Origin of the sequence: Campylobacter sp. IFREMER_LSEM_CL1085 (assembly GCF_025772235.1) — a bacterium.
Taxonomy (GTDB): Bacteria; Campylobacterota; Campylobacteria; order Campylobacterales; family Campylobacteraceae; genus Campylobacter_D; species Campylobacter_D lari_D.
This window is the reverse complement of the sequence record NZ_JAKMRU010000005.1, coordinates 1-57,671: the sequence shown is the minus strand read 5'-3', so window position 1 is coordinate 57,671 and position 57,671 is coordinate 1. Positions and strand designations below refer to the sequence as shown.

General features: G+C 29.5%; 54 protein-coding genes and 1 tRNA gene (1 of these 55 running past the window's edge). 44 read left to right on the top strand and 11 right to left on the bottom strand.

The window, feature by feature from the left end; all coding sequences use genetic code 11:
• Positions 1-146, top strand: the final stretch of a protein-coding gene (locus L8W56_RS03345; RefSeq protein ID WP_263659433.1) for a phosphomannomutase/phosphoglucomutase. Its footprint begins 1,222 nt before the window's first position; the window shows 146 of its 1,368 coding nt (coding positions 1,223-1,368); its start codon lies off the left edge, out of view; it ends in the stop codon at positions 144-146.
• Here the strand turns inward: L8W56_RS03345 and tilS are convergent.
• Together tilS and rimO are read right to left on the bottom strand one after the other, a co-directional pair.
• Positions 127-1,089, bottom strand: a complete 963-nt coding sequence (gene tilS / locus L8W56_RS03340) for a tRNA lysidine(34) synthetase TilS (protein ID WP_263659432.1) — start codon at positions 1,087-1,089, stop codon at positions 127-129. The two genes, L8W56_RS03345 and tilS, sit on opposite strands and share 20 nt — an antisense overlap.
• Positions 1,079-2,395: a 30S ribosomal protein S12 methylthiotransferase RimO gene (gene rimO, locus L8W56_RS03335; protein WP_220566799.1), complete on the bottom strand. Its 1,317-nt coding sequence runs from the start codon at positions 2,393-2,395 to the stop codon at positions 1,079-1,081. The genes tilS and rimO overlap by 11 nt, the downstream gene beginning before the upstream one ends.
• 76 nt (positions 2,396-2,471) lie before the next feature.
• Between rimO and prfB the strand changes: the two genes are divergently transcribed.
• Positions 2,472-3,572, top strand: a complete 1,101-nt coding sequence (gene prfB, locus L8W56_RS03330) for a peptide chain release factor 2 (RefSeq protein WP_133319603.1) — start codon at positions 2,472-2,474, stop codon at positions 3,570-3,572.
• 19 nt (positions 3,573-3,591) lie between these two features.
• Entirely contained in the window at positions 3,592-4,428 is an 837-nt protein-coding gene (locus L8W56_RS03325) for a universal stress protein (RefSeq protein ID WP_263659431.1), read from the top strand.
• Positions 4,429-4,485: 57 nt separating this feature from the next.
• Here L8W56_RS03325 and L8W56_RS03320 read toward each other — a convergent pair whose 3' ends face one another.
• Positions 4,486-5,523 carry a YeiH family protein gene (locus L8W56_RS03320; RefSeq protein WP_263659430.1) on the bottom strand — a complete coding sequence of 346 codons (1,038 nt, stop codon included), beginning with the start codon at positions 5,521-5,523 and terminating at the stop codon, positions 4,486-4,488.
• A gap of 106 nt (positions 5,524-5,629) precedes the next feature.
• Between L8W56_RS03320 and L8W56_RS03315 the strand changes: the two genes are divergently transcribed.
• On the top strand, positions 5,630-6,493 hold the full coding sequence (locus tag L8W56_RS03315) for a LysR family transcriptional regulator (RefSeq protein WP_263659429.1): 864 nt from the start codon (positions 5,630-5,632) through the stop codon (positions 6,491-6,493).
• Here L8W56_RS03315 and murD read toward each other — a convergent pair.
• Entirely contained in the window at positions 6,485-7,684 is a 1,200-nt protein-coding gene (gene murD, locus L8W56_RS03310) for a UDP-N-acetylmuramoyl-L-alanine--D-glutamate ligase (RefSeq protein WP_263659428.1), read from the bottom strand. The genes L8W56_RS03315 and murD overlap by 9 nt on opposite strands.
• On the bottom strand, positions 7,684-8,742 hold the full coding sequence (mraY, locus tag L8W56_RS03305; RefSeq protein ID WP_263659427.1) for a phospho-N-acetylmuramoyl-pentapeptide-transferase: 1,059 nt from the start codon (positions 8,740-8,742) through the stop codon (positions 7,684-7,686). Before mraY ends, murD begins: the two co-directional genes overlap by 1 nt.
• Before the next feature lie 78 nt (positions 8,743-8,820).
• Here mraY and gpmI point away from each other — a divergent pair, with 78 nt between their 5' ends.
• Both gpmI and fabG read left to right on the top strand, forming a co-directional pair.
• Positions 8,821-10,299 carry a 2,3-bisphosphoglycerate-independent phosphoglycerate mutase gene (gene gpmI, locus L8W56_RS03300; protein ID WP_263659426.1) on the top strand — a complete coding sequence of 493 codons (1,479 nt, stop codon included), beginning with the start codon at positions 8,821-8,823 and terminating at the stop codon, positions 10,297-10,299.
• A 14-nt stretch (positions 10,300-10,313) separates the two neighbouring features.
• Positions 10,314-11,057 carry a 3-oxoacyl-ACP reductase FabG gene (fabG, locus tag L8W56_RS03295; protein ID WP_220566803.1) on the top strand — a complete coding sequence of 248 codons (744 nt, stop codon included), beginning with the start codon at positions 10,314-10,316 and terminating at the stop codon, positions 11,055-11,057.
• An 8-nt stretch (positions 11,058-11,065) separates the two neighbouring features.
• Here the strand turns inward: fabG and acpS are convergent, their stop codons facing one another.
• The 3 genes from acpS to L8W56_RS03280 form a co-directional block, all read right to left on the bottom strand.
• Entirely contained in the window at positions 11,066-11,422 is a 357-nt protein-coding gene (acpS, locus tag L8W56_RS03290) for a holo-ACP synthase (protein ID WP_220566804.1), read from the bottom strand.
• A complete protein-coding gene (fliL, locus tag L8W56_RS03285) occupies positions 11,422-11,967 on the bottom strand; it encodes a flagellar basal body-associated protein FliL (RefSeq protein WP_133319594.1) in 546 nt (181 codons plus the stop codon). Before fliL ends, acpS begins: the two co-directional genes overlap by 1 nt.
• 65 nt (positions 11,968-12,032) lie before the next feature.
• Positions 12,033-12,671, bottom strand: a complete 639-nt coding sequence (locus L8W56_RS03280; RefSeq protein ID WP_220566805.1) for a transcriptional regulator — start codon at positions 12,669-12,671, stop codon at positions 12,033-12,035.
• A 218-nt stretch (positions 12,672-12,889) separates the two neighbouring features.
• Between L8W56_RS03280 and L8W56_RS03275 the strand changes: the two genes are divergently transcribed.
• The 4 genes from L8W56_RS03275 to L8W56_RS03260 all read left to right on the top strand — a co-directional run bounded on the left by L8W56_RS03275 (position 12,890) and on the right by L8W56_RS03260 (position 17,749).
• On the top strand, positions 12,890-14,314 hold the full coding sequence (locus tag L8W56_RS03275) for a catalase (RefSeq protein WP_263659425.1): 1,425 nt from the start codon (positions 12,890-12,892) through the stop codon (positions 14,312-14,314).
• A 51-nt stretch (positions 14,315-14,365) separates the two neighbouring features.
• Positions 14,366-14,827, top strand: a complete 462-nt coding sequence (locus L8W56_RS03270) for an ankyrin repeat domain-containing protein (RefSeq protein ID WP_263659424.1) — start codon at positions 14,366-14,368, stop codon at positions 14,825-14,827.
• Positions 14,828-14,999: 172 nt separating this feature from the next.
• Entirely contained in the window at positions 15,000-16,397 is a 1,398-nt protein-coding gene (argH, locus tag L8W56_RS03265) for an argininosuccinate lyase (RefSeq protein WP_263659423.1), read from the top strand.
• Between the two features lie 20 nt (positions 16,398-16,417).
• Positions 16,418-17,749 (top strand): anaerobic C4-dicarboxylate transporter family protein, encoded by a 1,332-nt coding sequence (locus tag L8W56_RS03260; RefSeq protein ID WP_220566809.1) that lies wholly within the window; start codon positions 16,418-16,420, stop codon positions 17,747-17,749.
• A 3-nt stretch (positions 17,750-17,752) separates the two neighbouring features.
• On the opposite strand, the gene L8W56_RS03255 is transcribed toward L8W56_RS03260, so the two are convergent.
• Positions 17,753-18,427, bottom strand: coding sequence for a transcriptional regulator (locus tag L8W56_RS03255; protein WP_133319588.1), 675 nt, complete (start codon positions 18,425-18,427; stop codon positions 17,753-17,755).
• Between the two features lie 167 nt (positions 18,428-18,594).
• Between L8W56_RS03255 and L8W56_RS03250 the strand changes: the two genes are divergently transcribed.
• From L8W56_RS03250 to feoB, 7 genes are all read left to right on the top strand, one after another.
• The gene (locus L8W56_RS03250) at positions 18,595-18,957 is read left to right on the top strand and encodes a Rid family detoxifying hydrolase (RefSeq protein WP_044598311.1); all 363 of its coding nucleotides are present in this window, start codon (positions 18,595-18,597) and stop codon (positions 18,955-18,957) included.
• Positions 18,958-18,960: 3 nt separating this feature from the next.
• Positions 18,961-20,400, top strand: coding sequence for a C4-dicarboxylate transporter DcuC (dcuC, locus tag L8W56_RS03245; protein WP_263659421.1), 1,440 nt, complete (start codon positions 18,961-18,963; stop codon positions 20,398-20,400).
• A gap of 13 nt (positions 20,401-20,413) precedes the next feature.
• A complete protein-coding gene (locus L8W56_RS03240) occupies positions 20,414-21,583 on the top strand; it encodes a trans-sulfuration enzyme family protein (protein WP_263659420.1) in 1,170 nt (389 codons plus the stop codon).
• A gap of 3 nt (positions 21,584-21,586) precedes the next feature.
• A complete protein-coding gene (gene purB, locus L8W56_RS03235; protein ID WP_263659419.1) occupies positions 21,587-22,951 on the top strand; it encodes an adenylosuccinate lyase in 1,365 nt (454 codons plus the stop codon).
• A gap of 6 nt (positions 22,952-22,957) precedes the next feature.
• Positions 22,958-24,298: an MmgE/PrpD family protein gene (locus L8W56_RS03230; RefSeq protein ID WP_263659418.1), complete on the top strand. Its 1,341-nt coding sequence runs from the start codon at positions 22,958-22,960 to the stop codon at positions 24,296-24,298.
• 92 nt (positions 24,299-24,390) lie between these two features.
• Positions 24,391-24,618 carry a FeoA family protein gene (locus L8W56_RS03225; RefSeq protein ID WP_039627920.1) on the top strand — a complete coding sequence of 76 codons (228 nt, stop codon included), beginning with the start codon at positions 24,391-24,393 and terminating at the stop codon, positions 24,616-24,618.
• Positions 24,618-26,642, top strand: coding sequence for a ferrous iron transport protein B (feoB, locus tag L8W56_RS03220; protein WP_263659417.1), 2,025 nt, complete (start codon positions 24,618-24,620; stop codon positions 26,640-26,642). Before L8W56_RS03225 ends, feoB begins: the two co-directional genes overlap by 1 nt.
• A 15-nt stretch (positions 26,643-26,657) precedes the next feature.
• Here the strand turns inward: feoB and tenA are convergent, their stop codons facing one another.
• Positions 26,658-27,323, bottom strand: a complete 666-nt coding sequence (gene tenA, locus L8W56_RS03215; RefSeq protein WP_263659416.1) for a thiaminase II — start codon at positions 27,321-27,323, stop codon at positions 26,658-26,660.
• Between the two features lie 145 nt (positions 27,324-27,468).
• Between tenA and acpP the strand changes: the two genes are divergently transcribed.
• The 4 genes from acpP (at position 27,469) to L8W56_RS03195 (ending at position 30,024) form a co-directional block, all read left to right on the top strand.
• Entirely contained in the window at positions 27,469-27,702 is a 234-nt protein-coding gene (acpP, locus tag L8W56_RS03210; RefSeq protein WP_039617517.1) for an acyl carrier protein, read from the top strand.
• 26 nt (positions 27,703-27,728) lie between these two features.
• Positions 27,729-28,943, top strand: a complete 1,215-nt coding sequence (locus L8W56_RS03205; RefSeq protein ID WP_263659415.1) for a beta-ketoacyl-ACP synthase II — start codon at positions 27,729-27,731, stop codon at positions 28,941-28,943.
• A 1-nt stretch (position 28,944) separates the two neighbouring features.
• Positions 28,945-29,880: an acetyl-CoA carboxylase carboxyltransferase subunit alpha gene (locus L8W56_RS03200; RefSeq protein WP_263659414.1), complete on the top strand. Its 936-nt coding sequence runs from the start codon at positions 28,945-28,947 to the stop codon at positions 29,878-29,880.
• 68 nt (positions 29,881-29,948) lie between these two features.
• Positions 29,949-30,024 (top strand) — tRNA-Phe (locus L8W56_RS03195).
• Positions 30,025-30,027: 3 nt separating this feature from the next.
• On the opposite strand, the gene L8W56_RS03190 is transcribed toward L8W56_RS03195, so the two are convergent.
• Complete coding sequence (locus tag L8W56_RS03190) at positions 30,028-30,825, bottom strand: ferritin-like domain-containing protein (RefSeq protein WP_263659413.1); 798 nt, start codon at positions 30,823-30,825, stop codon at positions 30,028-30,030.
• Between the two features lie 81 nt (positions 30,826-30,906).
• On the opposite strand from L8W56_RS03190, the gene L8W56_RS03185 reads away from it, so the two are divergent.
• Genes L8W56_RS03185 through L8W56_RS03075 form a run of 23 tightly spaced genes read left to right on the top strand, consistent with a single transcriptional unit; the run spans position 30,907 to position 57,629 of the window.
• On the top strand, positions 30,907-31,683 hold the full coding sequence (locus tag L8W56_RS03185) for an ABC transporter permease (RefSeq protein ID WP_263659412.1): 777 nt from the start codon (positions 30,907-30,909) through the stop codon (positions 31,681-31,683).
• The gene (locus L8W56_RS03180) at positions 31,680-32,351 is read left to right on the top strand and encodes a capsular polysaccharide export system, ATP-binding protein (RefSeq protein WP_039617525.1); all 672 of its coding nucleotides are present in this window, start codon (positions 31,680-31,682) and stop codon (positions 32,349-32,351) included. Before L8W56_RS03185 ends, L8W56_RS03180 begins: the two co-directional genes overlap by 4 nt.
• A complete protein-coding gene (locus L8W56_RS03175; RefSeq protein ID WP_263658648.1) occupies positions 32,341-33,456 on the top strand; it encodes a capsule biosynthesis protein in 1,116 nt (371 codons plus the stop codon). Before L8W56_RS03180 ends, L8W56_RS03175 begins: the two co-directional genes overlap by 11 nt.
• Positions 33,456-35,114, top strand: a complete 1,659-nt coding sequence (locus L8W56_RS03170) for a polysaccharide biosynthesis/export family protein (protein WP_263659411.1) — start codon at positions 33,456-33,458, stop codon at positions 35,112-35,114. The genes L8W56_RS03175 and L8W56_RS03170 overlap by 1 nt, the downstream gene beginning before the upstream one ends.
• Positions 35,115-35,122: 8 nt before the next feature.
• Positions 35,123-36,079, top strand: a complete 957-nt coding sequence (locus L8W56_RS03165; RefSeq protein WP_412175540.1) for a KpsF/GutQ family sugar-phosphate isomerase — start codon at positions 35,123-35,125, stop codon at positions 36,077-36,079.
• Between the two features lie 41 nt (positions 36,080-36,120).
• Positions 36,121-37,164, top strand: coding sequence for a CDP-glycerol glycerophosphotransferase family protein (locus L8W56_RS03160; RefSeq protein WP_263659410.1), 1,044 nt, complete (start codon positions 36,121-36,123; stop codon positions 37,162-37,164).
• The gene (locus L8W56_RS03155) at positions 37,161-37,874 is read left to right on the top strand and encodes an IspD/TarI family cytidylyltransferase (protein ID WP_263659409.1); all 714 of its coding nucleotides are present in this window, start codon (positions 37,161-37,163) and stop codon (positions 37,872-37,874) included. Before L8W56_RS03160 ends, L8W56_RS03155 begins: the two co-directional genes overlap by 4 nt.
• A 3-nt stretch (positions 37,875-37,877) precedes the next feature.
• Positions 37,878-38,885 carry an NAD-dependent epimerase/dehydratase family protein gene (locus L8W56_RS03150; RefSeq protein ID WP_263659408.1) on the top strand — a complete coding sequence of 336 codons (1,008 nt, stop codon included), beginning with the start codon at positions 37,878-37,880 and terminating at the stop codon, positions 38,883-38,885.
• Positions 38,878-42,153 carry an FkbM family methyltransferase gene (locus L8W56_RS03145; protein WP_263659407.1) on the top strand — a complete coding sequence of 1,092 codons (3,276 nt, stop codon included), beginning with the start codon at positions 38,878-38,880 and terminating at the stop codon, positions 42,151-42,153. Before L8W56_RS03150 ends, L8W56_RS03145 begins: the two co-directional genes overlap by 8 nt.
• A 9-nt stretch (positions 42,154-42,162) precedes the next feature.
• On the top strand, positions 42,163-43,809 hold the full coding sequence (locus L8W56_RS03140; RefSeq protein ID WP_263659406.1) for a sugar transferase: 1,647 nt from the start codon (positions 42,163-42,165) through the stop codon (positions 43,807-43,809).
• Positions 43,810-43,824: 15 nt separating this feature from the next.
• Positions 43,825-44,856: a hypothetical protein gene (locus L8W56_RS03135; RefSeq protein ID WP_263659405.1), complete on the top strand. Its 1,032-nt coding sequence runs from the start codon at positions 43,825-43,827 to the stop codon at positions 44,854-44,856.
• A gap of 33 nt (positions 44,857-44,889) precedes the next feature.
• On the top strand, positions 44,890-45,444 hold the full coding sequence (rfbC, locus tag L8W56_RS03130; RefSeq protein ID WP_263659404.1) for a dTDP-4-dehydrorhamnose 3,5-epimerase: 555 nt from the start codon (positions 44,890-44,892) through the stop codon (positions 45,442-45,444).
• The gene (locus L8W56_RS03125) at positions 45,437-46,486 is read left to right on the top strand and encodes a GDP-L-fucose synthase family protein (protein WP_263659403.1); all 1,050 of its coding nucleotides are present in this window, start codon (positions 45,437-45,439) and stop codon (positions 46,484-46,486) included. The genes rfbC and L8W56_RS03125 overlap by 8 nt, the downstream gene beginning before the upstream one ends.
• Positions 46,487-46,496: 10 nt before the next feature.
• Positions 46,497-47,525, top strand: a complete 1,029-nt coding sequence (locus L8W56_RS03120; protein WP_263659402.1) for a GDP-mannose 4,6-dehydratase — start codon at positions 46,497-46,499, stop codon at positions 47,523-47,525.
• Positions 47,526-47,527: 2 nt separating this feature from the next.
• A complete protein-coding gene (locus L8W56_RS03115; protein ID WP_263659458.1) occupies positions 47,528-48,547 on the top strand; it encodes a dehydrogenase in 1,020 nt (339 codons plus the stop codon).
• Complete coding sequence (locus L8W56_RS03110; protein ID WP_263659401.1) at positions 48,535-49,140, top strand: D-sedoheptulose 7-phosphate isomerase; 606 nt, start codon at positions 48,535-48,537, stop codon at positions 49,138-49,140. Before L8W56_RS03115 ends, L8W56_RS03110 begins: the two co-directional genes overlap by 13 nt.
• Positions 49,128-49,808, top strand: coding sequence for a nucleotidyltransferase family protein (locus L8W56_RS03105; protein ID WP_263659400.1), 681 nt, complete (start codon positions 49,128-49,130; stop codon positions 49,806-49,808). The genes L8W56_RS03110 and L8W56_RS03105 overlap by 13 nt, the downstream gene beginning before the upstream one ends.
• Positions 49,783-50,376, top strand: coding sequence for a hypothetical protein (locus tag L8W56_RS03100; protein ID WP_263659399.1), 594 nt, complete (start codon positions 49,783-49,785; stop codon positions 50,374-50,376). The genes L8W56_RS03105 and L8W56_RS03100 overlap by 26 nt, the downstream gene beginning before the upstream one ends.
• Positions 50,369-51,667 carry an HAD-IA family hydrolase gene (locus L8W56_RS03095; protein ID WP_263659398.1) on the top strand — a complete coding sequence of 433 codons (1,299 nt, stop codon included), beginning with the start codon at positions 50,369-50,371 and terminating at the stop codon, positions 51,665-51,667. The genes L8W56_RS03100 and L8W56_RS03095 overlap by 8 nt, the downstream gene beginning before the upstream one ends.
• A complete protein-coding gene (locus L8W56_RS03090) occupies positions 51,657-52,382 on the top strand; it encodes a class II aldolase/adducin family protein (protein ID WP_263659397.1) in 726 nt (241 codons plus the stop codon). Before L8W56_RS03095 ends, L8W56_RS03090 begins: the two co-directional genes overlap by 11 nt.
• Before the next feature lies 1 nt (position 52,383).
• Positions 52,384-53,862 carry a sugar phosphate nucleotidyltransferase gene (locus tag L8W56_RS03085; RefSeq protein WP_263659396.1) on the top strand — a complete coding sequence of 493 codons (1,479 nt, stop codon included), beginning with the start codon at positions 52,384-52,386 and terminating at the stop codon, positions 53,860-53,862.
• Between the two features lie 30 nt (positions 53,863-53,892).
• Positions 53,893-55,803, top strand: a complete 1,911-nt coding sequence (locus L8W56_RS03080; protein ID WP_263659395.1) for a hypothetical protein — start codon at positions 53,893-53,895, stop codon at positions 55,801-55,803.
• 20 nt (positions 55,804-55,823) lie between these two features.
• Positions 55,824-57,629, top strand: a complete 1,806-nt coding sequence (locus L8W56_RS03075) for a DUF2972 domain-containing protein (protein WP_412175541.1) — start codon at positions 55,824-55,826, stop codon at positions 57,627-57,629.
• Positions 57,630-57,671 lie beyond the last annotated feature (42 nt).

Here is a 57,671-nt window from a genome sequence, read left to right as displayed (position 1 = left end):
TTAAAGAAGGCTGGGCGCTTTTGCGTGCTTCTAATACAAGTCCATATCTTATCATGCGTGCTGAAGCTACAAGTGCTGAATTTAAAGACTTTTTAGAAACAAGAGTAAAAGAACTTTTTGAAGAAATCATAAAAGAGCTTGCATAAGTTCTTTTACATCAATATTTTTTGTGTATAAATATGCTCTTAAGAGTTTAGGGATTTTTGCTTTTCTATAAATTTCTTTAAATTCTTTTGGCATTTTCTCACAACTTACAAAAGGAAAAATCAAAACTTTTTCTTGTATGTAAACAATGCCTATTTTATGCGAAATTACTCCATCGCCTTTTAAAGTTTCTTGTCTTTGTTTAGCACTTAAAAGTACTCCAAGTTTTTTAAAACATTTTGCGATTAAACTTTCATCTTTATGAGTAATGTAAATATTTTTAAATTCACAAATATTTTCTTCTTTTAAGTCTTTTTCTAGGTATTTAAAGCTCTTTTTTACTCCATTTGGATAAAGCTTTAAAAACTCATTAGCAAATTTTTTGCGTATGAAATTTCTAAAATATTTTTCATTGTCATTACTCTCATCATGAAAATAAGCGATATTGTTGTTTTTTAGGTAGTTTGAAATTTCTTCTTTTGGAATTTCAAGCAAGGGTCTTATGATGGTAAAATATTTTCTTTTTTCAATATCTTTAAAACCAAGTAATTCTCTAAGTCCTGCGCCTTTGGAAAATTGCATTAAAAACCATTCTAGTTTATCATTTAAATGATGAGCTAGTAAAAGATTATCATAAGAGTGGTTTTTGCAAAGTTCTTCAAAAAATTCATAACGCAAAGCTCTTGCATGGGCTTCGAAATTTTTTGTTATCTTGGGTGCGGTTTTGATGTAAATTTTTTTATGAAAATACTTGGCTAATTCTTTAGCACTTTGCTCTTCTTTATCGCTATTTTTGCGAGTTTTGTAGTTTATAAAAGCAAGATCAAAATCTATATTTTTTTCTAAAAGCATGAAAAATAAAGCACTAGAATCACTCCCGTGAGAAAATGCTAAAAGATTTTTCCCTTGCTTTAAATGATTTAAATATTTGCTATCAATCATCAAACTTTCTTAAGGCTTTTGCAATGAGTTTTTTATCTAAGCTCTGCGTGATTTCACACTCATAAAGCTCGCCCATTTCTAAATCTCCACAATCACTTTCATTGATGAGAATTTCTCCATCAATATTTCTATCCCAACGCAAATCTTTTGCACCGATGAAAAATTCTCCTTCAGAGCTTTGACCTTCACAAAATGCTAAGGTTTTTTTACCAACTTGTTGATTAAAGCTTTTTTCTATACACTCATCAACAATTTTTTCTATCACTTTTAATCTTGCATTGATGATTTTATTAGGAATTTGTTCCATTTCAAAAGCTGCGGTATCTTCTTCTTTAGAATAAGCAAAAACACTAATTCTATCAAAACCAAATTCTTTTATAAAAGCGCATAATTCTTCAAAGTCCTCATCACTCTCTCCTGGGTGTCCTACTATAAAACCTGTGCGTAAAAATGAATTTGGGGCTTGTTTCATTAAATTTAAAAGCTCGATTAATTTAGCTTTGTTAGCTCCGCGTTTCATGATTTTAAGCATATTATCACTGATGTGTTGTAAAGGCATATCAAAATAATTTACAAAAACTTTTGATTGAATGATTTTTTCTATCACTTCTTTGCTAATACTTGTTGGATATAGATATAAAATTCTAGCAGCCTTTACACCTTGGATATTTTCTATAGCTTCAATAAGCTTTAAAAGTCCATCTTTTTGACCTTGATCAAACAAATACGAACTTGTATCTTGAGCAATAAAAGAAAAGTCTTTATAGCCTTTTTTAACAAGCTCTTTTACTTCATTTATAATACTTTCTAAGCTTCTTGATTTAAGTTTGCCTTTAAAACTTGGTATAGCGCAAAATGAACATTTTTGATTGCACCCTTCAGCTATTTTGATAAAAGCATGATAGTTTGATCCTGTGATTACACGATTGGTATTTTTATCTTGCAAGTAAGTAGAATTTGAAAAAAGATTAGTTTTTTTAAGTATCATTTCATCAATTTTTTCATAATCTCCCACACCGGTAAAAAGATCAACTTCAGGTAGTTCTTTCATTAATTCCTCGCGGTAGCGTTGCATTAAACATCCTGTTACAACTAACAATGAATCTTTTTTTCTTTGCTCGTGTAAGTCTAAAATCGCATTTATGCTTTCTTTTTTAGCACTATCTATAAAGCCACAGGTATTTACAATCAAAACATCAGCTAAGCTTGGCTCATCACAAATTTCATAATCACTTAATCTTCCAAGCATGATTTCGCTATCAACTAAATTTTTATTACAACCTAAAGATATTAAAAAAAGTTTTGGCATATTTCTCACTTTAAATGTTTTATTTTTTGCTAAAATTATAAGATTAAATTATATCAAAATTAGAAAGAAAATTTTTATGGATAATTACGAATACAGCGAACTTTTAAAAAAATTAAAAAACAAAGTTGGAAATATCGCTTCTATTATTAAGCCTGAAGAGATAAAAACAAGATTAAAAGAAATAGAAAATTTAGAAAATTCCCCTTCTTTTTGGAGTGATGTAAAACAAGCAGGCGTTATAGGTAAAGAAAAAACTAAAATTTCAAATTTACTTAAAAATTATGAAAATGCAAATAATGCTTTAAATGATGCAAGCGAGCTTTTTGATCTTGCTAATAGTGAAAATGACTTAGATACTATAGAAGCTTTATTTGAAGATGCAAACAAGCTAGAAGATCTTATTGTAAATCTTGAAATTTCTATGCTTTTAAGTGGAGAAAATGATGGTAAAAATGCCATAGTTTCTATTCACCCAGGAGCAGGTGGAACGGAGAGTAATGACTGGGCTAGCATGCTTTATAGGATGTATTTGAGATTTTGTGAAAGAGAAGGTTTTAAAGTGGAAACACTTGACTTTCAAGAAGGCGAAGAAGCAGGGCTTAAAGATGTTAGCTTTTTAGTAAAAGGTGAAAATGCTTATGGGTATTTAAAAGCTGAAAATGGCATTCATCGTTTAGTAAGAACTTCTCCATTTGATAGTGCAGGGCGTCGCCATACGAGTTTTTCTAGTGTGATGGTTTCACCTGAACTTGATGATGATATTGAAATAGAAATTGAAGAAAAAGATATAAGGATTGATTATTATAGAGCAAGCGGAGCGGGTGGACAGCATGTTAATAAAACTGAATCAGCAGTGCGCATAACTCATATGCCAAGTGGTATAGTAGTGCAATGTCAAAACGATAGAAGCCAACACAAAAACAAAGCCACAGCCTTTAAAATGTTAAAATCACGCCTTTATGAGCTTGAGCTTATGAAACAACAAGATGAAGCAAATTCAAGCGAAAAAAGTGAGATAGGTTGGGGTCATCAAATCCGTTCTTATGTACTTTTTCCTTATCAACAAGTTAAAGATACACGCTCAAATGAAGCTTTTTCACAGGTTGATAATATCTTAGATGGAGATATTAAAAAAATCATAGAAGGTGTTTTAATAGCGCAAAAAGCGCAAGATTGATACTACAAAAGGATATTAAATGGAAAAAATTCTAGTTTGTGTAGATGTTTTAGAGCCTTGTAGGGAAAGTTTGCATTATGGGGTGTATTTAGCTAAAAAGCTAGATTTGCCTTTAATGTTTTTATATACTATAGAACCAAATTTTACTAATGCTGAATTAGCTTGTAGTTTTGGCATAGGCGCTAGTGGATGTGTGATTGAAGATTTAGTAGAAGAGCAAAGTCAAAAAAATGAAAATCTTTGCAAAAAAGGGCAAAGAATTTTAGAAGAATTTTGTGCTTACGCAAAAGAACAAGGCGTAAAAGAATGCTTTAGTGTGCAAAGAGATGGAGATTTAGAAGAGGTTTTAAAAGAATACAATGATCAAATAAGATTAGCCATAGCAGGTTTAAAAGGCGGAGGTAAGAAAAACAAAATAGGTATTCATACAGAAGAATTAGTAAGAGCTTTAAATGTGCCTATTTTGCTTGTAAATTCTGCTTTTAAAGAGATTAAAAGTGTAATGATGGCTTATGATGGGAGTAATTTAGCTAAAAAGGCCATAGAACAAGCCATTAAAAGACCTATTTTTAAAGAAGCAAAGCGTTATGTAGTAAATGTTTCTAAAGATGAAAAAGCTTCTTGTGAGTTATTAGCTCAAGTAGGTCAAATTTTTAAAGAAGCAAATTTAAATGTGCAAACACAGCATTTAAGTGGAGAGATTACTCAAGCTTTATTTGATTTTGGTGAGCAAAATGATATAGATTTATTGATTATGGGGGCTTACTCACATCACTGGGTAAAAAGTATTTTATTTGGTAGTTTGACAAATGATATTTTAACTAAGGCTAAAAAACCTTTATTGTTAATTCGCTAACATTAATCTATTTTGATTAAAGATTATAAAATAAATACATGAAGAATTTTCATGTATTTATAAATTTAATAATAAAATAAAACTAATTGATATAAAGATTAACCATATAAAAAGAAAAAATGCCATTAAAAATGGTTTAAAACCTGCATTTTTTAAAACATTTTTATGGATATTTACTCCTAAAGCTACCATAGCCATAGAAAGCAAAAGTGTGTCTATAGTTTGTATGCTTGGTTTTATATAGTTAAGCGCAAAATCTGTATTTAATATTTCAAGTGAGCTAATACCGCATGCAAATAAAAACCACAAAGCAAAATAAGGAATATTTGCTTTAATGGAGATTTTTTCATTATTTTTACTTAGAAATTTCAATGAAAAAAGACTTAAGAAAATCAAAAAAGGCACTAGCATTAAAACACGCATCATTTTTTCTATGACAGCACCATCTCCTGCTTTTACAGCTTCACCTGCTGCAACAGCATGTGCAACTTCATGCAAGCTTGCTCCCATGAAATACCCCATTTGCTTTAAATTAAAAAAATCAAACCAACCTAAATTCCAAGCCAAAGGATATAAAAACATCCCTAAAGTTCCAAACACAACCACAGTGCAAACTGCTACGCCAACTTTAGCAGAGCCACCTTTAACAATGCTTTCACTAGCCATCACAGCAGCTGCTCCACAAATGCTTGAGCCACTACTTATAAGTATGCTTTCTTTAAGATCAAGTTTGAATAATTTTCCTAACAAAAGCCCTATAAAAAAGGTAGAAAATACCACTAAAAATGCTAGCAAAATCCCATTTAATCCAACTTTTTCTAAATCATTAAAAGTAATTCTAAAACCATAAAGTATAATTCCAAGTCTTAAAATTTCTTTTGTTGCTATGCCTAAAACTCCTGATTTTTTGAGTAAATTTGCATTTTGATGAGCTAAATTTCCTATTAAAGCTCCTAAAATCACGGCTATGATTAAAGCTGAAATTCCAAGATTTTTAAAAAAATTAAGCTCAGAAATAGCAAAAGCACAAAAAGCAAGAGTAAAAAGCAGTAAAAAAGCTTCAAATTTTCTATGTTTATATATATTTTTATGCATGAATTTTTCCTTTTTTTGTTTTTTGTAATCTTAATGATTTTTTTGTGATAAGTAAAATTAATTTTATTTGATATAATGATTAAAAATATTTATCAAAAGAGTGCTTATGACTTTTAAACAAATAAAATATTTTCAAGCCTTGTGTAGAAATTTAAATTTAAGAGCTTGTACTAAAGAATTAAATATAACTCAATCTGCTTTGTCTTTAGCTATATTTGAACTTGAAAAAAGTTTAAACACCAAGCTTTTTGATAGAAATGCTAAATTTTTAAGCTTAAATGAAAAAGGAAAGGTTTTTTTAAAACAAATTACTCCTTTGATTTTAGAATTTGAACGCATAGAAAAAGCAATGCAAGATGATCAAAGCTATGAAATAAGTATGAAAGTTAGTCAAAATGTAGGCACTTATTTACTAGGAACTTTTTTAGATCAAAAGGCGGAAAATATCAAGTTAAATTTGTCTTTGGATAATAGTCAAAATATCATCAAAGATATTTTAGATAAAGAAATCGATATAGGTTTAATTGAAGGTATTTGCAAAGATAAGGATATAAAAAAGATTAAAATTTGTGATGATGAGCTTATTGTGGTGAGTAAAAATGACTTCAAAAAAGAATTTTTCATAGATGAATTAAAGGATTTTAAATGGCTAAGTCGTGAGCAAGGTTCAGGTGCAAAAGAAGTGTTTTTAAATGCTTTGCCTAAAGATGTAAAGCTTAATTTGGTTTATGAGTTAAACTCAACTGCTATGATAAAAGAGTTGACTAAAAAAGGTAAATTTTTAGCAGTTTTACCTAAATTTAGTGTTAAAGAAGAGCTCGAAGCTAAAAGTTTATTTGAAGTAAGATTAAAAAATTTTAAAATTTCAAGAGAGCTTTGCTTGATTTATCATAAAAATAAAGAACCAAGCAATAAATTTATAAATTTATGTGAGTTTTTAAAATTTTGCATTCAAAAAGATTTAGCTTAATTCTTGAATACATTTTTTAAAAAGTTCTCCTCTTTCTTCATAAGACTTAAACTGATCTAAGCTTGCACAAGCAGGGCTTAGTAGGGCTACTTCATCATTAGTTAAGTTTTGATTGATTTTTTCTACCGCTTTAGGTAAAAACTCACAAAAATGTGCTTTTAAATTAGCATTTTTAGCATAATCAAGTATTTTATTGGTGCTTTTTCCTATGGCATAAAGCTCTATATCAAGCTCTTTCATAAAAACAAATAAAGCGCTTAAATCCACTCCCTTATCATCCCCACCTATGATAAGATGAATTTTTTTATCCTTATAGCGTTTAAGAGCAGCTAAACTAGCATCAAGATTAGTTGCTTTAGTATCATTTACCCAAAGTCTATTTTTATGATCAAATATTTCTTCAAGTTTGTTTTTTTCTATCTTAAACTCGTTTAAAAGCTCATAAGAGCAACGATCTAGTATGATTTTTTCTATACTTAAGGCAATAAGAGCATCAAGCAAAAATGGGGTTTTAAAATGAATTTTTTCTAAATCAATTTGCATTTTTTTAGCTAAATCTTGCTCATCTTCATAGCTTATAACATAAGCATGAGTTGGATAAGCCTCATATTTTTTAGGTAAAATTACCACATCATTTTCATTCATTCTTTCAAGCACGCTAAGCTTGGCTTGCTCATAATTTTCAAAGCTTTTGTGCCAAGAAAGATGATCGGGCGTGATAGGTAAAAGTGCATAAATTTCAGGTTTAGCTACTTTGGTGTAAAAAAGCGAAAAAGATGAACTTTCTAAAATCCATAATTTAGCACTAATATCCATTTGTACTAAAGGAGTTCCTATGTTTGCTCCCATTTGTGCATTGATGTGTTTTAAAAGATGATGTGTCATTTGGGTGGTGGTGGTTTTGCCATTTGTTCCGCTTATCCAAACACTTTTTGGCATGCCATCATAAAAAAAATCATACTCACTGCTTAAATTTTTTGCTTGCCGTATGAGAGAATGATCATTTGGAAAGCCAGGACTTGGAATTTCTAAGTCACTTTTTAAAGGATTAAATTCACAAGGCGGTAAAAGTGTATTGTTAAATTCATCTTTACTTATACTTGCAAAATGATCATCATAAATATCGCAATTTCCAAAACGCTGCGCAAAAGCTTTAGTTGTTTTTCCGTATCCAAAAAGTGAAATTTTCATTATCTTAACTTTATACTAATTAATGCAATGATATTTGCAAGTAAGGCTATCATCCAAAAACGCACGATGATTTTATTTTCCACCCAGCCTATTTTTTCAAAATGATGATGAATAGGTGCCATTTTAAATACTCTTTTATTAAAGATTTTAAAACTTCCTACTTGTAAAATCACTGAAATAGTTTCTAAAACAAATACAAAACCTATAAGCAAAAGCAAAATTTCATTTTTACTTACTATACCAAGATAGCCTAAAAACGCCCCTATGCTTAAACTCCCACTATCTCCCATAAAAACTTGTGCAGGATAGCAGTTATACCACAAAAATCCCATAAGCGCACCAACTAAAGCCGCGCTTAATACCACAAGTTCTCCTAGACCTTGAATTTTAGGTAAGAATAAATAAGAACTATAAATAGCATTTCCACTTAAATACAAAAAAGCACCAAGACTTAAAAGAGAAAATATAGAAGGCACGGTTGCAAGACCATCAAGCCCATCGGTTAAATTTACAGCATTAGAGCTTGATACAATAACTAAAATCCATAAAAACAACATAAACATACCACCATCAAAAATAGCATGTTTGTAAAAAGGTAAATAAAATTCAGTATTTATATCAAATAAATATAATAATCCAACACAAATAAAAGCAGCGCTAAATTGTCCTAGAAGTTTCATTTTTGGGCTTAATCCTGCGTGATTGTCTTTTTTTAAAATTTTCCCCAAATCATCAACTAAGCCTATAGTGCAAAATAATACTAAACATAATAATCCAACGATTACAAAACTATTATTTAAATCAGCACTTAAAACACTTGCTATGATAGTAGCAAAGATAAAAACAAGCCCACCCATAGTAGGGGTATGAGATTTAGCTTGGTGTGATTGTGGAGCGTATTCATAAATAGGTTGATTTGCTTTTTTGTTTTGAGCCCATTTGATAAATTTTGGCATTAAATACAAACTCAAAAACAAAGCAATAAAAAATGCAAAACCAGCACGCACGCTAATATAAGAAAAAAACATATAATTTGTATATTCTGTAAGATAAAACAAAATTTTAACCTTGTATTTGTTTTTTAAAAGCATAATTTTAGTAAAATCACATAAATAAATTATAAAAAAGAGTAAAAAATGAGTCAAAAATGTATTTTGATAATCACAGATGGTATAGGACATAATACAAATTCAAACTATAATGCTTTTTTTCATGCTAAAAAGCCAACTTATGATAAGCTTTTTGAAAATACCCCTAATGTTTTGATAAAAACAAGTGGCTTGGCAGTTGGCTTACCTGAAGGTCAAATGGGTAATAGCGAAGTAGGGCATATGTGTATAGGTAGTGGACGCATAATCTATCAAAATTTAGTCAAGATAAATAAAGCCATAGAAAATGACACTTTAAAAGACAATAAGGCTTTAAAAGAATTGTTGCAAAAATGCAAAAGAGCGCATATTATAGGGCTTTATAGTGATGGCGGGGTGCATTCTATGCATACACATTTTAATGCACTTTTAAAAATTTGTAAGCAAGAAAATAAAGAAGTTTTTGCACATGCAATTAGTGATGGTAGGGATTGTCCTCCAAATTCGGGTTTAGAATTTATAAAATCTTTACAGGAATTTTGCGAAAAAGAAGGGGTTAATTTTGCTTCTTTATCGGGAAGATTTTATGCTATGGATAGAGATAAGCGCTATGATAGGGTTAAGTCTTATTATGATGCTTTATTTGCTAAGGCACCAAAGTGTGATGATTTTATGCAATTTATACAAAAAAACTATGATGAAAATATCACAGATGAGTTTTTAACCCCAGTTATTAGTCAAAACTTTGATGGAATTAAGGCTGAAGATGGTGTGATTTTTATCAATTTTAGAAATGATAGAATGCGTCAATTAGTCGCTTCTTTAACCCAAGAAAGCTTTAATGAATTTCCAAAAGAAGTGCTTATAAAAAATGCCATTACTATGAGTTTGTATGATGAGAGTTTTAAACTACCTGTGATGTTTGAAAAAGAAGAATTAAATAATACTTTAGCTTCTGTGATAGCTAATGCAAATTTAAGCCAACTTCACACAGCTGAAACAGAAAAATACGCTCATGTAACCTTTTTCTTTAATGGGGGAAAAGAAGAATTAGAATGCAATGAAACAAGAATTTTAATTCCAAGTCCTAAAGTAAAAACATACGATGAAAAACCTCAAATGAGTGCTAAAGAAGTCACAGATGAGGTGCTTAAGGGTATAGAAAGTGGTATGGATTTTATCGTAGTAAATTTTGCAAATGGTGATATGGTAGGACATACGGGTGATTTTGAAGCTGCGATTAGTGCGGTTGAATGTGTAGATGAGTGTTTAGGTAGGGTTATTGCTAAAGCAAGAGAGCATGATTATGCTTTTATTATTACTTCAGATCATGGAAACTGTGAAGCGATGAGGGATGAAAAAGAAAATATGCTCACTAATCACACAACCTTTGATGTTTTTGCTTTTGTCGAAGCTAAAGGAGTAGAAAAGCTTAAAGAAGGCATGGGGCTTAGTAATATAGCACCAAGTGTGCTTAAAATTTTAAACTTACCTATCCCAAAAGAAATGGATGAGGCTTTATTTTAATTTAAAGGAGAACAATGAAATTTAGTGGAAAAAATGTTTTAATAACAGGTGCAAGTAAAGGTATAGGTGCAGCAATAGCCAAAGAATTAGCAAGTTATGGCTTAAAAGTTTGGATTAATTATAGAAGTAAGCCTGAACTTGCTGATGCACTAAAAGAAGAGATAGAAAAAAGTGGTGGTTGTGCGGCTGTGATTAAATTTGATGCAAGTGTTGAAGAAGAATTTACAAGCGCTATTGCAACTATAGTAGAAAGTGATGGTGAGCTTAGTTATTTAGTTAATAATGCAGGTATTACTAATGATAAATTAGCGCTTAGAATGAGTATGGATGATTTTTCTTCAGTGATTAATGCTAATTTAAATTCAAGCTTTTTAGGTTGTAGAGAGGCATTAAAAACTATGAGTAAAAAGCGTTTTGGCGCGGTTGTAAATATCGCTTCTATAGTTGGAGAAATGGGAAATGCAGGTCAAACTAATTATAGTGCTAGTAAAGGCGGTATGATAGCTCTAACAAAATCTTTTGCTAAAGAAGGTGCAGCAAGAAATATAAGATATAACTGCATTACCCCAGGTTTTATAAAAAGTGATATGACTGAAGTTTTAAGTGATGAGATTAAACAAAATTATATTAACAATATCCCTTTAAAGCGTTTTGCAGATGCTAGTGAAGTAGCTCAAGCTGTGGCATTTTTATTAAGTGATCATTCTTCTTATATCACAGGAGAGATTTTAAAAGTCAATGGCGGGCTTTATATGTAAGCAAGGTTTTAACCTTGCTTAGTTTCTATAGCTACTACTGCTATAGCAAAACCCCCATCATGTGCTACGCTTACACTTGCTGATTTAATTTTGAATTCTTGCATGACTTTTTGAGAAAAACTAATGTGTGGAGCATTTTTATCATCCTTAGAGATGATGATGTCAAAAAAAGAACATTCTTTAGAAATTCCAACCCCCAAAGCCTTAGAGGCAGCTTCTTTAATAGCCCAAAATCCGGCTAGAGTGTTGGTATTTTTTATATAACTTTGCTCTTTCTTGGACAAAAATTTATCCAAGAAAAGTGTTTTATGTCTTTCATAAATTTTTTCTATGCGAGAGCATACGACTATGTCACAGCCTATCATTAAGATACTACAAAGTCGGTAAAATAAATATTTTTGATAAAACCATCAGTTAAAACTTCATTGATCTTGCCGGTTAATTCATCTTTTAATCTTTCTTTACCCTTTGTAGTGCTTACTTCTTCAAAGGTTTTTGATGTTAAAGTTCTAATGATAATATCTCTAATAATAGCAACTTTTTTATCAAGTTCAGGAGTTAATGTTTCAACATTTTGTTCAAGTTGAATGGTGCATTTTACATATCTTGATCCACCATCACTTAATAAATTTAGCGTAAAAGGTGCTAAAGGATACATCACGCCAATATTTGCATAATCACTCCCTCTAGCTGCTACTGCATTTGTTTTTTTAGGAGCTTGTGCAACTTGTGCGCTTTCTTCGGTTTGCGGGGTAGGATTTTCTTCAGAGCCACCACTAAACATTAGATAAGCAATTGCTCCTACAATAACAAGTAAAAATACAAATAAAAATACAACGATAATGATTACTAAAGTATTCCCGCCTTTTTTCTTTGATTCACCTTGTTCATCCATCATATCATCAGCCATATTTTTCCTTTTATAAAATTTTAAAATGTTATTGTATCAAAAATTATATTTTTTTTAAATTATGATTATTTAATCTTTTGTAAATGTCTATAAACACTAGGTTCTGAAATATTTAAAAGCTCCGCAACTTTAGGAATAACACCTTTTACATTAAATACGCCTTTTTCATATAAGCTAGCTATCATTTTTTGTTTTTCCTTTGGTTTTAAACTTTTATTTTTAAAACTTTCAATATCTATCCCCGTAATATCTTCAACGATTTCTTCTAAATCAAGTTTTATGTATTCTTTATTTTCTTGTTCAGGACTTTCATAAGAATTATCATAAATATTTCCAAGATTTAAAATTTCATCAGAGATTTTTTTAAATGCTGAAGTATCATGATTAATACAAAGCAAACCTTCAAGTTTTTCATCTTTTTTAATAAAAAAAGTAGAGCCTGACATTACTTGTGAGCTTTTAGCTGAAGTTTTATAATGTGTTATATAATCACGCTCTAAATAGATTTTGTTTTTAATCATTTCAATAGCAAAGCCTGTTAGAGGTGAATTTATAGTTCTTTTGCTAATATGATTATTAGCTATTTCTGCTATATTAGTACCATCTTCACTTACATCATGCAAAACTATTTCATAATTTCTTCCCAAAGCATCAGCAAGAAATTTCACTAATTTAATATAGTAAGTTCTTGTTTCTTTATCCATTAAACTCTCCTTGTTTTATTAATTTTGTAGTAAAAATATTTAAAATAAGAGTACTTATTCTTATTTTTCAACAATTTTAATACAAAATAAAAATAATTATGCTTAAAAAAAGATTATTTTTTCAAAAATAATAATTTTTATTGTTTAATTTTATTTTAATAATATAGGGATATAATTTATCAAATAATAAAAATTATTATTTATAAAAAGGAGAAAAGATGAAAAAACTAACCAATGATTTCGGAAACATCATAGCCGATAATCAAAATTCATTAAGCGCAGGTGCTAAGGGTCCACTTTTAATGCAAGATTATATTTTGTTAGAAAAACTTGCCCATCAAAATAGAGAAAGAATTCCAGAAAGAACTGTTCATGCAAAAGGGAGCGGTGCTTATGGAGAGCTTAAAATCACTAAAGATATTTCTCAATACACCAAGGCAAAAGTTTTACAGCTTGGAGAAAATACACCTTTATTTATAAGATTTTCAACCGTTGCAGGCGAAGCAGGTGCAGCTGATGCAGAAAGAGATGTAAGAGGTTTTGCTATTAAATTTTATACTAAAGAAGGAAATTGGGATTTAGTAGGTAATAATACTCCGACATTTTTTATAAGAGATGCATATAAATTTCCTGATTTTATCCACACTCAAAAAAGAGATCCAAGAACTCATTTAAGAAGCAATAATGCTGCATGGGATTTTTGGAGCCTTTGTCCTGAAAGCTTACATCAAGTTACTATTTTAATGAGTGATAGAGGAATTCCTGCAAGCTATCGTCATATGCATGGTTTTGGAAGTCACACTTATAGTTTGATTAATGATAAAAACGAAAGATTTTGGGTGAAATTTCATTTTAAAACCAAGCAAGGTATTAAAAATTTAACCAACGAAGAAGCGGCAAATTTAATAGCAAATGATAGAGAAAGTCATCAAAGAGATTTATATGAAGCTATTGAAAAAGGAGATTTTCCAAAATGGACTTTCCAAATTCAAGTTTTAAAAGAAGATGAAGCAGAAAAATTAGGTTTTAATCCTTTTGATTTAACTAAAGTTTGGCCACATAGTATTGTGCCTTTAATTGAAGTAGGCGAATTAGTACTTAATAAAAATGTACAAAATTACTTTAATGAAGTAGAACAAGCTGCATTTAGTCCAAGCAATATTGTTCCTGGTATTAGTTTTAGTCCTGATAAAATGTTGCAAGCTAGAATTTTTTCTTATCCTGACGCACACAGATATCGCATAGGGACAAATTATCATTTATTACCAGTTAATCGTGCAAAAAGTGAAGTAAATACTTATAATGTAGCAGGTGCTATGAATTTTGACACTTACAAAAATGGCCTTGCTTATTATGAACCAAATAGTTATGATGATAGTCCAAAAGAAGATAAAAATTACCTAGAGCCTGACTTAGCACTTGAAGGTAATGCGCAAAGATATGCTCCACTTGATAATGATTTTTATACCCAACCAAGAGCCTTGTTTGATATAATGAATCAAGATCAAAAAGAGCAATTATTTAAAAATATCGCTGCTTCTATGAGTGGGGTTGATGAAAAAATTATTGCTAGAGCATTAAGTCATTTTGAAAAAATTTCAAGTGAATATGCAAATGGCGTTAAAAAAGCTTTGAAAATGTAATTTTTACTTGCCACTTTAAAAGTGGCAAACTAAAGATTATAAAGGAAAAATATGTTTAGTAATGAAGAAGAAAAAAGAATTCAAGAGCTTTGCACTATGGCTTTTGATTACGCAAGACAAAATGATTTACAAAATTTAAAGATTATGATAGAAGCAGGTTTGAGTGTGAATTTAAAAAATCATAAAGGCGATAGTCTTTTAATGCTTGCAAGTTATCATAATGCTTATGAATGTGCTAAGTTTTTACTAGAAAATAATGCTAGGGTAGATGAGAAAAATGATAGAGGACAAACTCCATTAGCAGGGGTGTGTTTTAAAGGATATTTACCTATGTGTAAGCTTTTGGTAGAACATAGAGCAAATATTGATGAAAACAATGGTCTTGGTATGACACCTTTTACTTTTGCATTGATGTTTGGGCATAGAGATATAGTAGAGTTTTTAACAAAGAATTCTAAAAAAAGTTTTCTTAAAAAAATAGCTTTTAGTGTATTAAAAATTTTCAAAAAATAGTTAAAAATTTATAATATATTAAAAATATATTTTATTTATTTAAAATTATTAAAAAATTCTATTATTAAATTATAAATTTTTAAAATTTTTTATTATAGAAATGAAAAATTTAAGCTAAATTAAAATAAATTCAAATAAAATTACCCCTAATTTTTTAATGAAAGGATAACAAATGTCTAACAAAACAGAAAAATTATGGGGTGGGCGTTTTGATTTACCTACAAATAAATTAGTTGAAGAATATACTGCTTCACTACCAGTTGAGCCAAGACTTGCTCCTTTTGATATACAAGGTAGTATAATTCACTGCACCATGCTTGCAAAACAAGGTATTATAAAAGAAGATGAAGCAAAAACTATCATTAAGGGCTTAGAACAAGTTAGAGAAGAAATTCAAAATGGAACCTTTGTTTTTGATATAGCTGATGAGGATATTCATATGGCTGTAGAAAAAAGAATGACACAAATCGTAGGTCCAGTAGGTGGAAAACTTCACACCGCAAGAAGTAGAAATGACCAAACTACTCTTGATTCAAAAATTCATATGAGAGCAGTTATTAAAGAAGTATTAACTCAAATTACTACTTTGCAAGAAGAAATCGTCCATCAAGCTCAAAAAAATATCAAAGCTATTATGCCAGGTTATACGCATTTACAAACGGGCCAGCCAGTGCTTTTTTCACATTGGATTATGGCGTATTTTTGGATGTTAAGTAGGGATTATTCTCGTTTTGAGGATTTATATAAAAGAATGAATGAGTGTCCTTTGGGAGCAGCTGCACTTGGTGGAACTACATTTAATATAGACAGACATTTTTGTGCCAAAGAACTAGGCTTTACTAAACCAACAGAAAATAGCATTGATAGTGTAAGTGATAGAGATCACATGGTTGAATTTACTGCTATTGCTGCAATGTGTTTCATGCACCTTAGTCGTTTTTGTGAAGAGCTTATACTTTTTTCAAGTCAAGATTTTAAATTTATAGAATTAAGTGATGATTTTTGTACCGGTTCAAGCATAATGCCTCAAAAGAAAAATCCTGATGTAGCTGAAAAAATGCGTGGTAAGACAGGTAGAATGTATGGTAATGTTATGGCAATGCTAACTATTATGAAAGGTATTCCATTAGCTTATAATACTGATATGAGTGAAGATAAGGCTCAAGTTTATGATTCTATGGATACTTTAATGGCAAGTTTAAAAATTATAACTCCTATGATAGAAAAAATGCAAGTAAATGCTAATAATACAAGAGCAGCAGCTGCAAAAGGATTTTCAAATGCCACAGATATGGCTGATTATTTAGTAAGAAAAAATATACCATTTAGAGAAGCTCATAGTATAGTAGGTTCAGCTGTGAATTATTGTATTAAACACGGAAAAATGCTTGAAGAGCTTAGCATGGAAGAATTCCATCAATTTAATGAAAATATCCAAGAAGATATTTATGAAGCAATTGCTTTAGAAACTTGTATAGACGCAAGACTTTCTTATGGTGGTACAGGAACTAAAGTTGTATTAGAGCAAATTGAACATGCAAAAGAATTGTTGGATAAATGTAAAAAATAAACAATAAGGGCGAAGATTAGATGGATATTATTTTTATACTTCAACTTTTTATTATTTTTTCTATGATAGCCATAGGTGGTAGATATGGTGGTATAGGACTTGGGGTTGCAGGTGGGCTTGGTATGTGTATTTTGGTGTTAGTTTTTGGTATGCAACCAGCTTCACTTCCTGTGAGTGTTGTGTTTATTATACTTGCTGTGATTACTTGCGTGAGTGTTTTGCAAAGCGCAGGCGGGCTTGATTTGCTAGTAAAAATAGCTGAAAAAGCATTAAAGAAAAAACCTCAAGCTATTGTTTTTATGGGCCCATTAATCACATCCACATTTACAATATTTTGTGGTACTACTTATGTGGCTTTTTCTATTTATCCAGTGATTGCTGAAGTAGCTGCTCAAGCTAAAATTCGTCCTGAAAGACCACTTTCAGTTTCAGTTATAGCAGCAGGTATTGCAGTGGTAGCTTCTCCTATGAGTGCAGCCACTGCAGGTATGGTAGCCATTTTAGCCATTAGTGGTGTAGGACTTGTTCAAATATTAGCTGTGGTAATGCCAGCATTTTTAATTGGTGTTATATGTGCTTGTTTGAGCGTTTTTAAAAGAGGAAAAGAGCTTGAGCAAGATGAGGAATTTCAAAGAAGAGTAAGAGCAGGGGAATATCAGTTTTTAACTCAAGATAAACAAGAAGATAAACAAGAAACAGATCCTAAAGTAAAAAGAGCTTTATTAATATTTGCTTTGGGGATTTTAACCATTATTTTCTTTGGGACTTTTACAAATTTGTTACCTCACTATGAGCTTGCAAATGGTAAAATAGAAAGACTTTCTACCCCAAATTTAATTCAAATGATCATGCTTGCAACAGCTTGTTTAATTATGCTTTTTGCTAAAGTTCCTGCTAATAAACTTGGTGAAGCTTCTGTATTTAAATCAGGACTTATAGGCGTTGTAGGGGTTTTTGGTATAGCTTGGATGACAGGGACATTTTTTGAAGCTTACAAGCCTTTATTTAGTGATTCTTTATCACATATTGTAGAAGATTATCCGTATTTATTTGGTGTAGCTTTATTTGCCTTTTCTATGGTGATTTTTTCTCCAGCTGCAACAGTAGCTGCTTTGATGCCCTTGGGCGTGAGTTTGGGAATTCCTCCTCAAATTCTTATCGTGCTTTATCCTTGCGTGAGTGGAGATTTTATAGTACCAGGAGCTAATCAAATAGCTTGTGTGGCTTTTGATAGAACAGGCACAACAAAAATAGGAAAATTTGTGATCAATCACTCTTATTTAAGACCAGGTTTTGCTTTAATTATTGGTGCTGTTGTGAGTGCTTATTTTATATCGCAAATAGTCTTTTAGCTATTAAAGGCTATTTTTAAATTTTTGCAAATATCTATAGACGCTAGGTTCTGATATATTAAGTGACTTAGCAACTATAGGTATACTTCCTTTTATATTAAAAATTCCCTTTGAATGAAGCTTTTTAATAATCTCATCTTTTTGTTCAGTGCTTAAGCTATATCCTGAATTTAAATATTTTAAGTCTATGTTTTCAGCTAGAATATCTTCTATAGAATGACTAAGTGTTTCTATATTACTCACATTGTGTAAATTTACGTTGTTTTGATTGTGAATATCTAATAAATCACTAAAATCATTAATTTTTTCTAGTTCTATGATTTTACTAATAGCATTTCTAAGTTCTGTGGTGTCGTGATTTATACATAAAATTCCTACAATTTTATTTTGGTTTTTTATAAAAAAGGTTGATCCGGTAACGATCTTAGACTTTCCAACCTTTGCTTTGTAATCACATAAAAAATCTTTATTTAAATACTCTTTTTCTTGTACAAGCTCACTCGCAAAAGAGGTTAATGGAGAATTGATTGTCCTTCCGCTAATATGATTATTTGCAATGGCTGCTATATATGAACCCTCAGGTGAAATCACATGAAAAACTATTTCATACTGATCTCCAAGAACTTGCCCTAAAAATTGAGTGAGTTTGATAAATAATTCTTTTTGTTGTTCATCCATGATCTAGACCTTTTTGTTGTTTTTTGTTATTTTACAAAATATTTTCATCAAAGTTGTTAATATTTACAACAATAAAAAAAATTATTATTATGATAAAAAAATATTGACAATTTATTATTATGATGATAATATTATATTATGATTTCATTTAAACACAAGGAGTATACATGGCAAATTATCCAAAGGCTATAGGACCATATTCAGCTTATAGAGAAGCTAATGGTTTGTTATTTATTTCAGGACAACTTCCTATTAATCCACAAAGTGGAAACATAGAAAGTGAAGATGTAAAAGAACAAACAAGACAATCATTGTTAAATATCAAGGCTATATTAGAAGAAAATAATCTTTATTTTAATAATGTAGTTAAAACGACTTGCTTTTTAGCAAATATTGATGATTTTTTGGCTTTCAATGAGGTTTATTCTGAATTTTTCGCAGCTCCATATCCTGCAAGAAGTGCTTTTGCGGTAAAAGATCTTCCTAAAGGAGCAAAAGTGGAGATAGAGGTTATTGCTCATAAAGGATAGAGCATGTTGGGTTTATTTTTTGCAGGATGTTCTGTATTTTTACTTGTTTTTATGCTCTATAAAAAAATCAACGCCCACATGGCGTTGCTTTTAAGTGGTTTATTCTTGTTAGCTTTAGCAGGAATTTTTGGACTTTCTCCTATCATTAGTGAAAAACAATCTTTACATTTAGGTCTTTTTGATATTTTCCAAGTAGTAAATACTAAAATGTCAAGTACTCTAGCAGGTCTTGGACTTACTTTAATGTGTATAGCAGGATTTTCTGCTTATATGGATCATGTAGGTGCAAGTTATGCTTTATTTAAAGTATTTGAAAGACCTTTAAAAGCTGTGAAATCACCTTATGTTTTATTGTTGGTTTCATATTTTGTGATCCAGTTTTTAGTGCTTTTTATACCTTCACATGCAGGTTTAGCACTTTTGCTTATGGTTACAATGTACCCTATTTTAGTGCGCTCAGGTGTTTCTAAGCTTTCTGCGCTTTCGATTATTGCTATTTGTCAATACATTGACCATGGCCCAGGAAGTGGTAATGTAATTTTAGCTGCAAAAACAGCTGAAATTGATCCTGCGGTATATTTTGTGCATTATCAGCTTCCTACAACTGTGCCTATTATCATAGCAGTGGGTATTGCGATTTATTTTTGCTCAAAATATTTTGATAAAAAAGAAAATTTCGCATTTAACCGTGATGATGTTGAAAAAGAATTAGCAGAACATGATGGCAAAAGTGAAGAGCTTAAAAAGCCACCTAGAATTTATGCGATTTTACCTATTATACCTTTAGTGTTAATTTTGGGCTTTAGTAGTGTTTTAGATAGCATTATGGTGTTAATGGGATTTACTACCATGGAAGAAGTTAAAGCAGCTTCATCTACTGCAATTAGAATGAATGTGCCAGTTGCTATGATGATTTCAACTTTTATAGCAATTATTTTTGAAATCATTCGTTATAAAAGTTTAATTGATACTTTAAATTCTATCATGGTATTTTTCAAAGGTATGGGACATTTGTTTGTAATTACAGTTTCTTTGATCGTTTGTGGCCAAGTTTTTGCAAGTGGCCTTTTATCGGTTGGTTTTGTAGATACTTTAATAGATTTTGCAAAAGATGCAGGTTTTGGAGTGCTTGCTATCATCATAGCAGTTTCTATTTTACTTGCTGTGTGCGCATTTTTAATGGGTTCAGGAAATGCAGCATTTTTTTCTTTTGCACCACTCATTCCAAATATAGCAAAATCTTTTGGAGTTGAAACTATAACTATGATAGCACCTATCCAAATCATGACAGGTTTTGGTAGATGTGTTTCACCTATTGCACCAGCTATTTTGGCAATTTCAGCTATGGCTAAAGTAAATCCATTGCAAGTTGTAAAAAGAACAGCTATTCCTATGCTTGTAGCTGCTATTGTTAATGTGATTATGACTTATGTTTATTTGTAAAAAAGGACTTAAAATGAATAATAAAACTAAATTAATCCACCTAGGAAGAGGCGATCAAAGCGCTGAAGCAAGATCAGTTAATCCAACCTTAATGCGTGCATCAACCATACTTTTTAAAGATCATGCTACTTGGCAAAAATACCGCGAGCTAAGAAAAAATGAGCGTGTTTTAAGTTATGGTGCTAGAGGAACAGCTACAAATTTTGAACTTGAAAAACTTATTTGTGAGCTTGAGGGTGGTTATAGGGCGCAACTTTTCCCAACAGGGCTTGCAGCATTAGCTATGGTGCTTTTAAATTATGCTAGTAAAGATGCTCATTTTTTAATCACTGATGCTATTTATGGACCTGTTAGAACAATTTGTGATTTATTTTTAACTAAAATGGGCGTAGAAATTGACTTTCTAAAAGCTGATGCTTCTGATGTAGAGGAAAAAATCAAACCAAACACAAAATTAATCCTTTGTGAAAGTCCAGGTTCTATACTTTATGAAATCATAGACTTACCAAAACTTTGCGAAATTGCGCACAAACATAACATACCAGTAGCGATTGATAATACTTATTCAAGCGGGTATTTTTTAAATCCGCTTGAGCTTGGAGCAGATATTTCAGTAATTGCGGCGACTAAGTACTTAAGTGGGCATTCAGATGTTACTATGGGTATAGTAGTGATTAATGAAAAAGAATGGAAAAATTTTGACAAATTGCCAGAAGCTTTAGGATTTACTACAAGTCCTGATGATGCTTATTTAGTGCTTCGTGGTATGAGAACTTTAGATATAAGAATGAAAGCACATGAAAAAAGTGCAGATGAGGTGGTAGAGTTTTTACAAAGTAGAAAAGAAGTTAAAACAATTTTTTATCCAAAATTAAAAACTCATCCAAACTATGAAGTTTTTATGCGCGATCATAAAGGTGCTAATGGTATGGTAACGATTGAATTTGCAGATGGCATTTCTAAAGAACAAGCTATTTTGTTTGTAGATAATTTAGAGTATTTTTCAATCGGTGCAAGTTGGGGTGGATATGAGAGTTTAGCTACTGTTACTACTCCGCCAAGAACGGCAACAGATTGGAGCGCTAGAGGTCCTTTTGTGAGATTTCATATAGGTCTTGAAGATAGTAAGGATTTGATTGCTGATTTAAAACAAGCATTTGAAAAAATAAATTTTAAAGGATAAAACATGGGTGTGAGTGTATTTGATATGAGGTTGCTTCAAGATTCTTGGAGCACCTCTGCAATGAGAGCTATTTTTAGTGAAGAAAATAGAATTCAAAAATGGCTTGATGTAGAAGCTGCCCTGGCAAAAGCTCAAGCAAAACTTGGTATTATCCCTAATGAAGCAGCTATAGAAATAGCTAAAAAGGCTCATTATAAATTTATGGATATGGATTTTATTTTTGCTGAGTTTAAAAAGACTAAACACCCTTTAGTGCCTACTGTTAGAGGTTTGGAAAAAGCTTGTGAAAATGGTCTTGGCGAATATGTGCATTTTGGTGTAACAACACAAGATATCATTGACACAGGCATAGTTTTACAATTTAAAGAAGCAATGGCTTTAATCAAACAAGATTTAAAAGATATAGCTAAAAATTTAGCAAAAATCGCAAAAGAGCATAAGAACACTGCAATGATGGGAAGAACTTTAGCTTTACAAGCTTTACCTATAACTTTTGGACACAAAGTTGCAATTTGGCTAAGTGAGCTTAATCGTCACTATGAAAGAATTATCGAACTTGAAAAAAGATTATATGTAGGATTAATCGTAGGTGCAGTGGGAACTAAAGCAAGCTTAAGTGACAAGGCTAATGAAGTAGAAAAACTTACTTTAGAAAGTTTAGGTTTAGAGGTTCCTGACATCTCATGGCAACCAGCAAGAGATCGTTTTATTGAGCTTGGTTATGTTTTAGGTAATATCAACGCAACCTTTAACAAAATTGCACATCAACTTTTAATCTTAGCTCATAATGAAATCGATGAAATTGCTGAGCCTTTTGGAAAAGGTCAAGTAGGAAGTTCTACTATGCCTCATAAAAGAAATCCCGCAGTAAGTGAAAACGCAGTGACTGTAAGTAATGCCCTAAGAGCTAATATTGCAATTTTAAGCGATATAGAAAGACATGAGCATGAAAGAGATGGTCAAGTTTGGAAAATGGAATGGAAGCTTTTGCCAGAAGCATTTTTAATGCTTTCAGTGGTATTAGCAAATATGAAATTTGTCTTTGATGATTTAGAAGTTAAAAAAGACAAAATGTTAAAAAATCTTGATACGCTTAATGGCTTTGTGTTAGCAGAACGTGTAATGTTTGCTTTGAGTGATCATTATGGTAAGCAACATGCACATGAAATTGTTTATGAAAATGCTATGAGAGGCATAGAAAATCATAAAACTTTTAAAGTTGTTTTACTTGAAGATGAGCGTGTAAGTAAGGTTTTAAGTGAAAAAGACATTGATGTTTTAATGGATGCTACAACTTATGTAGGTTATGCACCAAAATTAGTTGATGAGTTCTTAGAAAAAATCGCTAATGCACAAATTCTAAAGTAGGAAAAAATGTATTTAAGTGAAAAACTAGCCGAATTTATCGTAAATTTAGATTATGAAGCTATTCCTAGTGAAGTAAAACAAAGAGCAAAAGAGCTTATGCTTGATGCACTAGGAACAGCCCTAGCTGCTAAAAATGAAGCTTGTGTTTTAAATGCAACTAAGGCTTTTGAAGCTTTAAGCGTAAATCCTAGTGAAAAAATTTGGAGTGGGGATAAAAAGCTTGATGTAATTTATGCTGCGATGGTAAATGCTATTGCAGCGCATGCCCTTGATTTTGATGATACTCATACTGAAGCTATTTTGCACGCTAGTGCTATTTTAACCCCGCTTTGTTTAACTTATGGATTTAGTGTAAGTAAGGATGGAAAGAAAGTCTTAAAAGCCTTTATTGTTGGTTGGGAAATTGCTGCTAGAGTGGGTATAGCAAGTAAAGGAAGTTTCCACAAATGTGGCTTTCATACTACAGCTATAGCAGGAATTTTTGGTAGTGTGGCTGCAAGTTGTGTTTTACTTGATTTAAACAAAGATCAAATCATCAATGCATTAGGTTTAGCAGGAAGTTTTGCAAGTGGGGTAAATGAGTTTTTATCTAATGGTTCTAATTCTAAAGTTTTACACATAGCTAATGCTTTGAAAAATGGAATTTTGGTAGCAAATTTCGCAAAAGCTAATATGAGTGGTCCTTTGAGTATATTTGAAGGAAGGGATAATATCTTTAGAACTTTTGGCTTAGAAGATAAATGTGATAAAAATGAACTTTGTAAGGGTTTGAATGAAATTTGGCAAGTAATGCAAGTTTCGTTAAAACCTTATCCAAGTTGTCATTTTGCACATGGGCTTATTGATTGTGCTATGAGTTTAAGAAATGATGGCTTAAAAGCACAAGATATCAAAAGTTTGCATTGCTTTGTAGATGAAGTGCCAATTTCATTTATTTGTGATCCAATAGAAGCAAAATACACTCCACAAAGTGCTTATGCGGCCAAATTTTCCATGCCTTTTTTAATGGCTTTAGCGTTTTTTGATGGCAAAATTACTTTAAAATCTTATGAAAATTTAAATAGAGCTGAACTAATAGAATTTGCTAAAAAAATTAGCTATGAGAAGAAAAAATCTAGCGGTTTCCCTAAATACTTTCCAGGACATTTAGAAGCTGTTTTAAATGATGGAAGAGTAATTAAAAAAGATGTGTTTATAAATAAAGGAAATTTTGATAATCCTTTAAGTTTTGATGAATTAAAAGATAAATTTCTTTCTAATGCTAGCATAGCACTTTCTTTAGAAAAGGCTGAGGAATTAGTCAAAAAGCTTCAAAATTTAGAAAATCTAAATGATTTTGATTTCTAGCAATCTCATTTTTTGAGATTGCTTATTATTTTAAAAAATAAATAATTGAATTTTTTATATAATGTCTTATCTTAGTTTTTGTAAGGAAAAACATGACTTTAGATACATTAAAAGACAATGAAGAAGCCTTTATAGTAGGCTTTGAAGCAGATAAACAACTCCAAGCAAGACTTTTTAGTTTTGGTTTTGCAAAAAACAAAAAAGTTAAAAAAATTCGCTCTTCTATAGCAAATTCTACTATTATGGTAGAACTTGATACAACTTGCGTGATTTTACGCTCAAGTGAAGCAAAAATAATACAAATTTCAAAAGAGTTTTAATGAAAGAAATCATCGTTGCTTTAGTAGGTCAGCCAAATGTTGGTAAAAGTTTATTAATTAACGCACTTTGTAAAGCTAATATGAAAGTTGGAAATTTTAGCGGTGTTACGGTTGAAAAGGCTGAGGCTAGATTAATTTATAAAAATTATGAGTTTAAATTTATAGATTTACCAGGAACTTATGCATTAGATGGTTATAGCGAAGAAGAAAAAATTACAAAAGATTTTTTAAAAAAGGGTAAATTTGATCTTGTAGTAAATGTGCTTGATTCTACAAATTTAGAGCGTAATTTGATTTTGAGTGCATCTTTAATAGAAGCTAAAATCAAAATGATTATGGCTTTAAATATGCAAGATGAAGCTAAAAATGAAGGTTTTAGTATAGATTTTAAAATTTTATCCCAACTTCTAAATACACCTTGTCTTGGCGTGTGCGCTAAAACTAAAGAAAATCTAAATGCACTTTTGGATTTAATCATTTCAACCCATGAAGCTAAATTTGAAGCTAAAGAGCGTGTTTATAGCGATATCATAGAAGAAGAACTTGCAAAAATAAGTGAATTTTTAAATCAAAATGAAATTACTTATTTAGATTTTTCTACAAAAGATTTGGCACTTGCTTTACTTAAAAATGAAGCCAATATAGTCATTTCGCACGCTTTGAGAAAAATACTTGATGAAGCTTTAGAAAAAATTTATATGGCATATCATAGCAAAGATATGGAAAGTATTTTTAAAGAAGAGCTAATTGCTTTTGCAAATGGTATATGTGTTAAGGTTTTAAGCAAGAGTGTTAAGTATAAAAATCATACCAAAGAAATAGATTCTATTTTAATTAATAAATTTTTAGGAATTCCTATATTTTTGTTTTTTATGTGGGCTTTATTTCAACTAACCTTTACTTTAGGTCAAATCCCTATGGATTATATAGAAATGTTTTTTGCTAATTTAGGTGATATGGTAAAAAATAATATTAGCAATGAATTTATCGCTTCAGCCTTAGCTGATGGTGTTTTAGGTGGGGTTGGTGCAGTTATAACTTTTTTACCAAATATTATGATTTTATTTTTTGGTATAGCCTTGCTTGAAACAACTGGATATATGGCTAGGGTTGCATTTTTATTAGATGGAATTTTATATAAATTTGGCTTGCATGGTAAAAGTTTCATCCCTTTAATCACGGGTTTTGGTTGCTCAGTACCTGCATTTATGGCTACAAGAACTTTAAAAAATAAAAAAGATAGATTATTAACTCTTTTTATTATTAATTTTATGAGTTGTGGTGCAAGGCTTCCTGTATATGTGCTTTTTGTTGGAGTGTTTTTTCCTGCTGATGTGGCAGGAAATTATCTTTTTGGGATTTATCTTTTGGGTGCGTTTTTGGGTTTGATTGCAGCTAAAATTTTAAGAATGAGTGCTTTTAAAGGACAAGATGAACCCTTTGTAATGGAAATGCCAAAATATAGAATGCCAAATTGGAATTTGGTATGGTTTATGGTGTTTAACAAAGCCAAAATGTATTTAAAAAAAGCAGGAACATTTATTTTGATAGCTTCTTTACTTATTTGGTTTGCGAGTAATTTTCCTGCACAAGAAAATAATACTCAAGATGCTTTAACTCAAGAGCTTCAGATAGAAAATAGTTATCTTGGACAATTTGGCAAAGCAATAGAGCCTATTTTTGCACCACTTGGCTTTGATTGGAAACTTAGTGTATCTTTGGTAAGTGGTTTAGCGGCTAAAGAAGTGATGATTTCTACTATGGGCGTGCTTTATTCTTTAGGCGATGAAGTTGATGAGACAAGTTTAAATTTACAAGAGGCTATAAAAGAAAACATCCCTTTTAGCACAGCAGTAGCTTTTATACTTTTTGTTATGATTTATAATCCTTGTTTTGCAGCAACTATAGTTTTTGCTAAAGAAGCAGGAAATAAAAAGTATGTATGGTATCTTTTTATATTCACATCTTTATGTGCGTATTTGATCGCTTTTTTTGGGATTAATATTGCTAAATTGATAATTTAATCATCTTTATGATGATTAAATTTCCATTTTTTGCTCTAAAGAGTGTTGCCAAAAGGCCGTTTCAAGTCTTATAGTAGTATAAAAAATTTCGTTTAATTTTTTAAATTTTTCTTCGCTAATGCTATTTGCATAAGAATTAAAAAAATCTTTAAATTCTTTAATTTCATCTTGAAATTCTTTTCCCGCATAGGTTAAAATCCACTCTTTGTAAGGATGATTTTCTAAGCTTTGTTTATCAAGTCCTTTATAAATTTCTTCTCCTATATATGCATAGCCTATAGCACAAGCACTCAAAGCACATAGCATATCTAAATAATCTCCATTTTGTCCCACACTTAGTAAGTACCTTGTATAAGCAATATTGGTTAAACTTTCATCTTTATAGTCTAGTTTTTCTACATCAATACCTAGCTTTAAAATACTTCTATGAAGCTCTAATTCTCCTTCTAAAGTGTAGTTTTGATTTTTAATAGCAAATTGAATTTCTTGAGCATTATTTGCATTTAAAGCAAGCAAAGCATAGCATTTTGCATAATTATTTAAAAAGATATAATCTTGTTTAAGATAAAACAAAAATGTATCTTTTTCTAAAGTGCCATTTTGAAGTTTTTTTACAAATTCATGATAGATGTATTGATCCCAAGTTTTTTTATTTTCTTTTATAAGTTTATCTAAAAGCATAAATTTCCTTTGCTAAAATTTAAGCTTTTATTTAAACACAGATAATTAAATTTTTCGTAATAATCTTTAATTTTTAACTTTTTAAACAAGAAATTTATTTTTTTATTGTAAAATGTTGTTTAATTTTTTAAACTAGGAGATAAAAATGGCAATTTTTGATGATGTAAAAAAAGTAGTTGTTGAGCAACTTAGTGTTGATGAAGATGCAGTTAAAATGGAATCTAAAATCATTGAAGATTTAGGTGCAGATTCTTTAGATGTTGTTGAATTAGTTATGGCTTTAGAAGAAAAATTTGATGTAGAAATTCCAGACAGTGATGCTGAAAAACTAGTAAAAATCGAAGATGTTGTTAATTATATAGAAAATCTTCAAAAATAATTTTAATTTTTAATAAGGAGTGCGGTTTGAAACGCGTTGTAGTAACAGGTATAGGAATGATCAATGCCCTTGGTTTAGACAAAGATAGCTCATTTAAAGCAATTTGTGATGGTAAAAGTGGCGTTGATAAAATCACTCTTTTTGATACCACTGATTTTCCAGTGCAAATTGCTGCTGAAGTAAAAAATTTTGATCCTTTAAGTGTCTGTGATGCTAAAGAGGTTAAAAAAATAGATCGTTTTATACAACTTGGTATTAAAGCAGCAAGAGAAGCTATGGAAGATGCTAAATTTGATGAAACTTTAAACAAAGAAGAATTTGGTGTAGTTTCAGCAGCTGGTATAGGTGGTTTACCAAATATAGAAAAAAATTCCGTTACTTGCGCACAGCGTGGACCACGCAAAATAACTCCTTTTTTCATACCATCAGCTTTGGTTAATATGCTTGGTGGGATTGTATCAATCGAGCATGGATTACAAGGACCAAATATCTCATGCGTGACTGCTTGTGCAGCAGGAACTCATGCTATAGGCGAAGCATATAAAAGCATAGCTTTAGGCAATGCAGATAAAATGCTTGTAGTAGGTGCTGAAGCAGCTATTTGTGCTGTAGGTATAGGTGGCTTTGCTGCTATGAAAGCTCTTTCTACTAGAAATGATGATCCAGCTAAGGCTTCAAGACCATTTGATAAAGAAAGAGATGGTTTTGTAATGGGTGAGGGTGCTGGTGCTTTAGTGTTTGAAGAGTATGAGGCTGCTAAAAAGCGTGGAGCTAAAATTTATGCTGAGTTGGTAGGTTTTGGCGAAAGTGCAGATGCACATCATATCACTTCACCTACTTTAGAAGGGCCATTGCGTGCTATGAAAAAAGCCTTAAAAATGGCAGGAAATCCAAAAGTAGATTATATTAATGCACACGGAACTTCTACTCCAGTAAATGATAAAAATGAAACAGCAGCTATTAAAGAACTTTTCAAAGATCAAATTCCTTTAGTTAGTTCTACAAAAGGTCAAACAGGCCATTGTTTGGGTGCTGCTGGTGCTATTGAAGCTGTTATTTCTTTAATGGCGCTTGATCAAGGTGTATTACCGCCAACTATCAATCAAATCGTAGCAGATGAAAATTGTGATCTTGACTATATACCAAATACTGCAAGAAAAAACGAAGTTAATGTAGTAATGAGCAATTCTTTTGGTTTTGGTGGAACAAATGGTTGTGTGATCTTCAAAAAAGTAGATTAATATGGCTTCTTATTTAGATTTTGAAAAAAATATTCAGCAAATTGATGAGGATTTAGCAAATGCTAAAATCAAAGGCGATGATGAAGCAGTAAAAATTTTAGAAAAAAACCTTGAAAAAGAAACTCAAAAAGTTTATAAAAATTTAAGCGATTACCAACGCTTACAGCTTGCAAGACATCCTGATCGTCCTTATGCGCTTGATTATATTCAAGCTATACTAAGTGACGCTTATGAAATTCATGGCGATCGTGCTTTTAGAGATGATCCTGCTATTGTGTGTTATGCAGGTTATATAGGTGGGAAAAAAATTATTGTTATAGGTGAGCAAAAAGGTAGAGGTACTAAAGATAAGCTTCATAGAAATTTTGGTATGCCTCATCCTGAAGGTTATAGAAAAGCTCTAAGAGTGGCAAAAATGGCTGAAAAATTTGACATACCGGTATTGTTTTTAGTGGATACTCCAGGTGCTTACCCAGGAGTGGGTGCTGAAGAGCGTGGTCAAAGTGAGGCTATAGCTAGAAATTTATATGAGTTAAGCGCCCTTAAAACAATCACTATAGCAGTAGTTATAGGCGAAGGTGGAAGTGGTGGTGCTTTAGCTATAGGAGTAGCTGATAAACTTGCTATGATGAAAAATTCAGTTTTTTCTGTGATTTCACCTGAGGGTTGTGCTGCTATTTTATGGAATGATCCATCAAAAAGCGAAGCTGCTACTAAGGCGATGAAAGTAACTGCTGATGATTTAAAAGCCCAAGGTTTGATTGATGATGTTATCGAAGAGCCAATGAGTGGAGCTCATAGAGATAAAGAAAATGCGATTAAAAATTTAAGTGATTATGTCTTAAAAGCTATAGAAGAATTAGAACAATACGATAAACGCGAATTAGCTGCATTAAGAATGCAAAAAATCTTTAAATTTGGAGCTTTTTCTGAATAATTTGCATTTTTATGCAAATTTCAACTTTTTTTAAAAAAACTATTGTATAATTACAACTTCAATTCAGTGGTTGGATAGCTCAGTCGGTAGAGCAGCAGACTGAAAATCTGCGTGTCGGCAGTTCGATTCTGCCTCTAACCACCATCTTTATTTTCTATTATAAAAATCATCTAGTTCTTGAAGTTCGCTTTCATTAAATCCTGCTTGAATTCTAGCTGTTTTGTTATATACTTTTCCTAAAAGATTAAATTCTTTATATTTGGCGCAAAGATCAAGGTAATCATCATTTTCATTTTTTGCATAATTCCACCAAAAATCTCCTTTATTTACATGTTTAATCTCATCATTTAATATAATGGTAAAAATTTCACCAAATAAACTTTTTATAGGATGATTAGTTGTGTTTAATTTTTCTAAGACAAAAGGATTGGCATCAAGTCCTTTTGCTTCAAGTCCTCTATGCACTATGCCCATTCTGTGAGCAAGATTATCTTTGGTTAAAAATAAGGCTTTTTCAAGATTATCATGGGCATAGAAATCTCCATATTTAAAACCAAGTTCATTTAAAGTTTTTTCTAAAAGTAAAAAATGCTTAATTTCCTCATCAGTTACCTCAAGCCAATCTTGATAAAATTTCAATGGCAAATTTTTAAATCTATAACTAGCATCTAAGGCCAAATTTATAGCACTATATTCTATATGTGCAACTGAATGTAATATTTTAGCTAAAGATAAAGTACTATTTGCTTCTTTTGGACGCCTTATTTTCATAGGATGAAGGATTTTAACTTGTGAGTTTTCACAAATGATCGCTTCATGGGAATGATTAAAATCATATAAATTAGCTTTAAAATTTTCATAAAACTCATTAAATAATTCAATCTTTTTGAAAATATCTTTATGATATAAAATTTTTTCTAATTCCTCAAAAAAATTTCTTTTCATTTTTAAACCTTGTTAAATATTATATAAGATAAAAAAGTATAATATAAAAATTTTGAAAATTTAAAAAGGTTTGCTAAAAATATGTTTAATGTCATACATGCTCTTTTTTTTAGAGAGTTAAAGACAAGATTTGGTATTAATAAATATTTGGGCTATTTTTGGGTAATCGGAGAACCTATGATGGTAATTTTAGTGATTACTTCTATAATTACACTTATTAGAGAGTTTCATCATCAAATCATGCCTGAAGGTGTTTCTATCTTTTTGTTTTTAGCAGTAGGAATTATACCTTTTTTTATGTTTAGAAGTATTATTACTCAGCTTTTAAATGGTATAGGATCAAATTTAACTCTTTTTGCTTATAAGCCTATTCGCCCTATACATGTTTTTATCGCAAGAGCATTGCTTGAGTTTTGTATTTATTTTACTATTTTTATTTGTGTAATGTTTTTAGCAGGTTGGTTTTTGCATATGCAAGTTATACCTAAGCATTTTTTAGAAGTGATGTTTTCGCTTTTTTTGCTTGTGGTATTTGGCTTTGCTATGGGAATGTGTTTTGCTATAGCAGGGCATTTTGCAGAGCCTTTAAAAATGGCATTAAATTATTTAAATATAGTTTTATACTGGACAGCTTTGGTGGTATTTCCTATATGGATAGTTCCAAAACCTATTTTGGATATTTTATATTATAATCCACTTTTACATATTATGGAACTTTTAAAATATAATTTTTTTCAAAATTACCCATTACTTGATGATTATAATTACTATTATCCTATTACATGTTTGAGTGTGATTTTGTTTTTGGGATTGTTTTTTTATTATTTTACTAGAGAAAAGCTGATAGCGGTGCGATGATAAAATTAGTTAATTTAACAAAATCTTTTCCTTTACGCAATGGTGGAAGGCATTATGTTTTTAAAAACTTAAGTTTTGAATTCCCTGAAAATTGCAGTATAGGTTTAATGGGGCGCAATGGTGCCGGAAAATCAACCTTAATGAAACTTTTAAGCGGCTCCTTGCTTCCTGATAGAGGTAAGATTATAACTAATAAAAAACTATCTTGGCCTCTAGGCTTAGCAGGTGCGTTTCAACATAGACTTTCAGCAAGAGATAATGCACGCTTTGTAGCTAGAGTATATGGTTATAAAGGAAAGGCTTTAGAAGAAAAGATTAAATTTGTTGAAGATTTTGCTGAGCTTGGAAAATTTTTCGATGAGCCTATGAATACTTACTCAGCTGGTATGAGCGCTAGAATATCTTTTGGCTTAAGTATGGCTTTTGATTTTGATTATTATTTAATTGACGAAGCAGGTGCTGTGGGAGATCCTAAATTTAGAGAAAAAAGCTCTAAAATCTATAAAGAAAAGCTAAGCCAGTCAAAAGTTATCATGGTTTCGCATAATGTAGCTGAAATTAAACAATGGTGTGATAAAATTATATTCATGCAAGATGGACAAGCTACTATATATGATGATGTAGATGAGGGTATAGCGGTGTATCAAGGAAAAATAAATGCAAAATGAGTTATTAAAAAAACTTAAAAATTTAGAAATATTTAATTCTTTTAAAATAGTATTGATTTTGACAGCATTTGTTGTATTTTATTATATTTTTATAGCAGCAAATCGCTATGTGAGTGAAAGTGTTTTAAGTGTGAAATCAACCACAGGAGATAGCGGAGCTATTACTGGAATTGCCGCATTTTTGACTAATAATTCTTTTTCAAGTGAGGATATTAATTATTTAAAATCTTATATTCATTCTTTAGATATGTTAAATATCTTAGAAGAAAAAGTTCAAATTCGTGAGTTATATCAAAAACAAAAACTTGATTTTTTTTATAGTATTTCCTCATCAGCCAATCAGGAAGAGTTTTTAAAGTATTATCAAAACCGTGTTAAAATTACTCAAGAAAACTCAGCTAATGGGCTTTTGCGTGTAGAAGTTGAAGGTTTTGATCCACAAAGTGCACATTTGATAGCTTCAACTATAGTTAAAGAAAGTGAAAAATTTATCAATGAAATTTCACACAAAGCCGCAAGAGATCAAATGCAATTTGCTGAAGAAGAACTTTTGCAGTTTAAAAAAAGATATCAAAAGGCTAAAGATGAGCTTTTAGCTTTTCAAAACAAATATGGAGTATTTGATCCACTCAAACAAGCAGAAGGGACCTTAAAACTCATAGCTGAACTTGAATCAAAAATAGCAGCCAAAGAAGCTGAGCTTTTAATGATGCAAAGTTATATAAATGATAATGCACCACAAATTGTTACTATAAAAAGTGAAATCACAGCCTTAAAAAAACAACTTCAAAAAGAAAAATCCAAAGTTTCATCGCCAAAATCTTCTCAAAAACTCAACGATCTTGCAGCTAAATTTCAAGATCTAACCATAGAGGCAGGTTTTGCAGAAAGTGCTTACACAGCTGCATTAAAAGCTTATGAGAGTGCTAGGATAGAAGCTTTAAGAAAGATAAAACAAGTAGTTATAGTGCAAAGTCCAAGTTTACCTCAAAGTGCTAAATATCCAGAAGCTTTGTATAATATACTCACAGCTTTTATGATTTTATCTTTGATTTATGGAATTGTTAAATTTATTAAAATGATTATAGAGGAGCATAGATACTAATGAGAAAGATATTTTTATTTTTACTTTTACCTTTGTTTTTATTTTCAGCAGTAGATGTTTCTCAAATTGCAAAAATTCAAAATCAGTCATTAACTCCATCTTTAGAGCCACAAATTATAAATTATGATAACAATCAAAGTGATTTTAACCAAACTCAAGCTCCGATAACTAAAGTTTTTGGTGCACATTTGTTTAATGGAAACTTTACTAAATTTACTCAACATGTTTATAATCCTGACTATAAATTAGCAGTTGGAGATAGGATTAATGTAAAAATTTGGGGCGCAGTAGAGTTTATACAAACCTTAATAGTAGACTCTCAAGGAAATATTTTCATACCAAAAGTAGGAGCTATTAATCTTTTAGGTGTGAAAAATAGTGCTTTAGTTCAAGTTATTACAAAAGCTATTAATAAAATTTATAAAAGTAATGTCTATGTATATGCAGATATGGATATTTATCAAAATGTATCGGTATTTGTTACAGGAAGTGTAAATCAACCAGGTCTTTATCAAGGACTAAGTTCAGATTCTATTATACAGTATTTAGATAAAGCTAGTGGTATTAATTTAGAATATGGTAGTTTTAGAGATATTCAAATTTTAAGAGATAATAAAGTCATTAAAAAGATAGATTTATATGACTTTTTACTTAAAGGTCAGCTTGATCTTTTTCCTTTTAGAATGGGTGATGTGATCTTAGTGGGTAGTGTGCAAAAGTATGTTTTTGTAGAAGGAGATGTGCAAAAGCCTTTTAGATTTGAACTAAGTAATGATATTTTAAATTTAGAAGATATAGCTAAAGTTGCAGGAGCTAAACCTATAGTAACTAATGCTGTGGTAAAAAGCTATAGAGATGATCATAAATTGCATGTAGATGCTTACAGCAAAAAGCAGTTTTTAGGTGTGAAATTATATAATGGTGATGAGATAGAATTTAGACCTGATTATACTGCGCAAAATATTAGTATTAGCATAGAAGGTGAGCATAGCGGTTTGCATTCAGTAGTGATAAAAAAAGGCACAACTTTAGCTGAACTTGCTAAAATGATTATAGTTAATGATCAATCAAACATTAACGCTTTACAGGTTTTTAGAAAAAGTGTGGCAGCTACCCAAAAACAACTTATTGAAGCCCAACTTAAAGAGCTTGAAACACTAGCTCTAACAAGCTCTTCGGTTAATGCTGAGCAAGCTAGCATTAGAGCTACTCAAGCTAAGACGATTTTAGAATTTATTGCACGTGCAAAGCAAGCCCAACCAAAAGGACAAATCGTTATAGACAATATCAAAGCGTATAATTCTATAGTATTAGAAGAAGGCGATATAGTGAATGTGCCTAGTAAAAATAATCTTGTTTTAGTTCAAGGTGAAGTTTCTATACCGGGTGCATTTGTATATATGGACAAAGAAAAATTAAGATATTATATTAACCTAGCAGGTGGTTTTAGTGATAGAGCAGATATATCAAGAGTTTTAGTAATCAATGCTAATGGTAAAGCAACTAAATACAGTGGTAGAAGCTCAGCAGATATCAAAGCAGGAGATTCTATTTTAGTTTTACCAAAAGTAGATAGTCAAAATTTACAAATCTTTAGCATGTTAACACAAATTTTATATCAAATAGCTATTGCAACTAATGTAGTGTTAAATATATAGGAATTTAGATGAGCCAAATAGATGCGATTAAAATAGCCAAAGAAGTTTTCGAGATAGAATCAAAAACGATTTTAGATTTATGTGATAACTTAGATGAAAATTTTAGTAAAACCATTGATCTAATTTTATCTATCAAGGGTAGATGTGTAGTAAGTGGTATGGGCAAGTCAGGCCATATAGGAGCTAAGATAGCTGCAACCTTAGCTAGCACAGGTACCCCGAGCTTTTTTATGCATCCGGGTGAAGCATTACATGGAGATCTTGGTATGCTTACAAGCGAGGATGTGCTTTTGACTATTTCAAATTCAGGAGAAACTGAAGAGGTTTTAAAGCTCATACCAGTGATTAAAAAAAGAAAAATTCCTTTGATCGTCATGGCGGGAAATCAAAACTCTACTTTAGCTAAACAAGCAGATATTTTTATAAATATAGCAGTAAAAAAAGAAGCTTGTCCGCTTCAACTTGCTCCAACTTCTTCTACTACGGCTACTTTAGCTATGGGTGATGCTATAGCAGTAGCTTTGATGAGAGCAAGGAATTTTAGACCTGATGATTTTGCTTTATTTCACCCAGGAGGAAGTTTAGGTAGAAAGCTTTTAACTAGGGTGGGTGATTTGATGGTGTCAAGAAATCTACCTATAGTAAGCCCTGAGAGTGAATTTAATGAGTTAGTTGATGTGATGACTAGTGGCAAGTTAGGACTTTGCATGGTACTTGAGAATGAAAAACTAGTTGGGATCATCACAGATGGGGACTTAAGAAGAGCTTTAAGGGCAAACGGTAAGCCAAGATTTGATTTTAAAGCTAAAGAAATCATGAGTGAAAAACCTAAAACTATAGAAGCAAGTGCTATGGCAAGTGAGGCAGAAGAGCTTATGCTAAGACATAAAATCAAAGAAATAGTTGTCACTCAAGATGAAAAAATAGTAGGCATTATACAACTTTATGCGATAGGTAATGTGTGATATTTATGCTTTTAAAATGCTATATTATTGTGAAGCAAGTATTGTTTCAAATTGTTTATTATTTTTATTATTTCTTATTTTCTAGTAAAAAAACATTATTAATTATCTATTCCAATTCTAGCATACTTTATTCAAATTTAAAAGAATTAGAAGAATGTCTTAAAAAACATAGTATTAAATATAAGGTTATTTTTAATACTAAATCTATAAATAATATTAAATATATAGCTAATTCATCTATTATTATAATAGACCAATCAAATTATTTTTTATCATATATAAAACTTTTTCCGTCGACAAAAGTACTTCAATTGTGGCATGGAGGAGGGTTGTATAAAAAAGTTGCCTTTGATAAAATACTTTCTTTAGAGGGTAATAAAAATATCACGCGAATTTATCGCAATATATCTTTTTTGAATATTTCAGACAAAAAATTATCGAATGAATATTCTCGTATGTTTAATATTCATAAAGAAAATATTATAAATTATGGTTTACCAAGAACAGATCGTTTGTTTTCTAGAGATACCTTGAAAGACAAGAAAGAATTTCTTCTAATGTATCCTGAAATTGGTAGTAAAAAAATATGTTTATATGCGCCAACATTTCGAGAGGATGCCAAACAGCAGCGTAAATTGTTAAAAATAGAAGAAAATATGGCTGAGCAGTTGCAAGATTATATAATTATATATAGAGCACATCCTACTTTAAAAATATCTGACAATATAAAGGGTATAATTGATGTCAGTAATCTAGAGCTAGATTTTGTTTTGTCTATTACGGATATACTTATTAGTGATTATTCATCAATCATTTTTGATTATTCTTTTTTTAAAAGACCTATAGTTTTATATGTTCCAGATTTAAAAGAATATTTTATAAAAAAGAAGCAATTGTATTTTCATCCATCAGAGTTGGTAGGTTGTTCTAATGTGTGTTATAATAGTGCCGAATTAGCTAATGTAGTAAAAAGAGCCACATATGAGATTGACTTATGGGATTCTTTTATGAGTAATTGTAAGGGTAACTCTTGTCAGCAATTGGTAGGTTTTATAAAGGATTTGCAAAGTAAAGGAGATATATGAAAACCATAGCACTGATTTTTGCTGGTGGCACTGGTCAAAGGATGAATATTTCTTCTGGTTTACCAAAGCAGTTTTTGTTAATAGAAGATAAGCCTGTTATAATCTATACTCTAGAGATTTTTTCTAATCACAAGGATATAGATGGGATTGTTGTTGTGTGTTTAAAAGATTATATAGATGAATTATACCACAATATTGAAAAGTACTCGATAAAGAAAATTATTGAAATTACAAATGGTGGCTTGTCTGGCCAACAGTCTATTTTTAATGGTTTGACATTAATCAAAAAGATAGTAAAAACTAACCCCTATGTATTAATTCATGATGGTGTTCGACCTTTAGTTACGAGCAAGGAAATATCTCAAAGTTTATCATGTGCATATGCGAATGGAAATTCAATTAGTTGTTCTAAAATGACTGAAACAGTTTTATACAAAGCTGAAAACACAGAAATCTTAAACCGAGATAAGTGTTTTCATGTTAAAGCCCCTCAAATTTTTAAACTCAATGATATATATGATTTACATATTAAGTCTCAAAAAGAAGATTTGGAGTTTATTGATTCGGCTTCTATGGCATTTCATTATGGATTGGAATTATATTTTACCGAGTGTTCAAATAATAATATAAAACTAACAACACCTAAGGATTTTTATATGATCCAAGCACTAATACAAGCAAAAAAAGTTGAAAATATTTTTGGGGTATAAGTTATGAATGAAATTTTAGAAAGAAGATTAAAGCTATTAGAAGATAACTTCAAATTTAATATTAATAAAATGACAAATAAAAAAATCCTTATCACCGGAGCAAATGGATATATAGGTTCAATTTTGACTTTGATTTTACATTATAACGCAAAATTATATTGTCTTGTTAGAGACAAAGATAAGATGATTAAACGTTTTCAAGAAATTTGTGGCGATATAGATAAGATTAGTATCTATGAAGATTTGCATAAAATAAAAGATAAGATTGATATTGTTATTCATTGTGCAGCGCCCACACAAAGTGATTTTTTTATTGAAAATCCTATAGATACTGTAGATATTATATATACTAATACTAAAAATATTCTAGATTTCTCAAAAAAAAATAACATTGAAAAACTTATATTTTTATCAACAATGGAAATTTATGGAGATGTAATAGGCGATAATATTGTTGAAGATGATATAGGAAAATTTAGTGTTACTAATACTAGAAATTCATATCCTTTAGCCAAACAAATTAGTGAATTTATGGTTCATTCATACTCAAAAAAATACTCATTGAGTACTGCTATAGTTAGATTAACACAGACTATTGGTCCTACAGCACAAATTAACGATAATAGGGTTTATATGGATTTTATTCGTTCGGCATTAAAAAAATCTAAAATCACATTGTTTACTAAAGGTGAAACAAAAAGAGAATATATAGATGTATTTGATGTTGCTATGGCTATTATTTTTATAGCGTGTGAGAAAAAATTATTTGAGATATACAATATATCAAATCCGAATATTTATATTAGCATTTATGATCTAGCAAAAACTATTTCAAACAAATTAAATACAGAACTTATTTTCGATTTACAAAGAGATACATCTCGGTATCTTCCACCTTTTATAAGAAAATTAAACTCTGATAAAATATATCAATTGGGTTGGAAGCCTTTATTTAGCTTAAATCAATCTCTAGATGATATGATTAATTATATTAAGGATATAAATGAATAAAATAAAAAAATACTTGTTTAAAATTTTTAGATTTTTGCCATTAAGCAAAAATAAAATAGTTTTTATCGCACATTCTGCAAGTAGATTTGATTGCAATCCTAAGGCTATTTTCGAGGAGTTGTTAAAAAATAAGGTAAAAGCTAAATATGTTTGGATTTTGAATAAAAAATTTCATAAAGAATATAAAGATAAATATCCAATGGTGTCTTTTGTTTCTCCTAGTTCTTTTAAAGCTTTTTTTCATTTAAGTACCTGTAGAGTTTTTATCAACAATCAAATCCATGTTTATTATAAAAAGATGGGATTTAATAAAAGAGCAGAGCAATTATATTTGCAAACTTGGCATGGTTCTTTTGGAATGAAGTATGTGCAGATTTCAGATGAATTAAATATAATTCGTAATGCTTGTATGGATATGGATTATTGGATAACTAACAGTGTTTTTGAAAGTATTGTATATAAAAATACTTTTGATAAAAATGCTAGGTTTTTGGAAATAGGACATGCAAGAAGTGATTTTTTATTTTCAGATTGTGTTAAAAAAATTCATAATTATTATAACCTGCAAAAGGATTTTAAAATTATACTTTATGCTCCTACTAAGAGAGATAATATATTTGATAATTATAATTTGGATTTTGTTAAATTAAAAAGTATTTTTGAGTATAAATTTAAACATAAATTTGTAATATTGGTGAGAATGCATAGAAATTTGCATTTTGAATTGAAAAATGATGATGTTATTGATGCTTTTGATTATCCTGATGTGATGGAGCTTGTTAAAGAATGTGATGTTTTGATTTCGGATTATTCTTCTATTATTTGTGATTTTGCATTGACTTACAAGCCTATATTTATCTATGCAAATGATTATGATAGTTTTATACTTACATCTAAACTTTACCATGATTACTCAAAATTACCTTTTGGTTTGGCCAAAAAATTTGACGAGTTAGAAAAAAGCATTATAAATTTTGATCATGATGTTTATAAACATGAGCTAAAGGTATGGCTAGAAAGTGTTGGATGCATAGAAGATGGTAAGGCTGGTAAAAGAATATCAAGTTTGGTTACACAGTTTATTGAAAAAGATAGAGATTTGAATCTTTATACTACTAACCAAGTTACTCTTTATATAGCAAAAATTATGGGTTTTAAGAATATTTATTTTACTTTCAGAAATATTGGAGATCAAATCATTATGATGAGGTCTTTGGAGTTGTTACATCAAAAAACTAAACAAATTTTTTTGATAGGAACCACTCTACCAGACTTGTGGAAAGAAGTAAAATTTGTAAAAGTTATTAATCTTAAAGAAATTAAATCTCATATATATCAAAAAGAACAATTTGATCTAATGGCAAGTTATGGTATAAAGCCTATTTTTTTAACACAAGAGTCGTTTAATAAAGAAAAAGGTAAATACATAAGAACCTATGGGCCTAGTCATATAGTTGCAAATGTATGCTCTAAGCTTGGGTTGGAAGGTGATATTGTGGTTGATTTAAATTTTCCTTTGAGTGAAAAAGAGAAAGCTTTTGGGCGATTTGTGCCTGAAAATAGAAAACAAATAGCTATTATTTCAGGGGGTTTGCAAAGATATAAAACATATCCATTTGAAAAATTACAAGAGGTTGTAAATTCGTTACAAGAAAAATACGATTTTATCCAAATTGGCACTAAGAAAGATTTGCTTTTAAGAGGTGCTTTGGATCTAAGAGAAAAACTGACACTACGAGAAGTTGCTAGCACGCTATATAACTCAGATTTATTTGTAGGTGGTATAGGAGGATTGATGCATATGGCTAATGCTGTAGGTTGTCCCAGTGTAGTGTTGTATAGTGAAGCTGAACCAGAATATATGGTTAATTATAATAATAACACAAATGTTTTTCCTATTGATAATACATGTGTTAAATGCACCGAAGGTAAACATTGTCCTTGGACTTCTCCTTGCAAAGCAGAAGATCAAAAGTACTCATGTATTGATAATATTCAAATAGAAGATATTATACAAGCTATTAATAAACGTATCGAGTTGCCTAGAAATTTAAATAAACCTACAATTTATCATATTAAGCAAAAAAAAGTTTATGGTTTGGAAGAGCAAAAAAAGGTAGGATTTTCTTTTCAATCCTCTAATAAACTAGGTATTTATATAGATAAGAAAAAAGATAAAGATAAAAAAGTATTACAGTTTAACTTTTTTGGTACAAAGCCAATGTCATTTTTATGGAAAAGCAAATACTATAAATTGCGCGTGTTTAATATACACTTATCATTAGATAAGGCTACCGTAAAATCTAGAATTGGTAAAAAAAAAATAATTACAAACCAAAAGCCTGATTTATTTTGTAATGTGGGGAACTTTGAGTGGATTAAAGGATTTGAAAACTATTGCAGTCAGTTTTTAAGTTTTCAAAAATATTTTGATAAAGATAGCTTGGGATTGTTGCATTATATTTTTCAAGTAAAATTGATGTCAAAAAAAACAAACAAGTCGTATGTAGAAACAAATTATTACATAAAAAAAGAAGATATAGCCATACGAAATGAGTTGGTTGGTCTTAATCACTCTGTGGGTAAAGTGTTCTTTGAAGGTCAGCCTATGGACATGTATATTTATAATGGTTATATTACTTTAATGAAAGTTCAAAATTCCTATGTTTTGTCACATAATTGTTTTATTAGAGAAAATTATAATACCTATATTAAAAACAATGATATTGTTGATATAGGCACGGGAAATGGTTTAAGTAGTTTATACTTGAGTGAATACACTGATAAATTTGTTTATTCTTTTGAAGCTTCTAGTAAAGTGTATGAGTTGTTTCAAGAGTGTATAAAATTAAATAACAAACAAGATAAGATTGTATCTTGCAATGTGGCAATAGGCTCTAAAAAGCAATCTGTTTATGTGGACAATAACATTAACAATAGTAACACAACAAGTTTAAGTGTAAAATCAAGTTCTATTTTAATGGACAAGTTGGATGATATCGTCAATCAGCTAAATATTCAGCCAAAAATGATTAATGTTTGGGTTAATGGAGATGAATATGAGTGTTTATTGGGAATGCATACTACCATAGAAAAATTTAGACCAATAGTTCATATTAATATATCCAAATCAGCAAAAAAATTATTTTCTGTTATTGATTTTGCAATAAAAACTTTTAATGGGTATAATTTTGAAATAAAAAAAACTATAGAACCACATATTGTTCAAGAATTATTTTTAATTGCAACTCCAAAAGAATTAAAATAAAGGATCGAAATGGGTAAGATTATAGCAGCAAGACAAGATGGATTATGTTCTAGATTAGGCGCGATTTTAAACGCAATGTATTTGGCAAAAAAAACACAAAAAGATTTTTATTATTTTTGGCCAGATTCAGAAGAGCAAATGAAAAAATGGGAAGAAAACAAAACTCAAAATAATTTCAGAAGTATTGAATGTGATAATGAAAAAAATATTTTTTCCAAAGATTTTATAGAGAGCTTTTCTATGGGTGCTTCTTTTCAAAACCCAGGGATGCCTTATGGTTTAAAACAGCACCATAGCGTGTTTAAAACTACTCTAGAAGAGTTAATAGTCAAAGATGAAGATATATATATTTCTCATATTCCTTGTTTTAATTATATTAATGATATTGATAAAAAAGATTATTATGAGAATATGAAAAATTTATGGCAGCAGATTGATTTTCATCCAAGAATTAAAAATATAATAAATAAAGCAAGAAAAATAGCTAAACAGTTAGATAATTTTACCGCAATTCATATAAGAATTGCTGATGTGGCATTAAATGAATTGTATAAAAATACAGGTTTTTTTGTTTATAAATTTTCACCTTTGGAATTGGTTTTTGAAATAATCAGGCAAAAAACAAAAGATGGTAAAATTGTTTTATTTTCGGATGATCTTGATGGCGCAAAGGTTTTACAACGTTACTGTTTTGCAAAAAAAATAGAAAATATCTTTGTAGTTGATGAATTTATAGATAATAATATCCAAGATGAAAATGATAGAGCTTTTTTTGAAATAGCTCTCATGAGTTTTGCAGAAAAAGTATATACAGGAGATTCAAATTTTTCAAAATTTGCTTCAAGGGTTGGGCTTGGAGAGGAAGCAACATACATTTCCCAAGTATTTTCAAATCAGCAAAGATATGATCTTATAATCGCTAATAGTGATAATAATCTTATTTTAAAACCTTTACAAGAAGCTTATAAATATTTGTATTTATATACAAGAGGGAGACTTATAAAAAAACCTTGGAATGAACTAGAGAATATAGCCTTCAAGGCTTTAGGATTGGATCCAGCAAATAGTTTGTATAAAATTTGCATACTAGAGTGTTTTTTGCGTCAAAAGCATTATGAAAAAGCAGAAGTATTTTTGGCTGATATTTGTAGAAATGATTTTGCGAATTTCATCAAAGATCTTCTAAATCCAATGATGATTTTTAAAGATTCTTTCTTTGAAATTCTCTCTCAAGTTCATGTCGAATATAATAAATTGCATTTGTTATATTTATTCACACTTAAAAATGACAAAAAATTACTAGGAGCACCATCTCGTATAAAAAATCATCTTGCTTATAGACTAGGACAAATTGCAGTAACAAATTCTAAAACAATAGGTGGTTATTTTAGACTACCTTTTAATTTGATAAAAGAATACAAACAGTATAATCAAGAGCAAAAAAATTATCAAATGATGATCAAGTTAAATCCAACTTTAGCTTTACCAAAATTGCAAGATTATGATGATTATCAAGAAGCAGTAAAAATTAAAAAATATTTTAGTTACAGATTAGGTGAAGCTATTATACAAGCTAATAATACTTGGTATGGTGGGGGGTATATCAAGCTGTGGTTTGAGATTTGTAGGTTAAAAAATATAATTACAAAAAATTAATTGAAAGGAAATGAAATGTTTTTTAATATAAAAAAGAATTTAAGTCTTTTTATTGAAAAAGTTGATGAGATAAAGAAAGAGGTAAGGTCTTTAAAAACAGACCTGTTAGAATTAAATAAGCTTTTTTTAGAAATTAAAAAGATAAATCGTGCATCATTGATGACTAATATTATAAATTTGGCAGATATCGATAAAAAAGACAAAGAAATTTTAGCATTACTTATGCAAAATAAATTTGACAATGTGATTATCAATAATAATGATATTTGTTTTGAAAATATAAACAAGTATTTGCAATTGGTAAAACCTGTTGATATTGATATAAAATATCTTAAAAGGGTGGGAGGAAACAAAGATGGAGGTTATGTTATGTTTACCCCCCCCCTTACACAACATTTTAATGTTGAAAATAAAGAAAATGGCAGTAAATCTATGAATGCAAAAATGCCTATAGCTGTTTCTTTGGGTGTTTCTAACTACAGCCCCTGGGATCTTGAAATGGCTAATATGGGATATAAGGTTTTACAATATGATGGTTCTATTGATAAAGGTCCTTATAATCATAGTAATATTTTATTTTTTAAAAAATATATTGGTGTTGCTTCAAAAGGCGATGTAATCAGTATAAATGACATATTATCTGAATTTGATTTTTGCGAGGATTGTCATAATATATTGCAAATTGATATCGAAAATGCAGAATGGGAGATTTTTGATAAGATTGATATGGGTTTGTTATCTAAATATTTTGCACAAATCATATTTGAATTTCATAAATGTTATCCTGATAACTATGAATTATCTCAAAAAAAAATTAATATTTTATCAAAGATTAACAAATATTATCAATCCATCCATGCACACCATCCAAATGGCGGATTAAATTATTATTGCAGAGGTATATTTTTTTCGGATTTAATTGAGGTTTCATATTTAAGAAAAGATTTACTACCAAATTTTACCAATTTTAGAAGTTATGGGAATTTAAGAAATTTAGATTTTCCAAATAATCCTACAAGGCCTGATCTGCCTATTAGGTTTAAATAATAACTTGGTATTTGTTAATAATTAGGAGGAAAGATGGCTGTAGAATTTGATATAAGAGAGTCAAAAATTTTAAAAAGAGTGTACATAATAACCCCTAATAAATTTAGAGATTTACGGGGAGAGATATGGACAGCTTTTACTGAGGACTTACTAGGTGATATTATTCCAAATGGTTTAAAATTTAAACACGATAAATTTATAAATTCGCATTTTAATGTATTGCGTGGCATACATGGTGATATTAAGACGTGGAAACTTGTTACTTGTGTTTACGGTGAGGTGCATCAAGTTGTAGTTGATTGTAGAAAAGATTCACCTACATATTTAAAATGGGAAAAATTTATTATTAATCAAGATAATCAGCAGTTAATTTTATTACCACCAAATATGGGAAATTCACACTATGTTAGTTCCAAAGATGCTGTTTATTATTATAAGCTTGCATATGATGGTGAGTATTTGGATGCACCTGATCAATTTACTTATGCTTGGAATGATGAAAGAATAGGTATTGATTGGCCAACAAATTCACCGATTCTTTCAGAAAGAGATATCTTGGCTGTAAAAAAAAGGAAAATAAATGAATAAGGATTCGAAAATTTATATTGCAGGGCATACAGGGTTAGTTGGATCTGCATTACTAAATGAATTAAAAAGACAAGGATACTCTAATATATTAGTTAAAACACATAGAGAATTGGATTTATTAAATCAATATGATGTTGATGCTTTTTTTAGAGAAGAAAAACCAGATTTTGTATTCTTCGCTGCAGCAAAGATGGGTGGAATGATGGAGCAAATTCAAAGAAGGGCAGATTTTTTATATTTAAATTTAATGATGCAAACAAATATTATACAAAGTTCTTATATATATAATGTAAAAAAAATGCTTTATTTTGGAAGTATTTGTGTTTATCCCGAAAAAGCACCTTTGCCTATTCATGAAGATAGTATGTTGACTGGAGAATTACAATATATTAATGAACCTTATGCCTTGGCCAAAATTACTGGTTCTAAGATGTGTGAATTTTACAATCAACAATATGATACAAATTTCATAAGCTTAATGCTTACATCTATATATGGTCCTAATGATAATTTTAATCTTGAAACAGCTCATGTTTTTCCAGCTATTTTTAGAAAAATTTATTTAGGAAAATTGCTAAATGAAAAACAATATAATTCTTTGTTAAATGAGCTTCAGATTGAATATTTAGATCAGGCAATGGAATATTTATCTAAAATAGGGATTACTGAAAATTTTGTGACATTATTTGGTACTGGTAATCCAAAAAGAGAATTTATTTATATCGATGATGTAGTTTCTGCGGCTATTTTTTCTATGTGCAATATTGATTACAAGGATCTTAAAAAAGATAAAAACACGCATATTAATGTTGGAACTGGGGTTGAATTTTCTATTAAGGAAATTGCTTATGAAATTGCTAAAGTTATGGAATATGATGGAGATATCTTGTTTGACTCTTCGAAGCCAGATGGTACTATGAGAAAAATCATAGATTGTTCTAGAATTAATTCTTATGGTTGGAAATGTAAGAATAGCTTAAAAGAGGGTATTCAAAAAACTTATAGTTGGTATTTAAAACAAAAAAATATTATAAAAAAGTAGAGATATAAATATGGGAACAGCATTAATTACAGGTTTTACAGGCCAAGTTGGCTCGCAAATGGCGGATTTTTTACTAGAAAATACCGACTATGATGTTATAGGTATGATGCGTTGGCAAGAACCTATGGATAATATCTATCATCTAAGCGATAGGATCAATAAAAAAGATAGAATCAGCATTTTTTATGCTGATTTGAATGATTATTCAAGTATTCAAAAGCTTTTTGAGAGCAAAAGACCGGATGTGATCTTTCATTTGGCCGCACAGTCTTACCCAAAAACCTCTTTTGATATACCTATAGAAACCTTACAAACTAATATCATAGGCACAGCAAATATTTTAGAAAATATTAGATTATTAAAAGCCAAAGATGGCTATGATCCTGTAGTGCATGTGTGTTCTTCTAGTGAAGTTTATGGTAGAGCAAAAGCAGGTATTAAGTTAAATGAAGATACAACTTTTCATGGTGCAAGTCCTTATAGTATAAGTAAAATTGGCACAGATTATTTAGGAAGATTTTACGGTGAAGCTTATGGTATAAAAACTTATGTCACTAGGATGGGAACTCATAGTGGTCCAAGACGTTCTGATGTGTTTTTTGAAAGTACAGTTGCAAAGCAAATCGCATTAATAGAAGCAGGTTATCAAGAGCCTATTATCAAAGTAGGAAATTTATCAAGCGTAAGAACTTTCCAAGATTGCCGTGATGCGATAAGGGCTTATTATTTACTCTCATTAGAAAGTGAAAAAGGAAAAGTTCCTTGTGGTGAAGCTTTTAATATAGCAGGTGAAGAAGCTTTTAAACTTCCCGAAGTCATCGATATACTTTTGAGTCTTTCTACAAGAAAAGATATTAAAGTAGAACAAGATGAAGAAAGATTGCGTCCTATTGATGCAGATTATCAAATGTTTGATAATACCAAAATCAAAAGCTATATCAACTGGAAGCCAGAAATTCCAGCTAGACAGATGTTTGATGATTTGCTAAATCATTGGAGAAAAGAAATTTCCATGGGTAGAATCCCACTAAATAGGTAGCAATCATGATAATTCGTTCTCAAACCCCATTGCGTCTAGGTTTAGCTGGTGGGGGTACTGATATAAATTTATATTGCGATCAGTATATAGGTTATGTTTTAAATGCGACGATATCTTTATATGTACATTGTACTTTAGTAGAAAGAAATGATGGGAAAATCATCTTTGATTCATCGGATACAAATGTAAAAGTAGAGTATAAAAGCAAAGTTTTTTTAGAAAATGATGGCAAGCTAGATCTTTATAAAGCAATTTACAATCGTTTAGTAAAGGACTATGTTAAAAAACCTTTGAGTTTTTCTTTGCATACTTATTCAGATGTACCAAGTGGTAGTGGGCTTGGTGGTAGTTCTACTTTGGTGGTGGGTATCATCAAGGCATTTGCTGAGTGGTTGAATTTACCTTTGGGAGAGTATGAGATCGCACGTTTAGCGTATGAGATTGAGCGAGAGGATATGGCTATAGTAGGTGGTGCACAAGATCAATATGCTGCAACTTTTGGTGGATTTAACTTTATGGAATTTTATGATCAAAAAAGAGTGATCGTTAATCCTTTGCGCATAAAAAATTGGATAGCAAGCGAGCTTGAGGCTAGAGTTTTGCTTTATTTTACAAATATTACTAGAGAAGCTAAAGATATAGAAGAGCATAAAAAAGGAAAACTAGGAGATAAAAACTCTCTTAATGCTATGCACGCGATAAAGCAAGATGCGCTAGATATGAAAGAAGCATTATTTAGAGCTGATTTTGATAAAATAGCTCAAATTTTAGGTAAGTCATGGCAGTCAAAAAAGATCATTTCTGATATAGTAAGTAATGACGAACTTGAAAGAATTTATCATTTAGCCATGGAAAATGGTGCCTATAGTGGCAAAACAAGTGGAGCGGGTGCTGGAGGGTTTATGTTTTTTATGGTTGATCCTATAAAAAAATATAAACTTAAAAAAATTCTAAATGAACAACAGGGATATGTACAAGAGTTCTACTTCACTAAAGAAGGAGCAAAATCGTGGAAAATTTAAATTTATATATAAAATCTCATTTTAGTGATTCAATTGATATTAAAACTAAGATTTTAAATGATAATGATATGATCAGCTTAATTAAAGAGGTGTCTTTAAAAGTGATCAATGCTTATAAAAATGGCAATAAAACTTTACTAGCAGGCAATGGAGGAAGTGCAGCTGATGCGCAGCATATAGCTGGGGAGTTTGTGAGTAGATTTTACTTTGATAGACCTGGTATTGCAAGCATTGCTTTAAGTACTGATACGAGTATTTTAACAGCTATTGGCAATGACTATGGCTATGAAAATTTATTCGCAAGACAAGTGCAAGCTCAAGGTGTGAGTGGAGATGTATTTATAGGAATTTCTACAAGTGGAAATAGTAAAAATATCTTAAAAGCTTTAGAAATTTGTAAAGAAAAAGGAATTTTAAGCATAGGTTTAACCGGAGCTAGTGGTGGTGCTATGAATGAACTTTGTGATTATTGTATTAAAGTACCATCATCTTGCACACCAAGGATTCAAGAAGCGCATATTTTAATAGGTCATATCATCTGCGCTATAGTAGAAGAAGAACTTTTTGGCAAGGGTTTTGATTGCAAGCTATAGTTTTAGCAGGAGGGCTTGGCACAAGGTTAAAAAGTGTAGTGCAAGATCTTCCAAAACCTATGGCGCCCATTAATGGAAAGCCGTTTTTAGCTTTTGTTTTGGAGTATTTAAAAAAACAAGGAATTACTGAAGTTGTTTTAAGTGTTTCGTATAAATATGAACTTATTCAAGAGTTCTTTAAAGATGAATTTCGAGGTATAAAAATACGCTATAACATTGAAAAAGAACTTTTGGGTACAGGTGGAGCTATAAAAGATGCCTTGAAATTGATACAAAATCAAGCTTATGTTTTAAATGGTGATACTATTTTTGATATTGATCTAAAAAAACTTGTTTTAAATGATAGTAAAATTTGTATCGCACTCAAACAAATGCAAAATTTTGACCGATATGGCACTGTAAATGTTGATGATCAAGGTATTGTAACATCTTTTGAAGAAAAGGTGTTTAAAAAGCAAGGTCTAATCAATGGTGGTATATACTTGCTAAAAAAAGATATTTTTGATGAATTTGATCTAGAGAAAAAATTTTCTTTTGAAGAATTTTTGCAAGAAAATTTTGAATTGTTAAAAATACAACCCCAAATTTTTAATGATTATTTTATCGATATAGGGATACCTGAGGATTATAGGAGATTTAATAATGATATTTTTACATCGCCAAAATAATTTAGAATCGTTTATTGAAAATTATGGCATAGAAATTGACTTGAGATATAATGAAAAATTAGTATTAAACCACGATCTACTAGAAAAAAATTCCCTGTATCCTTTTTTTAAAGAAAAAATTCAGTTTATGAAAAATATCCCCATAATTTGCAATGTGAAAGAATCGGGATTAGAAGAAAAAATTATAGAATTGCTCGGTGATAATTTTGAGTATTATTTTTTAGATTCTCAAATTCCAGACATTTTAAGGTTATCAAAAAACGGATATCAAGGTAAATTTATCATTAGAATTTCAGATGTGGAATCTTACAATAAAAAACTTATGGATATTAGTAAGCCTAAATATGTATGGGTGGATTATTCACAATTTTCTAGTTTCAATATTAAAGATTATCAAGAATTTATTTATAACATCAAACCAAAATTAGGACAAGTTGAACCTATATTGGTTTCTCCTGAGTTATATGATCTATCATATATGGAGTTTATAAAACCTATTCAAAGTATTCTACCAAAAGGATTTTCTGTGTGTACTAAAAAGCCTGAGTTATGGAGTATGTATGTTTAATTTAAGCAAAATAGCCAAAAATTATAAACTTATTATGGTTGATATTGATAATACTTTGTTTAATTATACATTTGCACATAAAAATGCTTTAGAAGTTGTAATGAAACAATATAGTTTTACGCTAGAAGATTATAATTTAGCAAAAAAGATGATTACAAAAAGAGGATTATCTGCAAATCATCATAAAAAAGAATTGTATTTTAAAATTATTTGTGAAAATAAAAATATTCATTTTTCAAAAGCTAGTGAAATGTTTGAGTTGTATGTTTCTATTTTTACAAGAAATTTAAAAGTAGATAAAACAATGTTTGAATTTTTATGTTTTATTAAAAGTCTTAATAAAAAAGTAATAGCTATAACAAACTTTTATTTTATTGAGCAAATCCATAAACTAAATTGTGCAAATTTGACAAATATGATTGATTATTTGGTATGCTCTGAAGAATTTGAGCTTGAAAAACCAAATAAAGCGCTTGTTGATAGAGCTTTAGAGCTTTATGGGAAATTTATTGATGAAGAAGAAATTATAATGATTGGAGATTCTATTGCCGATAATTTTCTAGGGGGGGGGTATAGGATAAATTATTATCCATATAATTGTTCAAAACTTCTGATCTCAATTTCTGGAAAAAGTGGAAGTGGAAAGACTACTTTGAGTAATGCTATTGATGAGATATATAAAAGTTTTATTATTAGCACAGATGGCTATCATAAATATGAAAGGCATTCTAAGATGTGGGAGAGGGTGACACACTATAACCCAGAAGCAAATAATCTTATTCAGCTAGCTATGGATATAAAACATATTTATCAAGATATAGGAAATAAACTATATATACCATTATATGATCATAAAAATGGAGTGATTGTTAAATCCGATGAGATTAAGATTAAAGATTTAGATATTGTGATTATAGAGGGTTTACACACTTTATATCAAGAGGTTATAGGAGATTTTGTAAAAATTAAAATATATATTGATTCAGATGAAGCAGATAAACAGAAGATAAATAGAGATAGTAAAGAAAGAAATTATAGTCATTCTAAGATTATAGATACTATACAAAAACGAGAGGAGGATTATAAAAAATATCTTGAAAAACAAAAAGACAATGCAAATTTTCTAATTATAGTTAGAGATGGTATTTTTAAAATATGTTTAAGGGATATATTGTTAAATGATTATTTGCAAAAAGAATATACTGGTAGATATGAGAATTTGATTCAAACCATAAAAGATATCTTTGGTTTGATTTTGAAAAATAGATGGATAGTGGAAAATGATGTATAATAATAAAAAGCTTGATGAGTGTATTAAAGACTATCAAGATTTGTGTAAAATCTTTGGCAATATTTTAGATGCCCCATCAAAAGGTGGAAATATTTCTATAAAGAATGATGAATATTTCATCATTAAGGCCTCAGGTGAGGATTTAAAAAAAGAGCATAAAATTTCTATTTTTAAAAATAATGTCAATTCTTTTTCTTATTACAAAGATTATTCTGAAGATATTGTGAAGCCATCTATGGAAATCAAAATGCATATGGTATTTAAAAATAAATATGTAGCACACTATCATCCTGTTTATATTTTACCTTATTTGTGTGCTAGGGAATACAAATTTACACATCATAAAACAATTGATTTTGTTTTACCCGGAAATGATTTATATGAAGCATTAAGTAAAAATTATTCTTATCAAGAAAATGGCATAGTGTTGTTGCGAAATCATGGCGTTGTTATTTACGCAGAGCAAATTCAAGATATAATAGAATTATATAATCAATTAAAAAGTGAATTTTTTGAACAAAATGATTTTGTATATACTCCAGATGATGCAGTTGATAAGACTAATGAGGAGTTATGGTTATTTAGAAATGCAATAGAAAATATTGCTATCAAAAAACAAATTAATCTAAACCCATTAAAAGTGAGTGAAATTGATAAATTGTTAAATTTGCCTGATGAGCAATATAGAAAAAAAATCATGGAAAGCGAGAATTAAAATGAATATTATTATACCTGCAACTGGAATAGGCAAGAGGTTTAAAGAAGCTGGATATAAAGAATTAAAACCTTTTATTAAGATTATGAAAGATAAAGTCATTTTAGATTATGTGATTAAATGTTTTGATGTTCAAAATGATATTTTTTATTTTATTGTCCAAGAGCGTGAGAAAAGTAAATTTGAAGATTTTGCTTTATCTAGAAAAATTAATGCGAAAATTATTGTTTACAAAGGGGAAAAATTAGGACCTGCTGGAAGCTTATATGGTGTGGTGTCGCAGTTGCAAGATATACTTGATGAGGAAGTTATTGTTAGCTATTGTGATTTTGGACAAGAATGGAATTATAAGGATTTTCTACAATTTGCACAAAAAAACCTAGATGTTCAGGCCATAATTCCTTGTTATACTGGTTATCATCCTCATTTATTACCTTTAGAGAATGTATATGCAGCATGTAAGGTGTATGATAATACTTATAAAGTATATGAAGTTATAGAAAAATATAATTCTAAGAATAAATTTGAAGAATACTATTCTTCTGGTATTTATTATTTTAGAACTTTAAAGTTAGCCATTGAAGCAATAAAAAAACAAATAGAAGCCAAAGATATGGTTTCCGGGGAATATTATGTGTCTGTGACTAATAATTATATAGAAAATGTTTTGTGCTATCCTTTTATAGAGAAATTTTATCAATTTGGTGCTCCAAAAGACTTTGAATATGTAAAAGAAAAACTTAACTCACAAGATGTTAATAACGAAAAAATAAAAATACAAAATACTATTATATTATCTGCTGGTAGAGGAGAGAGATTTTTAAATCTTAATTTTAACCAACCAAAACCATTTTTACCTCTTGGTAAAACAAGTATTATAGAAAATATAATTGATACTTTAAAAAATGTTGATACGAATATTATTTGCGTTGGTGCACAAGATCATGAAAAATATTGGGAAAATATAAAACAAGAAGTAAGGTTTGTTAAGCCTAATAAGATTGGTGCAGCATATTCTTACAAAGAATCTTGTGGAGATTTGTCAAGTGATGTTTTAATTCTTCCGTGTGATTTGATTGCCAAGCATGTTAATAAGGAATTTATAAGATTGCAAAAAGAATATGAGATTATTGTATTTGTTGCATGTGCTTCTAAATATAATATTAATAATCCACATTATTTTACTTGGGTAGATGGGAAAAATAATAAAATAGATAATATTTTTGTTAAAAATAGGTCCAATGATGCAAATTTAGTAATGATAGGAAGTTTTTATTTTAAGGAAAATTCTTTGTTACTAGAATATATAAATAAAATATTTCAAGAAGATGTAAAAACTAACGGTGAATTCTATATAGACAATGTGTTTGAATTGTTAATTAAAACACATAAGATAGGTTATATAATCGTTGATAATTATTTTTCTTTTGGAACTCCAGAGGAGTATTTAGAAAATAAATATTGGAAAGATTTAGCTTAATAGTTTTAATATAATTATAGGAGTATGAAGATGAAAAATATTTTAAGTGAATTAGTTGAAAAATGGGACTTTGATATCTTAGAGAAACAGTTAAAAAAAGAAAGTTGCAACAATGCATCGTATTATGTGAGTTTTTTATATAATATTGGAAAATTGAAAAAAGCTTATAAAGAATTATATCAATTAAATACATTTGGTATGGATATTAAAATTGAAAATGGTCTATCTTTTTTAGATTTTAAAGAATGTATAAATATAAATAGTTCATCTCAAAAAGTAGATTTTGATTTACTTTGTACGATAATGCATTCTTTTGATAAGTTAAAAAAAAATAAAACATTATCAGCAGAATGGATTTGTAATAGTTTTAATGAGTATATTGCTTATGGTGATAGAATCTTAAAAGCATATTATATCTCATCCACATTGAATTATCTTTTTGCTAATAAAGATATATTAAATGATTTTATATATATAAAAATAGAAAAAAAAATAAAATTTCTAGATGAATTATATCGTTATAATTCAACCGGCAGTAAGAAATATATAAAATTATTTATTAATGAATGTGGAAATATAAGAAATTTTGGAGATTCATATATACGAAAACCAAAAATCGCTGTAGGATTTATTGGTATGTTAAGGGGGGATTGGGAGAATAATTTAGCTAATTTAATAAAAGATATTTCAATTCAATATAATGCAGATTACTTTGTAGCTTCTTGGAATTGTATTTCTCGTTTTCCAGGAATGAATACAGGTGTTGCTGACTGGACACGTAGATTGTTATCTTTGGAATTTAATAAACAATTTCCGGCACCAAAGGAAGTTGCAGATAAAGTTTTGTTTTATAAGTATTTTCCAAAAGTCTATAAAGAGTTGTCTTATGCTTATGAAGAATTGGGGGTAAATAAGCAAAAATTATGCAAAAAGATGTTGAATATAAGTAATAAAATAAAAAATATTTCATTAGAAAGTCAAGCTTATTTGTCTTTGCATTTGGTTGCAGGAGAATATTCTTACTACTTATCAAATAAAGTATTTAGATTAATAGAAAATTATGAAACTATGACAAAAACAAACTATGATTATATTTTTTTAATTAGAATCGATTCTCAAATCAACGACTTAGGGTTAAAAAAAATTCATTTAAGTAATCTTGACAATAACACCTTGATAGAATTACATGGTATAGGTGGATCAATGGTTGTTGCTAAAAGAGATATTGTTAAAGTTTATACTACTATTTTAGAAAACTATAATCTGTTAAGTAAATATTGCACTATTGAAAATCCGCATCAAACGATACCATATTATTTATCAATTAATGGAATTAAAAGAATTGAAGAGCCATGTATTCGAATAAGCAACACTTATGCATTAAATGGAATTGTATTTCCGGATGTTACAAGATCTTTAGAGCAGGATTTGCATGTTTTAGGTGATACTTTTACAAAAGAACAAAAGAATAATGTGAGAGAATTTTTTTCTAATATTTATAGCTATTATTCAAGTGACTGCTCAATGTTGAAAAAAAAATATATTGTTCCTTATATTGGGAGTGCAGAGGATAATAAAAGGAAAAATAGAAGGCAAAATTTTGCTTTGGAATATATAAAAACCGAATTGCCTTTTAGGATTGGTAGTGTTATGGTCGGTATATATAAATCAAATAAATATAAATTATTATTTACACCATATATAATTCAAAAGATTATTTATGAATATGAAATTGATTTAAAAGATTATAATTTGCAATCAGATTATTGCAATGACTTAAAACTGTTACCTATTGAATATTGTGATGATTATTTAGAATCGCAAAAATTAAAAGAAAATTATATTTATAAGATAGGTGAGATGGTTTTAAAAGCACAGAGGTCTAGATTTAAATTAGGATATCTCATATTATTGTTGAAATTACTAAGAAAGCAGTATTGATGATGTGGATAGGAGCTCTAATGTATAACCCAAATAGTGCTATAGATAGAATAAAAAATTCACTTTCTTATAAATTAGGTTTTGCTATAATTGAGCATAAAAAACAACATGGGGGGGGGTATATAACCCTACCATATAAATTATACAAGATAAAACAACAGCACAAAAAAGATCAAAAACTATATAAACAAACTATTAAAATATTTCCTTATCTTGCGTATCCCAAAGTAGAATCTTGTAAAGATTATAATGAAAGTATAAAATATAAATATCATCTTTCTTATATGCTAGGAGAAGCTTTAATTAAAGCTCATAAAACTTGGTATAAAGGAGGATATTTTAAATTATCTTCTTTACTAAAAGAAAAATATAAGCTATATAAAAATATTCAAAATATTATTAACATATTACCTCAAAATTTACACTATCATTTTTACAATTCAACAATAAAAAATCATAAAATAAATATTCAAGATTTGATTGATATTTTGAAACAACATAAAGATTACAAACCTATACTAGAAAACATATTTCATAATTTTGATTTTTTTATAAAACATTTTGATCTTATCAATATTTGGTTATCTTCAAATGACTTTAAAGAAAAATACAAACAGGAAAACCATCCTTATCCTTCTTTGTTAGATCCTAAAAAACTAAATGATCAAAACGAAAAGATTAACTATAAAAGTATTCCTGCTGAACTTGCATGGGAAATGAATTTACCTTTACCAAGAACTTATCGTTTTGTTTTTATTACCGGTGGATCTTGTGGGCATATGGCAATGTTTTTGTATTTTAAAGTATTACAAATTAATAGAAATTGGACAAGTTCAATGGAAGAAGAAAAATACAAAATAGCATATAATATATTTAGTACTTCAAAAGAATACAATATATTTTCGTGCCAATGGAGCCAGACGACGAAAAAATTGTTTTATCTTGTAGATGCTGAAGTTCCTTTAGTTGTTTTATTAAGAGATCCTATTGAAAGATTAAAAAGTTTAACAAATCATATTGAAAAACATATTGCTAAATTTGATTTAACATTTAATCCAGAAGAAGTTCTTGCGAATAAATATTATAAAATGAGAGATTATCCAAGTTTGGAAAAAATTGATACCATTATTAACATTCCTAATTATTTTGATATATTTCAAAAAGTTGCATATTTTAAAAATATAACAGAAATAATTACTTTAGATATTAAAGATATTATAGGAGATAAGTGTTATAGAACTTTTTGTAATTTATCAAAAAAATTAAATTTTAATTATCCTGGAGAATGTCTAAAAGAAATTTTTATTACACCTTTTGTGTCAAAAGTAATGGATATGTTACCATTGACTTTGGTATTATATCCGACTAATCAGGACAATGAAAAAAATAAGGCTAATTATCCAATAGAAATTATAATAACCTTTAAAAAAATGATGTTATATTGTAATCAAGAGAAATTACTTGATATGAAAAAAAAGATTTTTTTTAAGAATAATTGGGATATCCAAGATGAAATTTTATTTTTAATTAATAAAAGTGATAAAGATAGATTTTTAGATGACTATTGTCTTTTTTTACATACGCAAGAATATTTAGAAAAATTTATGACAGTTTTTGAAAATAAAGTAAAAAAAGAAAGGAAAAAATTATTTAATGAAAATGATATATTGAATTATTTGAAACGCAATAAACAAATAAGAACACAATTAAAGAAAGCTTTGCATGCCGAGATATGTTTTATTAAAAACATTAACCAGAATATTATAACTTCTTGGAAATACTATCAAGAATTTGAAAGAATGTGTAAAGAGTTAGATGGTGATTAATATCAAAGAAAGATAAAAAGGATATAATTATAAAATAATTTT

Excerpts from the sequence above, each read along its gene's own strand:
- acpP (WP_039617517.1), top strand. The coding sequence starts at position 27,469 with ATGGCAATTTTTGATGATGTAAAAAAAGTAGTTGTTGAGCAACTTAGT.
- L8W56_RS03180 (WP_039617525.1), top strand. The coding sequence starts at position 31,680 with ATGATAAAATTAGTTAATTTAACAAAATCTTTTCCTTTACGCAATGGT.
- L8W56_RS03185 (WP_263659412.1), top strand. The coding sequence starts at position 30,907 with ATGTTTAATGTCATACATGCTCTTTTTTTTAGAGAGTTAAAGACAAGA.
- L8W56_RS03280 (WP_220566805.1), bottom strand. The coding sequence starts at position 12,671 with ATGGATAAAGAAACAAGAACTTACTATATTAAATTAGTGAAATTTCTT.
- L8W56_RS03090 (WP_263659397.1), top strand. The coding sequence starts at position 51,657 with ATGATGTATAATAATAAAAAGCTTGATGAGTGTATTAAAGACTATCAA.
- L8W56_RS03085 (WP_263659396.1), top strand. The coding sequence starts at position 52,384 with ATGAATATTATTATACCTGCAACTGGAATAGGCAAGAGGTTTAAAGAA.
- L8W56_RS03095 (WP_263659398.1), top strand. The coding sequence starts at position 50,369 with ATGTTTAATTTAAGCAAAATAGCCAAAAATTATAAACTTATTATGGTT.
- argH (WP_263659423.1), top strand. The coding sequence starts at position 15,000 with ATGTCTAACAAAACAGAAAAATTATGGGGTGGGCGTTTTGATTTACCT.
- L8W56_RS03320 (WP_263659430.1), bottom strand. The coding sequence starts at position 5,523 with ATGCATAAAAATATATATAAACATAGAAAATTTGAAGCTTTTTTACTG.
- dcuC (WP_263659421.1), top strand. The coding sequence starts at position 18,961 with ATGTTGGGTTTATTTTTTGCAGGATGTTCTGTATTTTTACTTGTTTTT.
- rfbC (WP_263659404.1), top strand. The coding sequence starts at position 44,890 with ATGGCTGTAGAATTTGATATAAGAGAGTCAAAAATTTTAAAAAGAGTG.
- L8W56_RS03120 (WP_263659402.1), top strand. The coding sequence starts at position 46,497 with ATGGGAACAGCATTAATTACAGGTTTTACAGGCCAAGTTGGCTCGCAA.
- L8W56_RS03255 (WP_133319588.1), bottom strand. The coding sequence starts at position 18,427 with ATGGATGAACAACAAAAAGAATTATTTATCAAACTCACTCAATTTTTA.
- tenA (WP_263659416.1), bottom strand. The coding sequence starts at position 27,323 with ATGCTTTTAGATAAACTTATAAAAGAAAATAAAAAAACTTGGGATCAA.
- L8W56_RS03175 (WP_263658648.1), top strand. The coding sequence starts at position 32,341 with ATGCAAAATGAGTTATTAAAAAAACTTAAAAATTTAGAAATATTTAAT.
- L8W56_RS03165 (WP_412175540.1), top strand. The coding sequence starts at position 35,123 with ATGAGCCAAATAGATGCGATTAAAATAGCCAAAGAAGTTTTCGAGATA.
- L8W56_RS03125 (WP_263659403.1), top strand. The coding sequence starts at position 45,437 with ATGAATAAGGATTCGAAAATTTATATTGCAGGGCATACAGGGTTAGTT.
- L8W56_RS03225 (WP_039627920.1), top strand. The coding sequence starts at position 24,391 with ATGACTTTAGATACATTAAAAGACAATGAAGAAGCCTTTATAGTAGGC.
- gpmI (WP_263659426.1), top strand. The coding sequence starts at position 8,821 with ATGAGTCAAAAATGTATTTTGATAATCACAGATGGTATAGGACATAAT.
- L8W56_RS03240 (WP_263659420.1), top strand. The coding sequence starts at position 20,414 with ATGAATAATAAAACTAAATTAATCCACCTAGGAAGAGGCGATCAAAGC.
- L8W56_RS03150 (WP_263659408.1), top strand. The coding sequence starts at position 37,878 with ATGAATGAAATTTTAGAAAGAAGATTAAAGCTATTAGAAGATAACTTC.
- L8W56_RS03080 (WP_263659395.1), top strand. The coding sequence starts at position 53,893 with ATGAAAAATATTTTAAGTGAATTAGTTGAAAAATGGGACTTTGATATC.
- L8W56_RS03135 (WP_263659405.1), top strand. The coding sequence starts at position 43,825 with ATGTTTTTTAATATAAAAAAGAATTTAAGTCTTTTTATTGAAAAAGTT.
- L8W56_RS03140 (WP_263659406.1), top strand. The coding sequence starts at position 42,163 with ATGGGTAAGATTATAGCAGCAAGACAAGATGGATTATGTTCTAGATTA.
- L8W56_RS03250 (WP_044598311.1), top strand. The coding sequence starts at position 18,595 with ATGGCAAATTATCCAAAGGCTATAGGACCATATTCAGCTTATAGAGAA.
- purB (WP_263659419.1), top strand. The coding sequence starts at position 21,587 with ATGGGTGTGAGTGTATTTGATATGAGGTTGCTTCAAGATTCTTGGAGC.
- murD (WP_263659428.1), bottom strand. The coding sequence starts at position 7,684 with ATGAAAATTTCACTTTTTGGATACGGAAAAACAACTAAAGCTTTTGCG.
- rimO (WP_220566799.1), bottom strand. The coding sequence starts at position 2,395 with ATGCCAAAACTTTTTTTAATATCTTTAGGTTGTAATAAAAATTTAGTT.
- prfB (WP_133319603.1), top strand. The coding sequence starts at position 2,472 with ATGGATAATTACGAATACAGCGAACTTTTAAAAAAATTAAAAAACAAA.
- L8W56_RS03100 (WP_263659399.1), top strand. The coding sequence starts at position 49,783 with ATGATATTTTTACATCGCCAAAATAATTTAGAATCGTTTATTGAAAAT.
- fliL (WP_133319594.1), bottom strand. The coding sequence starts at position 11,967 with ATGGCTGATGATATGATGGATGAACAAGGTGAATCAAAGAAAAAAGGC.
- acpS (WP_220566804.1), bottom strand. The coding sequence starts at position 11,422 with ATGATAGGCTGTGACATAGTCGTATGCTCTCGCATAGAAAAAATTTAT.
- L8W56_RS03230 (WP_263659418.1), top strand. The coding sequence starts at position 22,958 with ATGTATTTAAGTGAAAAACTAGCCGAATTTATCGTAAATTTAGATTAT.
- L8W56_RS03075 (WP_412175541.1), top strand. The coding sequence starts at position 55,824 with ATGTATAACCCAAATAGTGCTATAGATAGAATAAAAAATTCACTTTCT.
- L8W56_RS03170 (WP_263659411.1), top strand. The coding sequence starts at position 33,456 with ATGAGAAAGATATTTTTATTTTTACTTTTACCTTTGTTTTTATTTTCA.
- L8W56_RS03275 (WP_263659425.1), top strand. The coding sequence starts at position 12,890 with ATGAAAAAACTAACCAATGATTTCGGAAACATCATAGCCGATAATCAA.
- L8W56_RS03325 (WP_263659431.1), top strand. The coding sequence starts at position 3,592 with ATGGAAAAAATTCTAGTTTGTGTAGATGTTTTAGAGCCTTGTAGGGAA.
- feoB (WP_263659417.1), top strand. The coding sequence starts at position 24,618 with ATGAAAGAAATCATCGTTGCTTTAGTAGGTCAGCCAAATGTTGGTAAA.
- L8W56_RS03260 (WP_220566809.1), top strand. The coding sequence starts at position 16,418 with ATGGATATTATTTTTATACTTCAACTTTTTATTATTTTTTCTATGATA.
- L8W56_RS03315 (WP_263659429.1), top strand. The coding sequence starts at position 5,630 with ATGACTTTTAAACAAATAAAATATTTTCAAGCCTTGTGTAGAAATTTA.
- fabG (WP_220566803.1), top strand. The coding sequence starts at position 10,314 with ATGAAATTTAGTGGAAAAAATGTTTTAATAACAGGTGCAAGTAAAGGT.
- L8W56_RS03200 (WP_263659414.1), top strand. The coding sequence starts at position 28,945 with ATGGCTTCTTATTTAGATTTTGAAAAAAATATTCAGCAAATTGATGAG.
- L8W56_RS03270 (WP_263659424.1), top strand. The coding sequence starts at position 14,366 with ATGTTTAGTAATGAAGAAGAAAAAAGAATTCAAGAGCTTTGCACTATG.
- L8W56_RS03155 (WP_263659409.1), top strand. The coding sequence starts at position 37,161 with ATGAAAACCATAGCACTGATTTTTGCTGGTGGCACTGGTCAAAGGATG.
- L8W56_RS03145 (WP_263659407.1), top strand. The coding sequence starts at position 38,878 with ATGAATAAAATAAAAAAATACTTGTTTAAAATTTTTAGATTTTTGCCA.
- L8W56_RS03190 (WP_263659413.1), bottom strand. The coding sequence starts at position 30,825 with ATGAAAAGAAATTTTTTTGAGGAATTAGAAAAAATTTTATATCATAAA.